We start from the raw sequence: 53592 nt of genomic DNA, 5'->3' as shown, positions 1-53592 counted from the left end.
CAGGAACGCCAGCCGACCAACTCTCGGAGCAGGTCACGCCGAGGAGAATCGCACGGCTCGGGCCGCGTCAGCCCTCGTCCTGCTCGTCCTCCTCCTCGTACTCGTCCTCTGGCCCCTCTTCGTCGTACTCCTCCTCTTCGTCGGGCGCCTCTTCGTCGGGCGCCTCTTCGTCGGGCGCCTCTTCGTCGTACTCCTCCTGCTCCTCGTCCTCCCCTGCCGCTTCCTCCTCCTCCAGTGCTTCCTCGTGGCTGCGGATCACCTCGCCGTCGCGGATCTCTCCGCGCCAGCCCTCGACTTCCTCGTCCGCGAACGTGACGTAGCGCTGGAAGTTCTTGAAGTCCAGCCGCAAACGGCGCCCTTGGGCACGCCACAGGTTGCCCGTCTTCTCGAAGAGACCTGACGGGTAGTACTCGACGACCAGCACGATCCGCGTCAGGTCGGGCGTGAGTTCGTGGAAACTGACACAGCCGTGAGTAGTGCCCTTCGCGCCTTCGGAGCTCCACACGATCCGCTCGTCCGGCACCTGTTCCTGAACCGTCGCCTTCCAACCACGAGTCGAGGGCCCGACCTTCACCTTCCAGTCACTGGCGGTCTCGTCGTTCCGGGACACACTCCGTACGCCTTTGGTGAAGTCGCTGAACTCCTCGTACTGGGTCCAGTAGTTGTACGCCACGCGGATCGGCACACCGACGTCCAGTACCTCAATGATGTTCATCACCTTGGTGCTGCCGGACTTGCCTCCGCGTCCTCCGCCGAAGACGTTCTTGACCTTGTCCATCACATTGTCTTTGAGGCCCTTGGCCTTCTCACCGACGAACGCCTTCAAGGGGGAGTCACCTTGGAGGATGCGTCCGCCGATGCCGACAAGAGATCCGCCGTTCTCGGCCGTATCAAGGAGTTGGTCGGTGACATCCCCCAACTTTTCTCCGGCCTTGTCGACGAGATGTTCGACCTGGGCATTGAGGAAGTCGGTAAGTTCGTCGCGCAACATGTCCAGACCGGAGCCCTCTCCCCGGCCGGAGTCACGCTCTTTGTCGGCCATGGCCTACCTCCGTCGCGCGGGAGTCTTCTTGGCAGTCGCCTTCTTCGCGGGGGCCGCCTTCTTGGACGGGGCCTTCTTCGCGGGCGCGCTCTTCGCCGGTGCCCGCTTCGCCGCCGCCTTCTTGGCAGGGGGCGGAGACTTCTTCGCGGTCCTCTTCGCCGGCGCCGACTTCTTGGCGGCAGCTTTCTTGGCCGCGGGCCTCTGCGCCGCCGCCTTCTTGGCCGGGGGCCTGTGCGCCGCGGTCTTCTTCGCGGGGGCCTTCTTCTCGGGAGTCCTCCTCGCAGGAGTCCTCTTCCTCGCCGGAGCGGCTTCCTTGGCGGCCGCCCTACGGGGAGAGGGCTTGGCCGCGTGCTTCCTTCCCGCTACGGGGCGGCGACGACGCCGTGGCGGCTCCTCCTCAGCCTCTTCCTCTGGCTCTTCCTCCTCCTCCGGTTCTTCTTCCTCTTCTTCCTCCTCCGGTTCTTCTTCCTCCTCTTCTTCTTCTTCGAACTCCCCCTCAGGCTCTTCCTCGTCCTCTTCCTCCTCCGGCTCCTCCTCGTCTTCGTAGCGCTCCTCGCCCTCCTCCGGCTCTTCCTCGCCCTCTTCCTCCTCACCCTTCTCCTCACCGATGCGCAGCGTGCGCTCGTGGAGAGAGTCGGCGAGGTCGGCGAGGCGCCGGTCGGCGGTGGCGGCCAGGGCTTTGCGTCCGGCGTCCAGCAGCTCGCCGCGCACCTGCTCGTTCAGCTCGGCGACTCCAGGAACGTCTCCGAGTTTCTGCAGGCCGGTCGTCAACAGTTGCTGCGGATCGAGCCCAAATCGGCGACCTGCTAGGTAGGTTGCCAGCCCGAAGGCGACACGGGCTTTCTTGGTACGTCCGAGCACATAGCCAGCTGCGACCGCGGCGGCGAGGCCGATCTTGGTCGTGTCGTTCATGAGCCGGTTCCCTTCGGAAAGGGGAGGTGAACACACTCGAATACGGGCCAACATCCCCTGCTCAACCAGTGGTTGAGACAGAAGCGGATCGCACGCGACGCGTCTCTCGGCCCGCTGAGAGCACCCCGGACACGCCATGCTGCCCCACCGGGGCAGGTCGTGACCCCACCGGGCAGGTTCGCTCAAAGCCATCCATGCCCGACCATATGTACCCCTATATGATGGAATTATAGTGTTCGTGCGTGGAGTATGGCGCGCGCTCCGACCATCGGAGAGACCATGGCCGCAGCAGAACCCCGGCGGCGATCCAGCAGCAGTGGCCGCAGCACGGACCGGGGGACCACAGGTGGCCCCCGGCGACGCTCCGGCAAGGGCAACGCAGCCTGGGCCATTCGTTCCGCAGTCGAACAACTTCAGGAGTTGCTCGGGCGGGCCCCCGAGTCCGTCTCGGCACTGAAATCCACCGAGGCCGGTTGGGAAGCCGACGTGGAGGTACTCGAACTGGAACGCGTCCCCGAAACCACGAGCGTGATGGCTACCTACCGCGTGACGCTGGACGAGGAAGGCGACCTGGTGGAGTACCGAAGGACGCGTCGCTACAGCCGCGGCCAGATCGACCGGCTGGGCTGAGGCCGCAAAGGCCATGAAAGGAGGCGCCATGACGGTGGTGCCGCAGAGTGGAGGCGCTGTCGCGCGCGGTGGTGGCGGTGGCACCAGCCTCTACGACGTCTTGGAACTCATTCTGGATCGCGGGCTTGTCATCGACGTCTTCGTCCGCGTGTCACTGGTGGGGATCGAAATCCTCAAGATCGACGCTCGTATCGTCGTGGCCAGCGTCGACACCTATTTGCGTTTCGCCGAGGCATGCAACCGTCTCGACCTCGAGACCGGGAGGAAGGCACCCGCCCAGTTGACCGACATCGTCGGAGACACGGTGGAGAGCGGGGCCAAGGGCAAATCCAAGGGGGCCCTCTCCGGCGCGGCGGAAGCGGTCACCGATTCCCTCAAGGGGATCACCGGCCGTGACGACGACGAAGAGGAGGAGGCCGAGGAAGAAGACGAGGGCAAGGAAAAGGAACCCGTGGAGAGGCGACGGCGGCCGGCGCGGCGCACCTCCCGACGTGAGCGCGAATAGGGCTCGCCCGGCGAGAAGGAATGAGCCATGGCCGTATACATCTACTCCATCACCGGCAAGCAGCACCCGCTCCGCCTCGACGGTCTCGGCGGAGTTGGTGAGTCACCGGCGGCCTTGCGGACAGTGACGGCGGGACCGCTGTGCGCTGTGGTCAGCGACGCGCCAGAGGACCTACGCCCCAAGCGCCGCGACATCATCGCCCACCAGGAAGTGCAGAAGCGCCTCATGGCTGACGGCACGGTGCTCCCCATGCGGTTCGGCCTCATCGCCGAGAACGACGAGGCCATCCTGCTGGCTCTGGAGCAGAATGCCGCGGACTATACGGACAGGCTTCAAGTACTGGAGGGGTGCACCGAGTACCACCTCAAAGCATCGCAGGACGAAGACGCGCTGCTGCGGCAGATTCTGCGGGAGTCGGACGTGGCGCGAGAACTCAATGAAGAAATCCGCAGCGGCACCGCCGACCCCGACGCATCGCTGCAACTCGGTGAGCTGGTAGCCCAAGAGGTACAGGCACGGCAAGAGGCGCTGGCGGCGGGTGTGGTCGAAGCACTGCGCCCCTTCGCCCGGACGCTCGAAACATCCCAGCCGACGGGTTCGGACTTTCTCAACGTGTCATTCCTGGTGACCGAGGCCCAGGATGAGGCATTCGTCACCTCGGAGTTGAGCGTCGCCCACCAGATGGGCGACGACTTCGACTTCCGGCTCAACGGCCCACTGCCCCCCTACAGCTTCGTCTGAGGAGTTCTCATGGGCCTGCTCACACAGCTCGTCACCCTTCCCCTGGCGCCCGTACGCGGCGTCGTATGGGTAGTGGAGCGCGTCCGGGAGGAAGCCGAGAACCAGTACTACGACCCCGCGCCGGTGCACCGCGAACTCGCCGAGCTCGAACGTCTCCTCGTCACAGGCGACATCGACGAGGAGACGTTCGACCAGCGCGAGGACGAACTGCTCGACCGGCTGGAGGAGATCCGTGCCTATCGGCAGGGCTGACACTCCTGATCCGGCACGAGGGAATACGAGGCCGCCACCGTGACTGAACCCCTGGCCAACAGGCTCGGTTCCTATCCGTCCCGAGCAGCGCCCCCCTACGGGCAGGGCTCCTCCGCGAATCTCGCCGACATCCTTGAACGGGTACTCGACAAGGGCATCGTCATCGCAGGCGACATACAGATCAACCTTCTCGACATCGAGCTGTTGACCATAAAGCTGCGCCTCCTGGTCGCCTCCGTCGACAAAGCGAAGGAAATGGGCATCGACTGGTGGGAGCACGACCCCTCGCTGTCCTCTCGGAGCAGGGGCGAACAGTCACTGGCCGAGGAGAACCGCCGGTTGCGGGCCGAGATCGATGCCATCCGCCAGGCCAACGCCCTCCCCGCAAAGGAGGAAGCGCCCCGGGACACGGGCAGCCGTCGCCGGGGAAGTGCTCGCGATGAGTGACCTGCTGACATACGCGTATGCGGTGGTACGCAACGCCGAGGGACTGCGGGAGGCAACCGCGCCGCTCCGAGGCGTCGCCGACTCTCCCGTCAGCCTCGTCACCGACTCCGGTGACGATGAGCTGGGGCTCGTGGTGAGCCATGTGCCCGGACAGGACTTCCAGGAGGACGCTCTCAAACAGCATCTCGAGGACCTGGAGTGGCTGGAGGAGGTGGCCCGCGCTCACCACGGCGTCATCGAAGTTTTGGGCGAGCGCACCACCGTCCTTCCGCTGCGCCTGGCAACCGTCTATCTCGACGACAACCGGGCGCGGGAGGTACTGGAAGCCGGGCGGACCATGTTCGCGGAGCGCCTGGCCCAGCTCGCCGAACATGTCGAATGGGGGGTCAAGATCTATGTCGAATCGTCTGCGGTCCCCGCGGCGCCGACGGTTCCCGCGGCAGACCTGAGCCCCGGGCGCGCCTATCTGCGTAACCGTCGGCAACAGCAGAGTGTTCGCGACACTGTGTACGAGGCGGCACAGAAGGTCGCCGCGCGGGTGGAGACCGCGGGCCGCAAGCACGCCTCCGACCGCGTCCGGCATCGCGTACAGCAGGGTCTTCTCGCCGACGCGGCCGGCGCCGTCGGTGAGAACGTCGTCAATGACGCGTACCTGGTGCCCCTGAAGCATTGCGACGACTTCCTGGCCGACGTGACGCATGCCGCTGACGGGCTGGACGGGGTGCGAGTCGAACCCACCGGCCCCTGGGCTCCATACTCCTTCGCCATGCCAATCGGTGAATCCGGCGGTGCTGCAGCTGCAGAGGGAGCACCTCCGTGATCACGCCTGGCCCTCCGCCAGAGGCGGAGCGCCTGCCTCAGCGGCAGGTCGCTCTCATCGATCTGTTGGACCGACTTCTGAGCGGTGGGGTCGTCCTCACCGGTGACGTTGTCCTGTCCATCGCGGACATCGATCTGGTACGCGTCTCACTGCGTGCCCTGATCGTTTCCATCAGCGAGCAGAATCCCTCGCCATGGGCGGGGACGCACCCGATGCTGGGCGGCGGCGACCATGACGACTGAGGGAGAGAGCCGGCCGCCGAACCGCGCCGACGAGGTCGCGGAGGCCGCCGCACGCGCCTTCCGGCTGCTGCCCGCCGCCCCACACGACCTGGACCTGCCGGCCGGCAAGGGCTCGCGTTCCCCGGCCCGGCGGATCAGCTCCGACCGCGACACCGTCGAACGGGACCTCATGAAGCTCGTCCTCACTCTCGTGGAACTGCTGCGCCAGCTCATGGAACGACAGGCCCTGCACCGCGTCGACCAAGGAGACCTCACCGACGAACAGGAAGAACGCCTGGGAGCGACCCTCATGCTCCTCCACGACCGCATGAGCGACCTGTGCGCCCAGTACGGACTGACCATGGAGGACCTCAACCTCGACCTCGGGCCGCTGGGCACACTGCTGCCGCCCTCAGACTGACCCTCGCAACGCGGCAAACGGCAATATCGCTGTCCGCGCAGACAGCTCCTTGCCCCAGGAACACCATGTGAGACGTTCTGAATCACGGGTACTCCGTACACATGAATTTCTGGTCGAAGGAACCGCCACTGCCGCCGAGCCGGGGCAGAATTTCGAAGGCGATCGCTGAGTACTTGAGAAGTACAGGGCCACCTCCCGACGATGGGACGATCGCAGACGCATCCCCTTTCGGTGACGATTGGCAGCTCGGCCTGTATCTCTGTTACGAGCTGCACTACCGGGGTTTCGCCGACGTGGACGCCGCCCGTGAATGGGACCCCGACCTGCTCAAGGCCCGGGCAGCCCTGGAGCGCCCCTTCCTCAAGGCCCTGCGCCGCCAGGCGACACGGCATGAACGCGCCGCCGAGGCGCTGGACGACCTACTCGTCGAGCCCGTGGACGGCATCGGAGTCACCCACTACCTCCAAGACGACGGCGAACTGTGGCAGCTGCGCGAATACGCCGCACAGCGGTCGCTGTACCACCTCAAGGAGGCCGACCCGCACGCCTGGGTGCTGCCCCGCCTGTGGGGCCGGGCGAAGGCCGGAATGGCAGCCGTGGAGTTCGACGAGTTCGGCGGCGGCCGGGCGGATCGGGTGCACGCGCGGCTGTTCGCCGACCTCATGGCCGACCTCGGCCTGGACACCACCTACGGGCGGTATCTCGACACTGCCGGCGCCGAGGCACTCGCCGTCGTGAACCTGATGTCCTTCTTCGGACTGCACCGCGCCCTGAGAGGTGCACTGGTAGGTCACTTCGCCGCCGTCGAGATCACCTCGTCGCCCGGTTCACGGCGGCTCGCCCAGGCCATGCGGCGCACCGGCGCGGGACCGGCCGCCGAGCACTTCTACGACGAGCACGTCGAGGCCGACGCCGTACATGAGCAGGTCGTACGCCGAGAAGTCGTCGCGGGCCTCCTCGAGGAGGAGCCCCACCTGGACAGCGACGTCGCGTTCGGGGTGGACGCCACCAACTACGTCGAAGACCGCCTTGCCGAGCGACTCCTCGGCGCGTGGCGGGCAGGCGAGTCATCGCTGCGTACGCCCGTCTGACCAGCGAGCCCGGCCCGAACAGGTTCTCCTGCACCCCGAGAACCGGAGATGAAACCCCCATGACTCCCCTTGCTCTTCCCGGTGTCTACGCCCCACAACACGACACCGATCTGCTCGTGCAATCCCTGCGTCAGGAACCCCTCCCCCCGCATGCTCATGTCCTCGACATCGGCACAGGTACAGGAGCTGTTGCTTTGGCCGCCGCACGGCTGGGCGCGAAGGTCACAGCCGTCGACATCTCCTGGCGGGCGGTTCTCAATGCCAAGGTCAACGCGGCATTGGCGCGGCTTCCGCTGCGCGTCATGCGCGGCAACCTGCTGGCTCCGGTGTCAGGCCGATATTTCGATCTCGTCCTGTCCAACCCGCCGTACGTACCCTCACCCGACGCCGACTGCCCACGGCGCGGCGCGGCCCGGTCCTGGGACGCGGGCTATGACGGCCGTCTTCTGCTGGACCGCATATGCCGGGACGCACCCGCGTTCCTCCGGCCCGGCGGAGTTCTGCTCCTCGTCCAGTCCGCCCTGAGCGGCGCGGAAGAGACTCTGAGGCTGTTGCGGGCGGCCGGCCTGAGCGCGGACGTCGTGGAACACCGCTACATCGCCGTCGGACCCGTACTTCGCTCCCGAAGCAGTTGGCTGCAAAGCCGCGGCCTACTAGAAGGCAATGATGGCAAGGAAGAGCTGGTGATCATCCGTGCCGAACGACATCCCTGAACGACGCCGCATCACCGCTCAGCGGACAGGACCTCTGCTCGTTGAAGGCCCGGTCGAAGTCACCCTGGACGACGGCACCATCGTGTCGTCCGACCGATTCTGCGTAGCCTTGTGCACCTGTCGCCGCAGCCGCACCTACCCGTGGTGCGACACCAGCCATCGAAAGCCCGCCAGACCGAGCCAAACGGACACTCCAGGGCCCGAGGCGACATCCGAACTGAATCCCTGATCCGGGCCGACGCTCCCCCGATGCTCAACCCTGCTTGAGAGTCGACTCGCAGCGTCCGGCACGCGCAGGAAACGCCCGGCGACCGTGCTCAGCAAGAAACGCACGCCGAACCGCGCGGCGAAAGGACCGGCGCCTTGCCGTGCGGCGGGGCACCGAGGGCGTGGCCGCCTGGTCCGAGCCGTTGCGCTCCCGTTTCGCTGCCGGCAACACCTTGAGGCCGACGACGCGTCAGGTATGGCGGGTCTCCTCGTGCTGCTGTTCCACGACTCTGGCCAGGCGGGCCAGCATGCCCCGGTGCCGCAGTTGCAGCAGCGCTTCGGTCGCGGGGTTGTGGAGAGCGCCGCCCGGACCTCGCAGGGGGTGCTCGTCGCAGACGACGAGGGTTTCCTCGCCCCACGGCCGGAGCTGGAGGAAGATCCTCGCGGTTCCCAGTGGCTTGAACGAAGCCTCCAGTTCCAGCTCCCTGCCCGTTTCGCTGTGGCGGACGGTCGTGACCCCGTCCACCGACCAGGGACCCAGCCGCACGGTGTAGTGGATCCGGGAACCGACTCCGGGCCAGGCCTGGTCGAGGGGCGCGGACTCGGAGGGTCCCACCACCCACTCCCCGTACCGGGTCGGATCGGCAAGCACGGCCCACACCGCGTGCGGGGAACGACGAATCAGTTGATGACGAACAGCCATACAGGAAAACCTCCTGTCGTATCGGAACGTGTGGAGCGCCCATCGGAGCGGGCGTACCTTCCTCGGCGGAATCGCCCGCCGGAGGCCGGCGGCGGGGAGGGCGGAGGGCTGACGAGTGGTTCCGTCGCGGCAGGCGCACCCGCTGTGGGCGGCCTGCTGGTCGGCGCTGAGCACCGCGAGGGGTTCACCGGGGACCTTCCTCTTGGCCGCTCCCATCTGTTCTCCGAGTTCGGTGAATCGGTTGCGGCCCATGGCTTTGTCGATCCAGGTTCGGGTGGTGAGCTCCTCGATCACCTGGTCGGCGATCTTCCGCTGCGCGGCGTGGGCGTCGTCGTCGGCATTCTCGAACTGATTGAACAGCTTCTCCACCGTCTTGTGGTCTTCCTTGAGCAGCACGATCCCTTCCACAGGTGTCTCTCCGCATCGGTTTCCCCGGACGGCTTGTGCCGCCCGTGATCCGTGTAATACCCACTGCGGCCCCGGGCCGGTCGCACACGGCGCCCGGTTGGCCCGGAATGATGAGCCGCGCCGAGGCATACGCGTGTGAGTGCCGGCGCACCACCGCCTTCCGCGACTCGTCAGACTTCACCCCCCTTTGCCTGCTGGGACACCGGGCGTGCCTGAGCGTTGCGCGCGAGCGGATTGACCGCCGGACTTCGGGACACACGCACGATGTGCTGAAGATATTTCTGGTCGCCCTGCTCGGCTCGCTGGCGTTGGCCGGCGCGGCCGCCGCCGTCCTGGTTTCACCCTGGTGGTGGGTCGCGGCCTGCCCCTTGCTCGTGCTCGCGCTCGTGGCCGTCCACGATCTAGTGCAGCGTCGGCATTCCGTCCTGCGTAACTACCCGCTGCTCGGGCATCTCCGATTCGCGCTGGAGGCGCTGCGGCCAGAGCTCCAGCAGTACTTCATCGAGCGCAACTTCGACGGCCGCCCCTTCGACCGTGACACCCGCAGCATCGTCTACGAGCGCGCCAAGGGCACCGATGCCGAGGAACCGTTCGGCACCGAACTCGACCTGTACCGGACGGGCAGCGAATCCCTCACCCCGTCCATGGCCCCCCGATCGGTGCGCACCGAGGCGCCGCGTGTCCGAATCGGCGGACCCGAGTGCACCCGGCCTTACGACATGGCCCTGCTCAACGTCTCGGCGATGAGCTTCGGCTCGCTGTCGGCCAATGCCGTACTGGCCCTCAACACCGGCGCGCAGCTGGGCGGTTTCGCCCACGACACCGGCGAGGGCGGTCTGTCGGAGTACCACCTGCGCCCCGGCGGGGATCTGGTCTGGGAGATCGGCACCGGATACTTCGGTTGCCGGACCGACCACGGGGGCTTCGACGAGCGGCAGTTCGCCGAGAAGGCGGCGCACGAGCAGGTCAAGTGCGTGTCGTTGAAGATCAGCCAGGGCGCCAAGCCCGGCATCGGAGGAGTCCTGCCGGGTGCCAAGGTGAACGCGGAGATCGCCGCGGTCCGCGGCGTTCCACAAGGGGAGACCGCCATCTCGCCGCCCTTCCACCGCGTCTACTCCACGCCGCGCGAGTTGGTGCTTTTCCTGGCCCGGCTGCGCGAACTGGCCGACGGCAAGCCAGTCGGGTTCAAGTTCTGCGTCGGCTCGCGCCGTGAGTTCCTCGCCGTGTGCAAGGCGATGCTGGAGGAGGGCAGCACACCGGACTTCATCATCGTCGACGGCGCGGAGGGCGGAACGGGCGCGGCCCCGCTCGAGTTCGCGGACAACGTCGGCCTGCCGCTGAGTGAGGGACTGATGGCCGTGCACAACGCCCTTGTGGGCGTCGGGTTGCGCGACCGGATCCGGATCGGTGCAAGCGGCAAGGTCGCCACCGGCGGCGACCTCGTCAAACGCCTGCTCCAGGGAGCCGACTACACCAACTCCGCCCGCGCCATGATGTTCGCGATCGGCTGCATCCAGGCCCAGCGCTGCCACACTAACGCCTGCCCCGTAGGGGTCGCCACCCAGGACCAACGGCGCGCCCGCGCCGTTGATGTTCCCGACAAGTCCCAGCGCGTACGGCGCTATCAGCAGGCAACGGTCAAGAGCGCTCTCCAGATCATGGCCTCGATGGGCGTCGACGACCCGCGCGGGCTGCGACCCCACATGCTGGTCCAGCGGGTGAACCCGCACACCGTCCGCTCCTACGCGGAACTCCACGAGTGGCTCACCCCCGGACAACTGCTCGCATCGCCGCCCTCCAGTTGGGCAGCCGACTGGAAGGCCGCAGACCCGGACCGCTTCACCCACTGAACCCAGCACTCATTCCGAGAGCCGCACCGGACCGAAGGGCACTCCCGTGGCACGAACCGTCGCCCGCGTGATCGTCGACGCACTCAAGGACCTGCGCGTCCAGCACGTCTTCGGAGTGGTCGGAGACGCCTTGAACCCACTGACCGACGCGATCCGCACCACTGACGACCTGAACTGGGTGGGCTGCCGGCACGAAGAAGCCGCGGCCTTCGCCGCCGGAGCGCAGTCCCAGCTCTCGGGAACCCTCGGGGTGTGCATGGGAACAGTGGGACCCGGCTCCGTACACCTTCTCAACGGGCTCTACGACGCGGCCAAGAGCCGTACCCCCGTCCTCGCGATCTGCGGTCAGGTGCCCCTCGCCGAAGTCGGCAGCGACTACTTCCAGGAAGTCGACAACGACCTGCTCTTCCGTGACGTGGCCGTCTACCGTGCCACCGTCTCCTCCCCCGACCAGATGCCGCGGATGCTGGAGTCCGCCGTACGTACGGCCGTCAGCCAAGGCGGAGTGGCAGTGCTCACCGTGCCCGGGGACCTGGGCGACCAGGAGCTGAGCGACGACCGGCCCGCCCGCTTCGCCCTCACCCACCCCGTCACCCGCCCGGACGACCCGGCGCTCGCGGAGGCCGCCGAACTCCTGAACGCCGCCGACCGCGTCACCCTGCTCGTCGGCGGCGGAGCGCGCGCCGCCCGCGCCGAGGTCCTGCGGACCGCCGACGTGCTCGCCGCGCCGATGGTGCTCACCCTCAAGGCGAAGGAGGGTTTTGAGGGGGACAACGACTTCCAGGTGGGGCAGACCGGTCTGATAGGCAACCCCGCCGCATCCCACGCGCTCGACAGCGGCGACGCGCTCCTGATGCTGGGTACCGACTTCCCGTACCGGGACTGGTACCCGAAGGGGTGCAAGGTCGTCCAAATAGACACCCGCGAGGAGCACTTGGGCCGCCGGGTTCCCGTGGACGTGGGTCTGACGGGCGATGTCGGCGCGACACTGCGAGCCCTGCTCCCGCTGCTGAAGGCGGTCCCGGACCACGGCCATCTGGACGCCGCGCGGGAACGGTTCGCCCACTGGCAGGAAGGACAGCGACGCTTGTCCGACCCGCGTCACGAGCGCCGCTGGACCGGGAAGCTGAGGGCCGCTCTGGACAACCGTGACCACCAGATCCGCCCCGAGGCACTGGCCGCCGCAGTGGACGCCCACGCCGCCGAGGACGCCGTCTTCACCTCTGACACCGGAATGGCCACGGTCTGGCTGTCGCGCTTCGTCACCATGCGCGGCAGGAGGCGCCTGATCGGCTCGTACAACCTCGGCTCGATGGCCAATGCCATGCCCCAGGCCCTCGGGGCCCAGCTCTGGGCGCCCGATCGCCAGACCGTCGCCTTCTGCGGCGACGGCGGGCTGAGCATGCTGCTCGGCGACCTCATGACGGTCAAGACGTACCAACTGCCGGTGAAGCTCGTGGTCTTCGACAACCGCCGGTTGGGGATGGTCAAACTCGAACAGGAGCAGGCCGGCCTGCCTGAATTCGGCACGGAACTCGACAACCCCGACTTCGCCGCAGTCGCCACCGCGCTCGGCCTCACCGGCATCCGTGTCACCGACCCGGCCGATCTCCACGACAGCGTGCGCCGGGCCCTCGACACCCCTGGGCCGGTCCTGCTGGATGTGCTGACCAACCCCGAGGAGGTGGCCGTGCCGGGCAAGCCGACGGTGGCACAGGGGTGGGGCTTCGCGATCGCCAAGGTCAAGGAGATTCTCCCGAGCCGCGAAGGCTGACCGGGAACACGGTCTCGTGTACTCGCCCGGTCAAAGGTGACGGTGTGACTCACCGCCTGTGCGGGTGAGTTGACGGGCGAGTGTAACTGCGCCGCACCAGGACGCGCTTTGTGGTCGACCAGTTGCTTTTCACCGAGAACCGGCGCGACGGCGTGCGCACCATCAGCGCCCTGATCCGGCGCCCCGTGACCACTGAAGCCACTCGGTCCCGGGGGGCCGTAGAGCCGTCTGCGAGGATGGGCGCATGACGGTGCGGAGCAGGAATCATGTGACGGTGACCGGCCAGTCCGGTCGCCCCGTGCTGATGCTGGCGCACGGGTTCGGGTGCGATCAGAACATGTGGCGGCTGGTGGTACCGCTCCTGGAGGGCGACTTCACCGTGGTGCTCTTCGACCACGTGGGAGCGGGACGTTCCGATCTTTCGGCGTGGAGCATGGAGCGCTATTCCTCGCTGGAGGGATATGCCGATGACGTGCTGGAGATCTGCCGTGAGCTGTCGCTCGGTCCGGTGACCTTTGTGGGGCATTCGGTGAGCGCGATGATGGGCGTTCTCGCTGTGGCGCGGGATCCGGAGGCCTTCGCTGGTCTGGTCCTGCTCGCCCCGTCGCCGTGTTTCATCGACGATCCGGCCGCCGGCTATCGGGGTGGGTTCAGTGCCGAGGACATCGATGAGCTCCTGGAATCGCTGGATGCCAACTATCTGGGCTGGTCAGGCGCCATGGCACCGGTGATCATGGGCAATCCCGAGCGCCCCGAACTGGGCGAGGAGCTCACCAACAGCTTCTGCCGGACCGATCCGGACATCGCCCGGGCCTTCGCCCGGGTGACCTTCCTGTCCGACAACCGCGACGACCTCGCCAAGGTCACCGTGCCCACCTTGGTCGCGCAGTGTTCCAGGGACGCGATCGCGCCCCCGGAGGTCGGAACCTTCGTGCAGTCACAGATCCCCGGCAGCCGCCTGGTCACGCTGAACGCGACCGGGCACTGCCCCCAGCTCGCCGCCCCGGAGGAGACGGCTGCCGCGATCATCGCCTTCGCGGGAGCGGGCCGATGATGCGTAAGGCCAGTGACGGCGGGGGCAGCGAGAACCGTGACGACCACGCGGCGTTCTCCGCGCTGTTGGAAGACAACGCGGAAGACCTGTACGAGCGTGCGCCGTGCGGCTACCTCTCCACCCTGCTGGACGGCACGATCGCGAAGATCAACACGACGCTGCTCAACTGGCTGGGCCACCAACGCGGCGACCTGGTGGGCCGCAAGACGTTCTCCGACCTGCTCACCGCCGGAGGCCGGCTCTACCACGAGACGCACTTCGCTCCGCTGCTGCGCATGCAGGGAGAGGTCAGCGGAATCGCTCTGGAACTCAAGACGGCCGACGGCAGCCGTCTGCCGGTACTGGTGACCTCCACGGTCAAGACCGGCAGCGACGGGCAGCCACTCCTGATCCGTACCACCGTCTTCGACGCCCGCGACCGCCGCGCCTACGAAACCGAGCTGCTGCGCGCCCGTCAGAAAGCAGAACGCGAACGCGAGGAACTCAAACGCCTCAACGCCACCCTGCAACGGACCCTCCTCCCTCCGACCTTGGTGAATGTGCCCGGCTTGGATGTGGCCGCGCATTATCACATCGCCTCAACCGACAAGGTCGGCGGCGATTTCTACGACCTGTTCCCTCTCGCCTCCGGAACGTGGGGACTGTTCCTGGGCGACGTGTGCGGCAAGGGCGCGGCCGCGGCGGCCGTCACCTCCCTGGCCCGCTACACCCTGCGCGCCGCCGCCGTCTACGACCCCGACCCGGTCGCCGTCCTGAGCAACCTCAACACGGTTCTCAACCACGAATACAACGGCCAGGACCCGCGGTTCTGCACGGTCGTCTTCGGACTGCTCGTCCCCGACACCGACCGAGGCGGCTTCCGTGTCACCCTGGCCAGCGGCGGCCACCCCCCTGCCCTGCTCATGCGGGCCGACGGCAGTGCCGACTACCTGCCCACCCCCGGCGGGCAGCTCATCGGCGCCCTGCCGGACGCCCACATCGCCACCACCACCGTCCGCCTGGACCTCGGCGACACCCCGCCGCTCCACACGGACGGCCTCACCGAAGCACACACCGCTCAGATCACTGACGACGACCGCTACGGTGACGACGCTCTCCTCGACTTCGCCCAGACCCTGGCACCGACGACCGCCTCCGACGCCGTCGCCGCGGTCCGTGACCTGCTCGACACACTCGGCACCGGAGTGGACGACGACACCGCCGTGCTCGCCATCAGCGTGCCCCGGCCCACCAGTGAAGAGCAGCCGTGACCCAGCTGACCGTCCACACCCGCGCCACCTCCGCCGGGCCCGTCATCGAACTGTCCGGAGAACTCGACAACGACAGCGCCCCCGACGTACGTACGCTCCTGCCCCGCCTGACACTCCAGGCAGGCCAGCAGCTAGTCATCGACCTGACCGGCATCACCTTCTGCGACTCCAGCGGCATGACCGTCCTGATCGCCGCCCGCAATCACGCCCTCGCCGCCCAGGCAGACATCGCTCTGGCAGCGGTCCCGGACCGCGTCAGCCGAATGCTCCACATCGTCGGGCTGGACCAGGTCTTCCCCACCCACGCCACCGCACAAGCGGCCGCAGCAGCCTGGACACCACCCACTCCCACCCCTGAATGAGCGCATGCCGCGGCGCAGAAACCACGGGGCACGTCAGCGCAGTGGTTCCGGTCCTGAGGTCAGTTGGACTTGTCCGCCGTGGGTGCGTCGAGGCCCGCCGGGCCGGCGCGGAGCATCGCCCGGTAGAGGTCGTCGTGGTCGGGCGAGGGAGGCAGGAGGCCGCGGGCGGGGGCCTCGACGGACTGGATGAACAGGGCGACGACGCGACGCCAAGCGTCGGGGGCGGAGTCGCCGCAGGCGTTGACGACGCCGGCGTTGGCCATGTGGATCAGTACCAGGTCCGAAGGGTCGAAGTCCTCGCGCAGACGGCCCGTCGCCTTGGCGCGGTTGATGAGCCGCGCCATGCCCTCGTACGCCTCGTTTCGGCGCTCTTCCATGGCCTTGGCGGTGGGGAAGGTCGTGGTCAGTACGTCGGCGAAGCCCTGGTCCGCGGCCTGCATCGCGCAGGCGGTCTCGATGTAGCCGATGAACCCGTGCCAGGGGTCGGGGTCGTCCAGGGCGACGGCGACCGCGTCGGCGTAGGCGTCCATGCGGTCGGCGAAGACGGCGGCGACCAGCTCCTCCTTGGTGGGGAAGCGGCGGAAGATGGTGGCGATGCCCACGCCTGCCTCGCGGGCCACGGAAGCCATGGAGGCGTTCAGCCCGTCACGCGCGAACACCCTGCGTGCGGTGGCGATGACGCGCTCCCGGTTTCGCTCGGCGTCCCTGCGCAGCGGCTGAGCGGCGGTGTCGTCGGGGTGCTGGGCGCCAGGAGTCATACCGGCCAGTCTAGCAATCGGATTGCCCTATCCACTTTCAGTGGTAGCGTGGACACCGCGAACCGGAAAGACCTATCCGGTTCTCGAACTGGATAGACCTATCCAGATCTATCGTTTCCGCCAACTCAGGTTTTGCGAAAGGATTGTTGTGACCAGCATCGCCATCGTCGGAGCCGGCCCCCAGCTGGGCCTGGCCATCGCCCGCACCTTCGGCACCCAGGACTTCGACGTCGCCCTGATCTCCCGCAACCGCGACAAGCTCGACGACCTCGTCGACACACTCAGTGCCGAAGGCATCACCGCCGCCGCCTTCCCCGCGGACGTACTCGACCGCGACACCCTCACCCAGGCACTCAAGGACGCCGCCGCACAGTTCGGCGGGATCGACATCCTGGAGTACTCCCCGCTGGGAACGTTCGGCTCGGTCGTTCTGACCACTCCGGCCGAGAGTGACCCGTCCGATGTGCAGCACGAGATCGAGTTCCAGCTGTACGGGGCGATCGCCGCCACCAAGGCGGTGCTGCCCGCGATGCGCGAGGCCGGCACCGGCACCCTGCTCTACACCACCGGCGCCGGCTCCCTCGACCCTGTGCCGGTGGTCGGCAATGTCAACGCCGCCGCCGCGGCGCTGCGCAACTGGGCGGTCAACCTGCACAAGGAACTGGACGGCACCGGCATCCAGGCCGCCCACGTCGGCATCGACGTGTCGATCGCCGTCGCCCTCATCCCCGGCCAGCCGGTGATCCAGCCCGAGGACATCTCCCCCGTCTACTGGGAGCTGCACACCACCAAGCGCGACCAGGCCGAGCTCGTCTTCAAGGGCTGATCGCACCGCCTACTTCGTCGAACCCCGATCGCGCCGCGGCGTGCGTGCGCCACGGCGCGCCTGATCCTCCCGGGCGCCCTGGACATCGCGACCGTGCTCACTCCGGTGGCCGCCACGGATATTGCGGTGGTCATGCTCCTGGCCATGGGCCTCCACGCCCGCCGCAAGGAGCCCTCGGCCATCACGTTCAACGCGGTCCTGCTCATCCTCGCGGCCATCGTCACGTGGGGCCGCTTCAGGCCCCACGCCTTCCGACCGGCCCATCTCCCCCTACGGCGGCCCTGCGCACCGCAACGTGTGCCGGGCCGCCCACGGGACGCGGCCGACACGCCTCCCGTCCGGGCTTCGACGCCGTCTCCAGCCCGTACGGGGCGCTGGTGGCCGACAGCCTCCAGGAGATCGCCGACAAGATCCTCACCAAGCGCGAGCTGTTCGGCCTCGGCCGGTCGACTGGACTGACCGCTGCGTGAAGACCGACGAAGCCTCCATACCCACCCTCGGCTTTCCCCCACTCACATCGACTTCCACCGCCGGCATCCCCTCTGGAGACAACAGCCTGGTCGCCGACCCAGCTCAGCACCGCCTTCTACCACTACCGATCCAGCACCCGAACAGACCTATCCAAAACGCATCAGCCAACACACCCCCGCCCCTTTTGGAAGGGATTGCTGTGACCAGCATCGCCATCGTCGGAGCCGGCCCCCAGCTGGGCCTGGCCATCGCCCGCACCTTCGGCTCCCAGGGCTTCGACGTCGCTCTGATCTCCCGCAACCGCGACAAGCTCGACGACCTCGTCGGCACACTCAGCGCCGAAGGCATCACCGCCGCCGCGTTCCCCGCGGACGTACTCGACCGCGACACCCTCACCCAGGCGCTCAAGGACGCCGCCGCACAGTTCGGCGGGATCGACGTACTGGAGTACTCCCCACTGGGAACGTTCGGCACCACCGCGATGACCACCCCTGCCGAGACCGAACCCGCGCACGTGCAGCACGAGTTCGAGTTCCACCTGTACGGAGCCATCGCCGCCACCAAGGCGGTGTTGCCCGCGATGCGCGAGGCCGGCACCGGCACCCTGCTGTTCACCACCGGTGCCCGCTCCATCAATCCCCAGCCGCCGACCGCCAACATCGACGCTGCCATGGCCGCACTGCGCAACTGGGCGATCAACCTGCACAAGGAACTGGCCGGCACCGGCATCCAAGTCGCCCACATCGGCCTCGACGCGACGATCGGCACCCCCACCTTCTACGGTCAGCCGCGGGCCATGGCTGACCAGATCTCCCCCATCTACTGGGACCTGCACACCACTCACCGCGACCAGGCAGAGCGAATCTTCAGAGGCTGACGCCTCACCGGCTGACCAGCACTCCCCCGTCGGCGACACCACTGCTGAGGGAACCCGCTCCCTGATCCTCACCACACCCCACGTTGTGGCGCCATGGCCTGCGCGTACGACCACGAGATCACGCCGCGGCTCTCGATGCTCCCGGGCGGGCCATGTTCCGACGTCCGAGCACTGCGTACGCCCGGACTTCTGCTCGCCCGCAACGGCGGGCTCATCACGGACAACATCGAGCCACTAGATGCCACGGCCACCCCCATCGCTGCGGAGGTCGGAGCGGTCGTTGTTCTCCGCCGAGTACCGGCTCGCGCGGGCACCCCCCGGACGTCTCCCTTGAAGCCATGGCCGAACTCCGGCCCTCGTTCCGAACCAGAAGGGCACAGCCATCCCTTCGCGGGTCGATGCGTCAATCGCTGACGCGTCGCCTCATACGGTCACGCAACCCGTGGCTCGTCTCGCCGGCTTCGGCAGCGATCGGCTGCCCGAATCGGACGCAGACCCTCGCTCGGCTTCGAACAGGAAGCCTTCTCCGTTGCACGGGGAACGCGTTGAACAACAGAGCCGTGCTCATTCCGGTCATGGTCGAGGTGAAGAAGTAATCGGCGGCGGCTCCGACCGCCCGTCGGGATGCGATGGGTCGAGGCAAGGCGCCAAGGATCAGTGGAGTGTCGAGCCGTCATCATCCTCAACCCGGCCGAACCACCGCTGCTGATGCGCAACACCGCGTACTGCCTGGTCGAGGGCGACTGCGACCACAGCGCCATCGAGAACAGCATCCTGGCCATGGCCGAGAAGGTGCACGCCCATGTACCCGGCTACCGGCTCAAGCAGCGGGTCCAGTTCGACACGTACGGCCCGGACGACCCCCTGCACATCCCGCAGACGGGGAAGTTCACCGGCACCAAGGTGACCGTGATGCGCGAAGTCACCGGCGCCGCCGACCATCTGCCCGCCTACGCCGGCAACCTCGACATCATGACCTCCGCGGCCGTCGCCACCGCGGAGCGCATCGCCCAGCACGCGGGGCGTTTCGGGTACTTCGCCACCCTGCCCATGCCCGATGCCACCGCCTCCGCCACGGAGGCCCGGCGGGCGCTGGACGAACTCGGCGCCGACGGGGTCACCCTGCTGGCCAACAACCAGGGCACCTACCTCGGCGCAGGCGGCCAGGACGCGCTGTGGCAGGTCCTTGACGAGCGGGGCACGGTCGTCTTCGTACACCCCGCCGAGTTGCCCGCACCGGCCGTCGAGGGCATCCCGCCGTTCGCCACCGACTTCCTCCTGGACACGACCCGGGCCGCGTACCTCCTCGTACGCAACCGCATCGCGCGCACATACCCGAACATCCGGTTCATCCTCAGCCACGCCGGCGGCTTCGTGCCTTACGCCTCCCACCGCATGGCCGTCACCATCGCGGGCGACACCGGACGCAGCCCCCTGGACGTGCTGGACGACTTCCGCGCCTTCTACTTCGACACCGCACTGTCCTCCAGCCCCGCCGCCCTGCCCACCCCTGCTCGCCTTCGCCCGCCCCGGGCACGTCCTCTTCGGCAGCGACTGGCCCCTCGCCCCCACCCCTGCCGGCCAGTACTTCGCGGGCGGCCTCGACACCGGAGTGGACCCCGACCTCCTCCAGGCCGTCAACCGCGGCAACGCCGAGGCCCTGTTCCCCCGCCTGGCCGCCACCCCCGCACCCACTCCGGTTCGTCCGGTCCCGACACGCCTGCGCCAGGCCGCCCAACGGGCCGCCGCCTGCCTCGTCTTCAAACTCGTCCAACCCGGCACCGATCGAGCAAGGTCCCCAAGACCTCCTCACTGATCCCGGATGGCCGGGGCCTCGATGGCCAGGCTGAGGTCATGCCCGGAAACCAGCGGGTGCGTCGTCGACGCGTGCGACAAGATGGGGCTTCCGAGCGGTGGAGGGGGCATTGGGATGAGTTATGAACTGCAGGCAGTCATCGCCAAAGACGAGGTGCTGCGTGGCGCCTCACGGGACTTGCCTGCCGCTCGGGTGGTCTCCCTCGGCCAGGGCCTCTCGCTGATGCCGATGACGGACCAACTCTTCGATGCTGCAACGGACGGCGCCGAGGGCTCTCTGGGATTCTGGCGGCTTCCGGGAGGGTTCGACAAGCGGCTTGCGGACTGGTCGGCCGCCGGAGTGGTGGCCTATCTGGAAGCCGAGTACTTCGGCGGTGTCGGCGAGCAACAGGCTGCCGTCTGGGCTGATGGGGCCGTCGTACTGGGACCACTCCAGGTAGCGGAGGGCCAGTCCTTCGGATCCGCCGGCAGCCCGATCTCGCAGGCCCTCCGGAGGCTGGGTGTGGTGGCTGACGCGGCCACGGACGAGTTCGCAACCGTGGGGCTGGATCGCCATCGGCACAGCGAGGACTGGATTGCTTAGGCGGCGACTTCCGGATTCCTGCAGTGGCCGGCTGCCGCGATGTCGACGGCCAGGACACCTGGCCGCGGAGCGGCCCGTGCAAGAGTGCTTGCTCAAGGTGTCGAACCGGGCGGAGGGCACCCATCGGTGAGCATCGGATCCACGGGAGGAACGTCGACGCGACCGGACGGGCCGCCGACGCGTGCAGGGAGATGGTTGCCGCCGTACGGTCGTGATCTCCCGGCCCGCACGAGTGCCCTGTCGCACACCCCGCCCACTGCGTGAGTCGTTCGGCGGTCGCGGTCAGTTCCCGCCAACTGGCGTGGTTCTTCTCATGTGTTGAGCCCGTTTGTCGTCGGCCGCGCGCTGGGCATCGTTGACGTGCCGGACCGTCCGGCGCGGCGGAAGCGACGAGGTGGCACAGATGGCTGACGTGAACCCGGAACCGATCGCGACCTTCTGCGGCGACTGCAACTGCGGTTGTCCCCAACTCTTCCTGGACCCGGATGCTCCCGAGGACAAGCGGGTACGCATCACCGACGACTTCGGACAGCAGGTGCGGATGAGCGAGGAGCAGTTCGCCGACCTCGTCGCCCAGGCCAAGGCCGGCGCCCTGGACCGGCTCACGGTGGCGTCGGCCTGACGTCGGCACGACTCCGTGAACGACGACACCCTGACCATCGGCGTCCTCCTCTTCGAGGGCGCCGAGGAACTCGACGTCGCCGGTCCTTGGGAGGTACTGGGGTTCTGGGCCGCCCACATCGCGTCGTCTCCGGTGCGGGTCCTGCCCCTTGGGCCCCGGGCGGGTGTGGTGCGGTGTGCCAAGGGGCTCGGCCTCGTCGCGGATCACGACCTCACCACGGCACCGCCGCTCGATCTGCTGGTCCATCCCGGAGGTGACGGCACCCGCTCCCTGGTGAAGGACGAGCCGCACCTGGCCTGGCTGAACGAACTGCACCGGCAGCGAACGGTCCTGGCGAGCGTGTGCACCGGCTCGCTCGTCCTCGCGGCCGCCGGTCTGCTGGCGGACCGGCCGGCCACCACCCACCGGGACTACCTCGACAAGCTCGCGAAGATCGACAGTTCGGTCGACCTACGCGCCGGGCAGCGGTTCGTCGACGACGGCGACATCGTCACCTCCGCCGGCGTGTCGGCCGGGATCGACATGGCGCTGCATCTCGTCGGCCGTCTCGGCGGGGCCGAGGAGAGTGAGCTGACCCGGAACGGAATCCAGTACGAGCCGCCCCGCGCGTGACGGGGCGTCACCGCTCCGCAGGCTCGGGCTCGGGCTCGGGCTCCTGGGCGAAGGCGAGTGGCTGGGCGGCATACGTGATACGGACGACGCCGTCGGGGTGTCGTTCCGTAGCGCCCCGTACGCCGAAGACGTCACACAGGAGGTCCGGTGTCAGGACCTCCAGCACGGGTCCCGCCGCCACCACCGCGCCTTCGTGGAGCACGACGAGGTGGTCGCAGAGCCGGGCGGCCAGGTCGAGGTCGTGCAGGACCGCCAGGGTGGTGATCCCGGTGCTGCGGATCAGGTCCAGGAGCTCGAACCGGGCGCGGATGTCGAGGTGGTTGGTGAGTTCGTCCAGGACCAGGAGCCGGGGTCGTTGGGCGAGGGCGCGAGCCAGCAGGACGCGCTGGCGTTCGCCGCCGGAGAGGGTGGCGTAGTCGCGGCCCGCGAAGGGGCCGACACCGCAGCGCTCGACCGCCTCGGTCACGGCCTCGCGGTCCTCGGCGCCGTCCCGGCCCATCAGGCCGTGGTGAGGCGTGCGCCCCAGGGCGACGATCTCGGTCACGGTCAGGCCGGTCGTGGTACCGGCATCCTGGAGGACGGCCGCCGTGCGGCGGGCGGCGGTGCGCGCGGACAGTTCCCATACGTCGTCGCCGCCCACCCTGACCACGCCGTCGGCCGGCCGCAGCGAGCGGTAGACCGTGCGGAGCAGGGTGGACTTGCCGCTGCCGTTGGGGCCCACGAGCCCGACGATGTCGCCCTTGGCGGCCTCCAGGCGCACATCGCGGAGGATCTGCTTGCGGTCCAGGGTGATGTGGAGCTGGTCCACGGTCAGTTTCATACGCCGTCCAGGCTCTTCATGCGGTGTCCAGGCCCTCCATGCGGTGTCCAGCCCGTCATACGGTGTCCAGGCCCTTGTTGCGGCGCAGCAGCCACAGGAAGAAGGGGGCGCCGAGCAGCGCGGTGAGGATGCCCAGCGGCAGTTCGTTGGGGCGGTTGACGGTGCGGGAGAGCAGGTCGACGAGGACGAGGTAGATGGCGCCCAGGAGTGCGGTCAGGGGCAGCAGTCTGCGGTGGTCCGCGCCGGTGGTGAGGCGGACCAGGTGGGGGATCATCAGACCGACGAAGCCGACGCCGCCGGCGACGGCGATGACGGTGCCGGTGAGCAGCGCGCTGATCACCAGCAGGACGGCGCGCAGCCGGTTGACGTCCACGCCGAGCGCGGTCGCGGACTCGTCGCCGGCCAGCAGGGCGTTGAGGCGACGGCCGAACAGGGTCAGCACGACGGTGCTCGTCAGGACCACCACCGAGACCGTGGGCAGTTGGCTCCACTGGGCGCCGGCGACGCTGCCGAGCATCCAGAACATCACGGTCCGCAGTTCGGTGGGCGTCGCCAGCAGCTGGACGAAGCTCGTGATCGACAGCAGGACATAGCCGACCGCGACCCCCGCCAGCACCAGGCGGGTCGGGGCCAGTCGGCCCTGACGTTGTCCCAGGGCGAAGACCAGGGCCCCGGCCGCGAGGGCGCCGACGAACGCCGCGCCCGACACACCGAGACCGCCCAGCCCGCCGAGCGCGACACCGCCCAGGGTGATGACCAGTACGGCGCCCAGGGAAGCACCGTAGGAGAAGCCCAGGACGACCGGGTCGGCGAGCGGGTTGGAGACCAGGGTCTGGAGCACCGCCCCGGCGACGGCGAGGCCCGCGCCGACCAGAGCGGCCAGGGCGACGCGGGGTGCCCGGAAGGTCCACACGATCTGGTCCAGCGCCGGGTCGCCGGTGGCTCCCCGGCCGGTGACATGGTGCAGGAGGATTCCCCACACATCCGCCACCGGGATGTTCACGGCACCGATGCTCACCGCCACCACCATCACGGCCACGAGGACGACCAGCAGGCCGGCGACCGCGAGCGGCAGCCGCAGACGGCTCGGAATCGGAATCGAACTCGGGCTCAGAACTTGTCGGGGTGCAGCATCTTGGCGACCTTCTCGACGGCCAGGTCGTTGCTGGGGCCGAGGTACATCGAGTCGGACAGAGCCACGTACTTGTTGTTCTTCGCGGCCGGCCACTGGGGGAACTCCTTCAGCAGTTTCTTGGCGTAGGCCGCCGGGTTCGGGTCGTTGTAGCCGATGACGACGAGCGCGTCGACGTCGGTGGCGGCCACCTTCTCCTTGCTCAGGTCGGCGAAGGAGGCCTTGGATGCCGAGGCGAAGGCGTTGCTGCCGCCGGCCTTGGCGAGGATGTCGTTGTAGATGCCCTTGGCGACGACCGAGCTGAAGTCGTTGCCGCCCATGGCCATGTTGGAGAACAGGATCATGACCTTGGGCTGCTTCTCGCCCTGCACCTTCGCCGAGACGTCGGCGATGTTCTTCTCCGACGCGGCGATCAGCTTCTCGGCGCGGTCGCCGACGTTGAAGACCTTGCCCATGTCGCGCAGCAGCGTGTAGCTGTCGGCGATGGTCATCTTGGAGGTGTCCTGGTCGCAGCCCTGTGGGGAGACGTAGGTGCCCGCGCCCACCTGCTTGAGCTGGTCCCGGGTGGCGAAGCCGTTCTTCTCGTCGAAGCCGTACGAAGTCGTGGACAGCACCAGGTCGGGCCGCAGCCCGATCATCGCCTCGCGCGGGACGTCGTACGCGTCGTTGAGCTTGACGTCGCCGGTCGGCAGGGCCTTGATGGCCTTGGCGCGACCCGCCACCTCGGACATCCCGTAGCTCTGCTGGTTGGCGACGATGCGGTCGCCGACGCCGAGGGAGAGCAGCGTGGAGACCTCGGCCACCGAGGCGCCGTTCATCACGACCACCCGGCTGGGCTCCTTGGTGAACTTCTCGGACACCCCACAGTTCTCGAGGGTCACCGGGTAGCCGGACTTCGCAGCCGCCGCGGATGCCTTGCCGCCGGTGGCGGCGCCCTTGTCGGTCGACGAGTCGGCGCATGCCGTCGTGACCAGGCAGAGGACGCCGGCCAGGGCGACGGCGACCGGCCGTTTCTTGGTCATGCTGACTCCTTGTTGCGGGGTGCTCGTGAGGCGTCGGGTTCTGTTGCAGTAGTCGGGGGGTGGAGCCCCCGAGTTCCCGGACATGCCCAACTACCTTGCGGGCGTGGCGGGATGGCAGTGCTTCCCGGCTGGGGCGGGCAGGGTTCCGGTGGTGACGCAGTGGTCGAGGTACCGGAAGACGAGGTTGCGGTCGACGGGCGGGCAGGTGATGCCGCTGCCGCGCAGACCGTTCACGACGTTGTCGGCGTGGACACGGCCCAGGCGCAGGTCGGGCCCGGTCGCCTCGCCGGTGTCCGCGTCCCAGGAGTCGAAGAAGGCGAGCGTGGTCGCCGCCACGTCGGACCCACCGGACCCACCGGACCCACCGGACCCACCGGACCCACCGGAGTCACCGGAGTCACCGGAGTCACCGGACGAGCGGGGCAGTTCGGCACGCCACCGGGCCAGCGGCATACGCCGCAGCGGGTAGCCGTACTCCCCCAGCCAGTCGTACACGTCACCCAGCCTCACCAGCTCGCCGACGGCGTGGTTGAAGACGGTCGCGCCCGGCGCGGGCTGTCCGAGGCTGAGGTGGACGAGGGCCTGGGCGGCGTGGTCGACCGGTGTCCAGATCTCCTCCTCGAACAGGTCGGGGACGATGCCGACGGGAACCCCCGCGCGCAGCACGCTCCAGAGGAAGTCCCGCTCGTTCACGTAACCGGTGGCGTACGGGCCGACGATCCGGCCGAGCCGGTGCACGGTGACCGGCAGGCCTCTCTCCGCGGCCTGTTCCAGCAGGCGCTCGGCCGCCCACTTCGACTGCTGGTAGCCGTAGCGCAGTCCGGGATGGGCCGGGAGGAACGCCTCCGGTACCTCCGGGGCGAGGGCGAGGGGCGGGGCGACGGAGAGGGTCGACACGAAGTGCAGGGTGGTCGAGCGCACGGCGGCCATGCGCAGCAGGTCCCGGGTGGACTCGGTGTTGGCGGCGCGGAGGGTGGCGTACTCGCGCATGATGCTGACGGTCGCCGCGTTGTGGAGGATCGCGCCGCAGGTCCGGGCGAGTTCGGCGAAGAGGCCCTCGTCCAGGCCGAGGCGGGGACGAGTTAGGTCCGCGGGGATCGCCGTGATGCGTCGGCGCGCCGCGTCCGGGAGGGGGATCAGGTGGGTTTTCAGGGCCTGGTGGATACGGGCGGTGGCCTCGGCGGGGCTCGTGGCGCGGACGGTGCAGACGACCTCCGCGCCGGTGCTCGTCAGGAGTTCGGCCAGCAGATGTACGCCGACGAAGCCGGTGGCGCCGGTGAGCAGGATTCTGTCCGGTGTGCCGCTCGCCCGAGGGCCGTCGCCGGGGTGGATGTCCGGATCGAGGACGGTGTCGGCGAGCAGGGCCGCCGGAAGGCCGGCAGCGGCCGGTCGAGGCCGCTCCCGTTGCTCCAGGAACCTCGCCAATTCGGCGGGGGTCGGGTGCTGGAAGAGCCAGGCGACCTTCACGTCACGGCGCAGTTCGACGCCGAGACGGTTGGCGACCTGGATGGCCTGGAGCGAGTGGGCGCCGAGGTCGAACACGTCGTCCCGTGCGGACACGGCGGCCACGCCGAGCGCCTGCTGCCAGACGGCGGCGATGGTGCGCTCGAGTGTGCTGTCGGAAGAGGCCGCCCGCACATCGAGGCCGGGTGCCGTCGTGGCGAGCGCGTTCCTGTCGATCTTCCCTGAGCTCGTCCGGGGCAAGTGGTCGCGGAACTCCACGGCCGACGGGATCATCGCCGCGGGCAGCGTCTCCCGGAGGTGGTCGCGGATCCCCGCCACGGCCGGGGCGGTCCCGTCCGGGACGACGTAGGCGACCAGGCGCCGCGTCCCGTCCCCCAGCACCTGCCCTACGACAGCCGCGCCACGAACTCCCGGGTGACCGAGGAGGGCGCCCTCGACCTCGGCCGGGTGCACACGATGTCCGCTGATCTTGAACTCGGTGTCCGACCGGCCCAGGTAGCGCAGTTGCCCGTCGTCGCCGATCCGTACGAGGTCGCCCGTGCGGTAGGCGCGGGGCGCTCCGGGGAGCTGGTCGAGAGGGGCGAAACGGGAGGTGTCCGGTGGTCGGTCTCCGCGGTAGCCGAGGGCCAGGTTGTCGCCCAGGAGGTGGAGTTCGCCGTCGACCACCGCGGCTCGGGTGCCGGGTAGCGGCAGCCCGATGGGGACGTCGCCCGGGGCGAGCGAGGGGTCGTGGAGGTCGGCGACGGTGGCGACCACGGTGGCCTCGGTCGGGCCGTAGGTGTTCAGCAGCCGGACCGTCGTACCGACGGCCTTGCGCCAGCGGTCGACCCGTTCGGGGTGGGCCGCCTCGCCGCCGATGACGACGGTGCGCACTTCGGCTGGCAGAGTGACGGCGCCTGTCGAGACGGCGTAGGCCAGTTCGTGCCAGTACGCCGTGGGCAGGTCGAGGAAGCTGATCCGCAGCCGTGCGCAGGCCTCCAGGAACCCGGGGACCGACTCGGTCATGTCGTCGCTGCGGACGACGAGCGTGGCGCCCGCGCACAGCGTGAGGAAGATTTCCTCGGCGCTGGTGTCGAAGTGCAGAGGGGCGAACTGCAGGACGCGGTCCCGGTGGTGAAGGCCGTAGCGGTGCGTGGCGCCCGCGACGAAGCGCGCGAGGGCGCGGTGGCCGATCTCGACCCCCTTGGGGCGCCCCGTGGAGCCCGAGGTGTGGAGGACGTAGGCGAGGTCCTCCGGCGTCGTCGTCGGTGTCGTCGGTGTCGTCGGCCGGGCCGCTCCGGACTCGGGTTCCGGCTGGTCGTATCGCAGGACTACCCGGTCCCCGAAGGCGTCGGCGTAGGCGCTGGTGGTGAGGACCAGGACCGGTCGGGCGTCGTCCAGCAGTTCCGCCCTGCGGGCCGGGGGCGCCGTCGGGTCGAGTGGACAGTAGGCGGCACCGGAGAGCAGGACGCCGAGGACGGCGGTGATCGCGTCGATGCCGCGCGGCAGGGCGACGGCCACCAGGTCGCCGTGGCCGACCCGGCGGGCAGCCAGTCGGCGGGCGAGCGAACGTGCCGACCCGAAGAGTTGGGCATACGTGATGCTGTCGCCGTCGTGCTCGACGGCGACAATGCCGCCTCGCCGGGCGGCGTGGTCGGCGATCGGGCCGAGGACCGGGCGGACGGGTCCGGGCAGCGGCCCACCGTCCAGGACCGGCACGGGTTCGCGCGCACGCAGGTCGCCGAGCGCCCGGTCGGGGGCGGCGACGGCCTCCCTGAGCAGGGAGAGCAGTCCCTCCTGGAGTGCGGCGACGTCCGCCTCGTCGTAGAGGTCGGGGTGGGCGTCCACGGCGATGCGCAGTCCCCCGCCCTCGGAACGGTCGTAGACGTTGACCGACAGGTCGTCGACGGGGCCCGCGGAGACGTTGTGCACCGTGCTGCGGTGTCCGGCGAACCGCAGGTCGTACTCGAAGGGCATGATGTTGACGCCGGGACCGGACAGCCGGCGCTGTCCGCCGACGAGCTTGAGATCGCGCCGCAGTTGTTCGTAGCGGTAGCGCTGGTGCGGCAGTCCGGCGCGGAGCTCGCGGGAGATCCGGGCCGCGAGGTCGCGCAGGCTGTCCGATGCGGTGACCGCGACGCGCAGGGGCAGGATGTTGCGCACCAGGCAGGGAACGCGTAGCGATACGGAGCCCAGGCGTCCCATCGTCGGCAGGCTGAGGACGATCTCCGGTGCGCCGGTCGCCTGGTGCAGCTGGGCCGCGGTCACGGCCAACAGCACCTCGGACCAGGTGAGCTTCAGGTCGCGGGCGACGGCACGCAGTGCCTCGGTATCCGTCGCGTCGAGGTCCGCCACCCGCCGGTGGAACGTGCGCGCGGGCAGGGCCGTACGGCCGGCGGGGGTCGCCACGGGCGGCCGGTCCGCGAACCGGTCCGCCCAGTAGGCGCGGGCCTTGGTGAAGCGGGGCGACTCCCGGTAGGCCCGTTCCTCGTCCCGCACCGCGGCCAGGGTGCCGAAACCGCTGTCCTCCACCGGCTCGCCCGCCGTCAGGGCCGTGTAGACCTGGGCGACCCGGCGGGCGACCAGCGACAGGCCGAAGCCGTCGAGGGCGATGTGGTGCACGCGGTGGTACCAGAGGTACTGCTCCGGTGCGGTGCGCAGCAGGGCGTGGCCGAAGACGGGGCCGCGCGCGAGGTCGACGGGGCGGGCCATGTCCTCGCCCATCCAGGCCAGGGCCGCCGCGTGCGGGTCCAGCTCGGTGGTGAGGTCGGCCGTGTGCAGGTGCCAGTCGCCGACCGGCGCGGCGGTCTGCCAGGGGCGGCCCTGGTCGTCGACGACGAAGGCGACGTTCAGGGCCTCCGTCTCCGCGACGACGTGGTGCAGGGCCTCGTCGAAGACGGCCGTGTCCACCGGTCCGTCGATGAGCACGTACTCGGCCGTGTTGTACGCGGGACTGTCCGGGTCGAGCTGCTGGCCGGTCCAGATCCCTTCCTGGGCGGCCAGCAACGGATGACGCCGTGCTGTGTCATCCATGTCGCTGTCATGCGTCGGCATGGTCCGCTCCCCTCGGCTGTGCGGAGAGCAGTTGCCACCACTGGGCGAACGAGGTGCACTCGGCGAGTTCGACGAAGGTCACCTGCGCGCCGGTCTCCCGCCACCGTTCGAGAAGGGTGACGATCCGCAGGGAGTCAAGTCCGGCGTCTATGGGGTTCTCTTCGAGGTCGACTTCGTCGGGCTGCTGGTACAGAAACTCCGCCAGGTCCGCGCGGAAGCCCTCCAGCGTGAGGGGAGCAGGCATGTCGTTCTCTCTCAATCCGGCCTGGTGGAAGGTCAGTTGACCTTGCGGGCGGAGTAGCCCCAGAAGCGGTCGCGCAGCTCGCGGCGCAGGATCTTTCCGCTGGGGTTGCGCGGGACGCTGTCGATGAACTCGTAGCGGGCCGGCAGCTTGAAGCTCGCGAGCCGCGGGACGAGGAAGGTGTGCAGGTCGCGGGGGCTGGGCTGTTGCCCGGGCGCGGGGACGACGAAGGCGTGCACGTACTCGCCCCAGCGTTCGTCGGGGGCGCCGACGACGACGGCCTCCGCCACGCCGGGGTGGTGCTCCAGTACGTTCTCGATCTCGGCGGGGTAGACGTTCTCGCCGGCGACGAGGATGGCGTCCTTGATGCGGTCGCGGATGAAGATGTAGCCGTCCTCGTCGATGTATCCGGCGTCCCCGGTGTGGATCCAGCCGTCGACGAGGGTTTCGGCGGTCTTGTCGGGCAGTCCCCAGTACTCGACCATGTGGGCCGGCGTGGCCAGGCAGACCTCCCCGACCGCGCCCGGCGGCAGTTCGCGCCCCTCGCCGTCGATCACCTTGCTGCCCACTCCCGGATACGGCCGCCCGGCCGCCTGCATGAGGGGACCGCCGGGGACATGGGCGGCCGGTGGCAGGCAGACGGCGGTGTTTCCCGTCTCGGTGAGGCCGTAGATCTGGGCGAACTCGCAGTCGAGGACGGCGAGGCTCTCCTCCAGCAGTGCCTCGGAGATGGGGGAACCGCCGTAGACGGTCTTGCGCAGGGTGGTGAAGTCCTTGGCCCCGACATCGGGTTCGGTCAGCATCATGCGGAGCATGGCCGGGACGACACAGGCGGTGGTGATGCCGAGGTCGCGGATGAGGTCGACGGCCTGGCGGGCGGCGAAGGCTCGCATCGCGACGATCGTGGTTCCGGCATTGAAGTTCTGTGTGGCCCACCACAGGCCGCCGACGTGGAATCCGGGGATGCCGATCAGCGCGATGTCACCGGGACGCCAGTCGATCCAGTCGAGCCCCTCGCTCGCCAGCGCGTCGCGGATCGCGAAGAAGCTGCGGTGGGCGAGCACGACGCCCTTGGGCAGTCCGGTGGTGCCGCTGGTGTAGAGCTGGGCGACGGGAGTGTCGGGGGTGATGTGCGGTGTCGGGCCGGTGTCGGGGTGGGATGCCTTCCAGACGGCGAAGGGCTCTCCGAGCTCGACGACCGTGTCGGGGGGCGCGGTCGGCATCCTCTCGACGATCGGCCCGAACTCCTCCTCCAGGAAGAGCAGTCGGGTCCCGGAGTCCCGCAGGATGTGGCTGACCTCGGGCGCGGTCAGCCGCCAGTTGACGGGGACGAGAACGGTGCCGCTCTTGGCGCAGCCGAAGAGGATCTCGTAGTAGTGCTCGGACTCCTTGCCGAGGTACGCGACCCGGTCGCCCGGCGTGAGTCCGGCGGCCTGGATGGCGTGGGCGATGCGGTTGCTCTCGCGGTGCAGTTGGTCGTACGTCACCGTGCGGCCCTCGAAGAGAATCGCGGGCGTCGTGGGCTGTTGCTGTGCGTGGAAGCTCGCGGTCTGGACGAGCGTCTGGAGCTCCGGGTGGTGGAGCCTGTCCATGGCCATGGAGGGTCTCCGTCCTCTCTTGCCGCTGGGTGGGGTTGCGGAGGGCGCGTCAGGGGACGTTGACGAACGCCAGGATCGCCTCGCCGTCGCACCGGCCCGAGTCGGCGTCCCAGTAGCGGAAGGCGGTCTCGGCGTGGAGGAACGGGCTGCCGCCTGCCGGGGCGCGCCGGGTGACGGACTGGAATTCCATCTCCCCGGAGAACGCACGGGGGTTGACGGGTCGCCGGAAATTGGAGGCGAAGCGGGCGATCAGGATGTCCGGGAGCTGGTGCTTCCAGAAGTCGTCCAGTGTCCAGGATTCGAACCCTGTGCCCAGCCCTTCCTTCACGGACTTGGCGACGAGGTAATACATCATCTGGTTGTAGCAGATGTTCACCTCGACGGAATTCAGGTGGCCGGTGTCGTCGATGTAGCACGACTCCGGAATCGCGAATTCGCAGCGGGCGAGGGCTCGTCCGGCGTCGCTCTGGGTCACGACGGCCGAGCGCAGGTATTTGCAGTGGTCCTTGTAGGGCACCAGAACCTGCGCCAACAGGTCCTCGTCCGTGGGGTGCCGGGCCATGAAGAGGGCCGTCATGCCGCCTTGATCCCGTCGTGGAGCTTGCGCTCGTCGTGCACGGTGACGCGGTAGGAGACGGTCGGCTCGGGGGTGGTCGTGTGCCGGGCGCGGTGGATCAGGCTGCGGTTGTCCCAGACCAGCAGGTCGCCCTGTTCGAAGGCCTGCAGGTGGATGTTGTCGTGCTCGAAGGTCTCGTCGAGCTGGCCGGTGGCCTCGAACAGGCGCCCCAGCAGCTCGTCGTCGAGCGGCTTGCCGTCCTGGTCCTCGATGCCGACGGTGAAGCCCTCGCTGATGTAGAGGACCGTCTCCCCGGTCATGGGGTGGGTGAACGTGGTCGGTTGGAGGACGGCCGGGGTCTTCCGTTCGACCTCTTCGATGATCTCGGAGATCGGCCGGTAGACGTCGTGGGGCCGGATCTTGAAGTACTTGCGCACCGAGTGCCGGCAGTACGTTCCGCCGATCTCTTTCTTGAGTTCCTCGGGCAGCCTGCCGTACGCCCGCCCCATGTCGATGAAATACGTGCCGCGGTTCTTCTCGGGAATGACCTGAGGGTAGATCAGGGTGATTCCGAAGGGGTCCGGCATGAACTGGTAGTCGGCGTGCCAGAACTTGCCGGTCTTCGGTACGCCTATCTGCTTTCCGTTCTCCGGCACGTTGGACGAGACGAATATCTCCGTGACCTCCGGGTGGTGGTACATCGGCTCGTAGTAGGTCTCCGGGCGGCCCAGCCGCTTGCCGAGTTCGAGGAACTCCTGTGGAGAGAGGTCCTGGCCCTTCAGGACGGCGATCTTCTTGGTGTAGACGGTGCTTTTGAGCGCGTCGATGTCGGCGGCCGAGGCGGTGGTGTGGTCGAAGCCCTCGACCGTCGCGCCGATCGCGGTGCCGGGCTGCTCATTGATGCGCATGGGTGCTGCCTTTCGTGGGGTGGGCAGAGCGGAGGAGGTCAGAGCGCCGCTTGACGGGCGTCGACGAGTCCGGCGAGGTCGCCGAGGGTGAGGTCGGACCGGAGTTCGTCGTCGCCGACGGCCACACCGAGGTCGCGCTCGATGCGGATGCTGATCTCGACCATCGTCAGCGAGTCGACGTCCAGTTCGGCGAAGGTCGCCTCGGGGCTGATCCGGTCGGCCGGGGCGTCGTGCAGCCTCGCGAGGATGTCGACCAGCTGGTCGTAGGTGGTGCTCATGACGTCGTCCGTTCTCCTTGGTCGTACGGGCGGGGCGGTTCGTCGTACGGATGGGACTGTCGGTCGTACAGATGGGGCCGTTGGTCGTGCAGATGGGCCGGCGCGGGGAGCGTGGGCCAGGTCAGGAGGCAGGAGCCCCAGGTGAGGCCGCCTCCGAAGGCGGTGAGCAGAAGCCGGTCGCCGGGCCGGAGCGCCTGGCGGGCAGCCGCGTCGGCGAGGGCGAGCGGGATGGACGCGGCGCCCGTGTTGCCGACGGACTCGACATGGGTCACGCACCGCTCGCGAGGGAGACCAAGATCGTCGGCCACCGAGTGCAGGATCCTCAGATTGGCCTGGTGGGGTACGAAGTGGTCTACGTCGTCGATCTTCCAGCCGGCCCGGGACAGCGTGACGCGCGCCGACTCGGCCATGCGCGTCACGGCGTGCCGGTAGACCTCCTTGCCCCGCATGGCGAAGTGCCGGTCCTGGCGGCTGGGTTCGCCAGGCCGGGAGCGCTGTCGGGAACCACCGGCCGCGACCGTGATCAGGTCCTCGTGGGCGCCGTCGCTGCCGAGGTCGAAGTGGCCGACCGCACCCGGCTCGTCGGGGTGTCCGGCGCGCAGGACGACGGCTCCCGCGCCGTCGCCGAAGATGATCGCGTTGGCCCGGTCGAGGGGATCCACGATCGTGGAGTAGGTGTCCGCCCCGATGAGCAGGACCCGTTCGGCCACGCCGGCCGCGATGAGCCCGGCGGCCGAGGCGAGGCCGTAGACGAACCCGGTGCACACGGCGCTGATGTCGAAGGCGGCCGCCCCCGGCAGACCGAGCCGTGCGGCGACCGCGGGCGCGGTGGCCGGGCAGCTGCGGTCCGGGGTCGTCGTGGCGACGACGACGGCGTCGACCCTGTCCGTCGCGGCGGCGGCGAGTGCCCGGCGGCCTGCTTCGACGGCCAGGTCCGACGTCGACTCTCCGAGGTCGACGACGTGGCGTCGGCGGATCCCGGTCCGGGTGCGGATCCATGCGTCGTCGGTGTCGAGCCGGCGCGCGAGGTGCTCGTTGGTCACCACACGGGACGGCACCCATCCGGCCAGCCCGCACAGGACGGCGGCTGGAGGGGCGTAAGAGCCCGCGGCGGTAGGGGACATGGGGATTCTCCTGGCATGACGGAGGACGGGCCGGACGGCCCGGACACGGAATAGAGAGACGAAGGGGGTGTGCAAGGAGTGTCTAAGGACTGGTACTGGTGGCCCTGCGAAGTGCGAGGAGTGCGAGCGCGCCGCAGCCGATGCCGCCCGCTATCGCGAACACGGCGGTACGGATGCCGTCGAGGAGCCCTGGCCCGGAGGCGTTCTGCCCGACGCCACCGGCGAGCGCGACCAGTACGGCGAGGCCCACCGCGCCGCCCACCTGCAGGGTGGTCGACGCCAGTCCCGAGGCGACGCCCTGGTCACCGGGGGCCACCCCGGCGGACGCGGCGATCCACATCCCCGTCCACGCGGCTCCCTGGCCGAGGCCCAGCAGCACGATTCCCGGCAGGAGGCTGGGATACGAGCCGTCCGAGGTGAGGGCCAGGCCGAGTGCCGCGGCTCCGGTGGCGCCCAGCGTCATACCGCCCACGAGCATGCGGCGCATACCGAAGGCGGACACGGCCCGTTCGCCGACCTGCGTACCGACGGCCACCACCACGGCGGGCACGAGGAACGCGAGCCCGGTCGCGACCGCGCGGTACCCGTGGACCGTCTGGAAGTAGAGCGTCAGGAAGTACGGCACCGAACTGAACGTCGCGCTGAACAGAGCGGTCACCCCCATGGCCGCGAGCAGGCCGCGGTGGGCGAACAGCCTTGCAGGTACAAGCGGATCACGGGACCGCCTCTCCACCACGGCGAAGAGCGTCAGCAGGCAGACCGACAGCACCGCGCTCACGAGGGCCGCAGGCGTGTCCCAGCCCTCCGCGGGGGCCTGCACCAGCAGGAACACCAGGAGCGTGATCCCGCCCGTCGCGGTCAGCGCACCCGCCACGTCGAAGTGCCGTGAGCGGTCCCACGGACCGTCCGCGGGGAAGAGCGACCACCCTGCCACCGCGAGGGCTCCGGCCACGGGCACGTTGACGAAGAACACCGCCGGCCAGCCGTACGCCTCCACCAGGACCCCGCCGAGAAGGGACCCGAAGCAGAGCCCGCCGGCTCCCGCGGCACCCCAGACCGCCAGGGCCCGGTTCCGGTCGGGCCCTTCCTCGTACAGGGTGGTGATCAGGGACAGTGTCGCCGGGAACAGCAGGGAGCCGCCGATGCCCTGGACCGCCCTGACGGCGACGAGGACGCCGGGCGTCTGAGCCAGGCCGCCCACGAGGGACGACCCCGCGTACAGCAGCGCCGCGACGACGAACATCCGACGCCGGCCGAGCAGGTCGGCGGCCCGGCCACCCAGCAGCAGAAAGCCTCCGGTGGCCACGACGTAGGCACTCACCACCCACTGCAGGTCGTGGTCGGAGAATCCCAGCCCGGCGCCGATGTCGGGCAGGGCGACGTACACGATGTTGTAGTCGAGCGAGATGACGAGCTGCCCCAACGCCAGAACAAGCAGAGGAAGTCCGACTGACCTTCGGAGCGGATCCTTGGCCGACTCTGTCGTGAACATCATCGATCACCCCCCTCGGGATCACAGTATTCAGAATTCCTACGGAATGAATTTCCGGCAGACCGACGGTTTTTCGTCACCGTAGCAGCCCGATTCAGACTTGGGAATGGGCAACTTCTCGACACTCATTGCGTATTCAATGAATATCGGGGCAGCACGGGAAGCCGACAGTCGGAAACTGCCGGATCGGCGAGAACAGGGAATTCTCCAAGCGAATTCTTTACCCCCGCATCAGTCTTTACACCCGCGTCACTCCCCGTCCATGAGCCGACGGATCTCGGTGATGAGGGCGATCAGCGCCCGGCGCTCCGGAACGGTGGTTTCCGGATGCCAGAGGTCGATGAGCAGGCAGGTCCGTGGGCGGGTGCCCGCGTTGCGTGCCTCGTGCTCGAAGGAGTAGTCGAAGAGCAGGCACTTGCCCTCTTCCCAGGAACGTGTCTCCCCGGCGACCGTGAGGCTGCACCCGTCGGGGATGTCCACCGCGAGATGCAGGTTGATGCTGAAGTTCCACAGGTCGCAATGGGGTTCGATGACTGCGCCCGGCAACAGGGTGGAGAAATGGCATTCCAGGAGAGGGCATATCTTGCCCGTGTCGACGGCGACGTCTTTCAGCACCTGATAAGCAGTGGGAGCCGCGGCGGCCGATTCCTCGGCGAGACGTCCGTTTCGGAAGAGGTAAAGAGCCTGCCAGTCCTCCTGGCGTTTCAGATAGTGCTCGTAGTCCGAGAACACCTCCCGCCGCGCCGCCCATGCGGCATTCAGCTCCTTCTTGATCGCATGATGACTGGCCTCCAGTTCATGGACGACCGGGGCCAGTTCGGGGTAGGCGTACGGGTCGTGCCAGGGAGTGGGAGAGAGCCCCGGCATGATCCACTTGGCTGCCTTCTGCAGCGGATGCCGTTCGCCCCCGCCCGGCTGCACCATCTGCTCCACCCGAGCGATCGATTCCGTACCGAACTCGGCTCTGATCGCGGCGAAGGCGTTCTCTATCTCGGGTGTCATGCGGTTCTCCGGAGTTCGGGGGCCCGGTCACACGGAAGGGGTCGACGTCCGGACCACTGTTCCCCAACGCTCGAAATCCACGATCGCTGCAGCAGACGTCTGCGTTCCACGTGTGCCGAACCACCTTCGCCCGAAGTTCCGCGCTTCGACCCGCCGACCTCGCACGGTGGTCAGCGGGTGTTGAGCTGCGCTGTCGAACTAGTAGTCGGTCGCGAGTGGGCTCGAGTTCCCGCGTTCTCCAGGCCAATTTCCCTTGCTGTGGCGGCACTTGAGGATGCCGACGACACTGGATGACACTTGAGGAGACGCCACCGCGGTCTCAGTCGGCCGCTGGGGTGGTCGCGTTCCGCCGTGTTCGATCCCCGGGCGGCCCGACGGACAAGTAGTCGCGCCGACGGACCGCGGAGTTCCCGCGTTCGCGCGGTGTTGTGATCACCCGCGGCCGCGAAGGCGCCCACGGACCTCCGCCGTGCCGCGGCCTCTGCGGTGCGCCGCCCGTGGCCCCGAGACCGCCGAATCCACCAACAGGTGGAGCAACCCGCTCAGCACCAGCCCCGCGGCACAGCCCACCAGGGCTCCGGGCACACCCTCCACAACGAAACCCAGCCAGGCGTAACCGGCCCCCAACAAGGTCAGGGTGGCGACACCCAGGGGCCAGGCCCCGCCGATCCTCGGCCGGCGGTGTTCGGGGCGGGCGGCCTCCTGCTCCCACGGCCAACCCCGCGGCGCCCCTTTCCTCGGCTCTCGCGCGAGACCCCGCACGTGATCACCTCTCCCCCGCCGCGGTCCCGCGCAGTTCCGCAACCACGTTCGATCCGGGCTCCGGAGGGGTCCTTCCCCGCCGCCACGGGGCGGAACCGGTCAGCTCGGCAGGAGCCGGGAACCAGCAGGGAGCGCGCCCCGACCTCTGACGTATGGAGCCCAGAAGCCTGATGCGTGTGATGCGCCCGACGCGCAGCACGCCGTTCGCCAACTTCTTACGGGCCGTCGCGCCGCCGTTGGGCGCCTCCTGCGGTGCGCTGGCCCTTCTGGTGACATACACCGCGACCGGCGCGGCAGGCGAACCGCCGCCCAGAATCACGGTCGTCGACGCGCGCATCATGGCGGCACCCAGGGGCTCGGGCTCCACCGCCGCGTACTTCGAGATCCGCAACACCGGCCGGTCGAAGGACACCCTGCTGTTCGCGGACTCACCCGAACTGGGCGTCAGCATCCTGCGCCGTACGGTGCGCCGCACCGGGACCGGGCGTACGGATCCCGTGTGGGCCGTCGACGTCCCGGCGGGCGGCACGGTACGTATGGCGCCGGGAGGACTCGGGGTCGTGATCCTGGATCCTCCCGTACTGAGAGCCGGTCAGAAGGTGACCTACCTCTTGTGGTTCCGTCAGAGCGGGAAGGTCGCCGTCCGGGCGAGCGTGACCGAAGGCGTGAGGTGAGCCTCGGCGGTCAGGGCCGGCCTGTTGCCGGGAAGGGTGCCGGTGTCCCCCGCTCGCGCTGGACACCGGCACCCCTTTCGTCATGCGGCGACGACGACAGGAACGCGCGGCTCCTCGGCCTCGACAAGAAGTTCGACGAGGGTCGCCCGAGCTCGTGCCACCCGCGAGCGGATCGTCCCGATGGGACAACCACTGGCCTCGGCAGCCTCCTCGTAAGGAAGCCCCGTCAGCTGGGTGAGGACGAACGCCTCACGGCGCTCGGGGGGCAGCGCGTCCAGCAGGTCGAGCAGCGCCACACCGTCGTCGAAGCCGGGCAGACCGCTCGGCTGGGCCCGCTCGGCCCACATCGTCCAGTCGTCCGTGTCGGCCACCCGGGGCCGCGTGGCGGCGTATCGCCAACTGTCCACCACCGTGCGACGCGCGATGGCCAGCAGCCACGTACGCGCCGACGAACGCCCCTCGAACCGGTGCAGGCTGCCGAGCGCCCGCAGGAACGTGTCCTGGGTCAGATCGTCGGCGAGCTGGCGGTCGGAGGAGAGGTACGTGATGTAGCGGACGACGTCGGGGTGCAGGGCCCGCACGAATCGGTCGACGGCGTCGGGGTCACCGGAGCGGGCGGCGAGGGCCCAGGCGGTGGCCGGATCGTCGGGCGATGCCGTCGCGCCGGGCTGATCCGCCATCTTGTGCCCCGCGTCGCGCTTCGGGCGCGACGCGGCGCAGACAGGAGTGATCACCTGATGTCCTTCTCGGTTGTCCGGGATCCGGCACGGCGGCACGGCAGCGCGGCGGCACGTAGACGCGCGCGCTCGTACGCCGGGCGTGAGTTCGCCGCTGCGGAAACATCCCGGGACGGGAGGTGGGATGGGGCCGTTGGACGTGAACGGCCCGTGCCCGAAGCCCTGGCACCGACCACGCGGCGCTCACGGAGAGGGCTTCGGGAAACCAGCTGTCTCAGACGACAGCGATCCCGGCCGGAGGCCCCCGAGAAATGATCGTGTGCGCGAGCGGCAGCCGCGGCACCCGCTCCGAACGTTCGCGCGTCGGCCGCAGGCTCGGTCGGCGAGGCGGGGCGGGCAGGGCGAGCGACAGCCGCAGCGGAGCCGCCAGCCATCCCGCGACGGCCCGCAACACGCGGAACGCGGCCCTCTCGCCGTAGGCCAGCCACAGCCCACTCAGCACAGCCGCCAGGGCGTGGGCGGCGAGCATGCCGAACGACGACGTGCCGCCCATGCCATGAGCCAGCTGCCCAAGGTGCCCGGCGTGCTCCGAACGTCCCGTGGACATGGACCCCATGGAGCCCATGTCCATCGCGTCGACGGACATGGAGCCCATGGACATGGAGCCCTTGGACACGCCGCTCGTCGCGTGCGCCACGGAGCCCGTGCCGACGCCCGATGCCGCCGACTGGGCCAGCGAGAAGGCCGAGTGGAGGGCCCCCTGCGCGACGACCGCGGCGGGCACCACCAGCGCGAGCCCGCGCTCACGGCCCGCCAGGCACCAGCCGACGCCGGTCGTGGCGGCGAACCCGGCGGTCATCGTCCACCAGGGCACGGTGGAGCCCGACATCAGCACGTGACCGAGGGCGGCGAGCAGCACGCAGACGGCCGCGAACACCGCGGCCCGCATCGTGCGCACACCCCACCCAGCAGTCATGACGGCCTCATCCTCGCATCCGGGCTTCGCTCGTCACGGGTGGGTACGCACAGCACCCGGACCCGCCACTCACCCTGAAGAGAGTGATACAGGACACAGCGCCCCGCCGGAACTCGACGGGCGGTCGAGCCGACCTCTAAGGGTGAGGAATCATGTGTCGTCCTCGCCCGGACGGACCACCACAGCCAGGGTCTTCACGGCCCCGCCGCGTTCGAAATGCAAGGTGAACGAGACGAGATCACCGGCTTGCCAGCCCGCTTTGGCCGGGACCGTCACATCAAGGCCGTACGGGGACATGGCGAGGCTGCCACCGGCCGGGACGGCGACCGACGCCACCGTCTGCGCGGAGGCCGACCGAGTGCCGGTCATGCGATGCCGGCTGAGGGTACCGACACCGTCGACCGCGCGGGACGTCACCTTCAGCAGCCGGTCCGCCGAACCACCGTTATTGGTGATCCGGAAGAAGGCCGCCGTGTCCGGGGCGTCGCCGTAGGGCAGATACACCCGGCCTTCGGTGACCGCGATGCGGGCCGGGCTGCCCGCGTTGCCGTACGCGGTCCACGTGCTCAGACCGCCGAGCGTCAGGCCGCACACGGCGACGGGCGCGAGCGCGGCGAGCAGGGCGTCGGTGAGCCGACGGCGTGTCGGACGCCAAACCTGTTGTCCGGTCATCGGGTACGCCTCCGAGCGGGAGAGGGCTGCCAGCCGCGCAACCGCAGGCTGTTGCCGACCACCAGTACCGAACTGGCGGACATGGCCGCCGCGGCGAGCATGGGGTTGAGCAGGCCGACCAGGGCGAGCGGCACGGTCACGACGTTGTAGCCGAAGGCCCAGACGAGGTTGACGCGGATGGTGCCCAGGGTGCGCCAGGCCAGCAGGACAGCGTCCGCGAGGGCTTCGATGTCGCCGCGTACGAGGGTCACGTCGGCGGCCCCGATGGCCACGTCGGTGCCGGTGCCCATGGCGATCCCGAGGTCGGCGCCGGCCAGCGCGGCGGCGTCGTTCACGCCGTCGCCGATCACCGCGACCCGGTGGCCCTGCTCCTGCAACTCCCGTACGAGTTCGGCCTTGTCCTCGGGCGTGCAACGGGCGTGCACCTCGTCGATGCCCAGGGCCACGGCTACGGCCTGGGCGGGCGCCTCGCGGTCGCCGGTGGCGAGCACGGGCCGCACACCGAGCCGCCGCAGCCGGTCGACGGCCCGGTAGCTTCCGGGGCGTACGACGTCCCCGACCTCGATCAGCGCCTCGGCCACCCCGTCCACGCGGACCAGTACGGGCGTGTGCGCGGCGGCCTCCGCCACCGGCAGGGCAGCGGCGAGCGCGGCGGACAACTCGTCGTCCGGGGCGAGGACTTCGACCAGCCGCCCCTCGACCCGGCCGCGCACTCCCCGCCCCGGCAGGGCACTGAACTCGCTCACGTCCGGCAGCCGCTGCTCGCGCAGCTCCCGCCGGGCGTAGGCGGAGACGGCCCGGCCGAGTGGGTGTTCCGAGCCTTGCTCGACGCCTCCCGCCAGCCGCAGTACCGCGTCGCGGCCGAGCCCGTCCGGTACGGCGGTGATTCGGGCGACGCTCATGTGGCCCGTGGTGAGCGTGCCGGTCTTGTCGAGGACGACGGCGTCGAGGTGTTGAAGCCCCTCCAGCGCCTGCGGGCCGGTGACGAGGACGCCGAGCTGGGCACCGCGGCCGGTGGCGGCCATCAGCGCGGTCGGGGTCGCGAGACCCAACGCGCAGGGGCAGGCCACGACCAGGACGGCCACGCACGCGGTGATCGCCGCCTGTGGATCGGCCCCGGCGCCCAGCCAGAACCCGAGCGCGGTGACGGCCAGCGCCAGCACGACCGGCACGAAGACACCGGCCACCGAGTCGGCCAGCCGCTGGGCGCGCGCCTTGCCGGCCTGCGCATCGGTGACCAGACGGGTGATGCGGGCGAGCTGGGTGTCGGCACCGACGGCCGTGGCCCGTACGAGCAGCAGCCCACCGGCGTTGACGGCCCCGCCGACCACGGCCGAGCCCGGCCCGACCTCGACCGGCTCGCTCTCCCCTGTGACCAGAGAGAGGTCCACGGCCGAACTGCCCTCCACCACCTGTCCGTCGGTGGCGACCCGCTCGCCCGGCCGTACGACGAAGACCTGGCCGCGTTCCAACTCTTCAATGGGAACAAGCCGTTCGGAATCGCCGTCTCGTACCGACACCTCCTTGGCGGCGAGTTCGGCCAGTGATCGCAGCGCCGCCCCGGTGCCGCGTCGGGCCCGCGCCTCCAGGAACCGCCCGGCCAGTACGAACAGCGGTACGCCGACGGCCGCTTCGAGATAGATGTGCGCGACGCCGTCCGAGGCGGCGGGAACGAGACTGAACGGCATCCGCATGCCGGGATCACCGGCGCCCCCGAGGAAGAGCGCGTACGCCGACCACGAGAAGGACGCCACCACCCCCAGGGACACCAGCGTGTCCATGGTGGCCGCCGAGTGCCGCAGTCCTCGTACCGCCCGTACGTGGAACGACCAGGCGCCCCATACCGCGACCGGCGCCGCCAGCATGAAGCACAGCCACTGCCAGTTGCGGAACTGCAGCGCGGGCACCATCGACAGCACGAGCACCGGCATCGCGAGCAACGCGGTGACCAGCAGTCGGTCGCGCTCCTGCCGCGCTTCCTCGGTCTCCCGCCCTTCCTCACGCGGCTGCTTCTTGGGCGGCTCGGGGAGCGCGGCCGTGTAGCCGGCCTTCTCGATCGTCGCCACGAGTTGTCCGATGTCGACCTCCGTCGGATGGCTCACGCGAGCCCGTCCGGTGGCCAGGTTCACGGTCGCCGTCACTCCGTCGAGCTTGCCGAGCTTCTTCTCGACACGGGTCACGCAGGCGGCGCAGGTCATGCCACCGACGGTCAGATCGGTCGTCACCGCAGTGGTCACCGATTCGGCGCCCATCAGCCGTGTCCCCCTTGCATGTTGCCCATGTCGTCCACGCCTGCGCCTCCGCCTCCGCCGCCATTGCCGCCGTCGCGGCTCGTGCCGCTGCCGTGCATGCCGGGTGCGACAGGACCGGCGCCGGCACCCACCGCGTAGGACACCGTGAAGATCAGGGCCAGCAGCAGGAGGAAGCCGCAGAGCGCGGGCGGGGGCGCCGCCTTCCGCAGGGCCGCACCTGCGCCGGTCAAGGAGGATTGCCGGGACTCGTCCATCAACCGCGTCTCCAGGTCACGTCGGACGGCGTCGGTCGGATCGCGCCGTACCGGTTCAGTAGTCGGATCGGCCACCGACCGGGTTCCGGAGGAGATATGTGGCGCGCATCACGCGCGGACCGACGGCGACCGCGGTGCGGTTGTCACCGGCATCGATGCCGGCGCCGGGATGCCGACGTCGGCAAGTCGGCGGCTCGGTGACGACGTAACCCTGCACGTGGTCGACCTGAGCGACCGCCTGCCGTTCGCCGACGATGCGTTCGACGACGTGGTCGCGTCGCTGGTGCCGCGCCACCATCCTTCGTGGCCTATAGGTTCCAGGCGCCTCGGCCCGACTACTTTGCGACCACCAGCTGTACCTTCGACTGGACGTTCAACGGGCGGTCCGTCCCGATGAGGTTCTGGTGCGAGCCATTGCACGCGATGACCGATGCCTTCACCACCGCCGGTTTGCGCCTTGCCGTCATCAGCGAGCTGCAGCCCGACCCGGCCGCCCGTGAGCTGTTCCCCGACGACTTCCATGGCCTCTCGACCAAAACCTGCTTCCTTTTCTTCGTCGTCGAGGCACCGCCGTCGGCCACCCCCTCGGACTAGGTTATGCACATCGGATCATTGTCGGAGACAGAGTCCGGACGATGTCTGGGTGCACTACGGCTTCACGGGCACCGGCGCGTGGCTCTTCCCGCGAAAGGACCGCCGGGCAGTCCTGCTGAGCAACAAGCTTTACTACACCCGTGATCGCGAACAAATTCCTGGCGAACGAGGCGCTCACGAGGCTGGGGCCGGCGGTCGGAATTCATTCCCGGAAAGAATTCGTTCAGGTCGCGAAACCGCGAGAGGACATGGGTTCCCTGTCTCTTGACGGCTGGCACGTTTCCGAGTTGGGCGGCGACTTGTCTGAAATGGCGACGTCGCAGTACGGGATCGCTGAAGACACTGCACCGGCATCCCGACGGCCATTACCTGTCCGCGCTTTATCCTAGTTGCGGGACCCCCCTTTCCAGCAGGGCAATGGTGACAGCGGCAGTTGGGATGTCATCGAGGAAGTCGGTCAGCCACTCCCTCCCGTTGCGGAGCCGCTGGGCAACCCGTGACGCCCTCGATGTCCGCCGGGCGTCGAGACCTTCATGGTCGTTCCGAGACCCCGGACCGTCGAGCGCAGGTTCGACTGACCCTCGCGCCTTCCGTTAACCAGGGGAACCCACCCGCATCACTCCGATAGCATGATCGATCTACTTAGCCAACATCTAACAAATCGGCCAAAACAGTTGATATCGAGATCATCGCGGGTGTTTTCGCGAATAAACTGCAGAATTGCGTTCGTTGCGTGGCGTCAACCGCGGGCGATGCTGTGGGCCATGGCGGGTGTGACGACCCTCGTGTTCCTCATCACGCTGGAGATCGCCGCGCGTCATTACGGCCTGCCGGGGCCGATCACCAACCAGGCGCGAGAGGTGATATTCGCCCCCAAGTCGGGTTTCCTGCTGTACGCCGGTATGGCGTTGATGATGGTGGTGCTCACCTGGCGGCAACGGTTCATCGCGGCTGGTGCCGCGGTCGGTATCGACGTCGCCATCTTGCTGGTGCGGTGGGCGGTCGACGCCAAGGTGACCGACGGCCACCCCTTCGGCAATGGCGCGTTGTGGGTGATCTTGGGCTATGCGGTGGTCGCCATCACGCGCCGCACCGGCCAGGAACGTGTCCTGCTGCTGAAGGGCGTCGGCCTTGGCCTGTTGCTGGTGACCGGCCGCAAGACCGGCGATATCTGGCTCCTCATCACGTCGAAGACCCGCCCGACGACGCTCGACCAGTACGTGGCAACCGCCGATCACGCGCTGGGCAACCCGTCGTGGCTGGTGGGCCGGATGGTCACAGCCACCGGCCCGATCGGCGCCCATGTTCTCGGCGCCGTCTACGTTCAGCTCGCGGTGGCCGCGGTCATCGTGGCGCTGTACCAGCTGCGCAACGTGGCGGTCGAGCGCCGCTTCCCGCGCCATCATCTGGTGCGCACCTTTCTGGTCATCGGCCTCCTCGGGCCGGCCATCTACATGATCTTCCCGGTGGTCGGACCGGTCTTCGCCTACGGCGCGGACGGCGGGCACTGGGCAGTGGCCAACCTGTGGCCGAACACGCCGCCGCCGATCAATACCCCGCACCAGATGCGATTCGACGAGATCACCCCACGCAACTGCATGCCCAGTCTGCACACGGCGTGGGCTACCACGATTTTCATTCATTCCCGTAAGGGCCCCCGGATTCTGCGATTCGCCGGCACGTTCTGGCTGATTGCCACGCTCGCCGCAACGCTGGGATTCGGCTACCACTACGGCGTGGATCTCGTTGCCGGTGTGGTGTTTGCACTCACGATCGAGGCGGCGCTGCGCTCGCTCGACCGTGGCTGGGACCGGCCAGGAATCCAGTTGGTCACCTACAGTGCCACGGTCTTCGCCGCGCTCTTGGTGTCATATCGCTATCTGCCGCTGGAGATGGCCGAACATCCGTGGGTGTTCGGGCCGCTTCTCATTCTGGCGATGGCCTCAGTTGTCCGCGGCTACGTGCAGACCGCCAAGCTGTGGGATCCGAAGGCCGTACCAGCGCGGCAACCGGAACCGCAACCCGAACTAGTGTGAGTTGCAGACCATTTCATTTGGAGCGTGTGCGGTAGCGGATGAGTTGGCCGCGAGAGTTGGTTCCATGTGCAGCCGGACGTGGCAACGAACACCATCGCGGCCAAGACCTCCCTGCCACCGTGAGCGCACGACCGGGGCGATGCAGCCGTCCACCCGCGTGCCTCGCTGCTGAGCGGGTCGCAGTCCGTCCCGCCCTTGGCGCCGCCCATGGGGAGGTAGCGGTGCGAGGGGTCGTAGTGCGGTGCCTCCTTCGCGCTCATCGCCACCGCCGGCTCCCCCACCTCCTCATGACGGCAGCCTTCGCGCATCCGCATTCCGCCGCCGGCACGGACCGCAGGCATGGTGAGAAGGCCGCTGTTCACAGCAGTGGGCTCCCAGAAGCGCGCATGAGAACTGACCACAGGGCGCGTCGGCGGCGCTCGACGACGATCCCGGAGCGGCCACTTCCGCGCGCTCTGAAGGCAGTCGCGGCTACGGCTCACGGGGCAGTCCCCCTCTTTGGCGCATCCCCGCACCCCCTCTTGGGGCCCGGCGGCATCCCCGCACCCCTCTTGGTAGACCGCAGCGAGACACGTCCCGTGCGCGCAGCCGGTCGCAGGGGCCTGCTCGAAGCGGGCGGGGCGTATGGCAGGTGCACACCCTCGCCGGTTGCGGTGCCCGGATCCGAGTTATTTACTAGTAGGTACAAAACCGGATAAGCGGAGCAGTTCCTCGGGGTCGAAGTGCTGTGACTCCCGTTGCCGAGGGTGTCGGCATCGGCCGGTGGCTGTCCGAGGCCTCCGCCGAGAGGCGGGCATCCGACGTCGCCACCGCACAGCTGATCGCGCTCTCGCTCAAGGACCAGTTCGACGTGGCCGCAACGTACGGCCTTGACGAGCTGGGCAACGCCCTGGAGCATGCGGCACGGCCCGGCAAGATCGGCACCGTCCTCGTCCGCCCCTGGTAGCCGCCGCCCGTGCAGGAGTCCTGGTGACGGTCGGCAAGCCGTCGGCAGGAGCCGGGCGTTGATGCCCCGACGCCAGCCACCTTGTGGGACCGCGACGATCAGGCACCGGTCGAGGACCTGACGCCCGACGCATGTTCGTCCGTCAAAACGCGGGGAAGGAGCGCCAAGGCCTGCTCTGCGGCCCCGTTGACAACCTCGGGAGTGGCTCCCGCCTTGCCCAGGGCCTCAAGCCCCCGGAGCACGGCAAGCAGGAGGGCGGCCAGGCTGCCCGCATCCGCGTCAGCATCCAGAGAGCCTTCCGCTTGGGCCCGCGCGATACAGCCCCGCAGCGCGCCATGCAGTCCGCGGACAACCTCGGCGATTCGCTCGGCAACGCCCTCATCAACGGCCGACAGTTCCGCTGCGATCTTGGCCATCATGCAGCCGCGCCGTTCCACGTCCCCGATGATGCCTTCCGCGACATCACGTACATGCCGCTCCAGCATGGGCAGGGCCGGCCCGGGGCCGCCCAGAGCCGAGCGCCAGGCCTCCAGCGCGTCGCTGTTGTAGCTGTCGAGAGCCCGCAGGAACAACGCGTGCTTGTCCCCGAACGCTCCATACAGACTTCCCCGGCCCAAGCCTGTCACAGCGCTCAGGTCGTCGATGGAGGTGCCGTCGTAGCCCACGGACCAGAACTGCTCGCGGGCAGCCCGCACAACCTCTTCTTCGTCAAACTGTCGAGGCCGAGCCATGGGGCAACTGTACGCCGCGCCCAACAGCCGAGATCGCTGTCGGCGGCCTGCTCGAGTTCGACGCAGCCGACAGGTCACGACGTCGTTGACGTGGTGTCGGTCAGCGGCTTCGGGGGTAGGCGCGGAGCACGAGTGACGTGGTGGCGGGTCCGTAGCGGGCGAGTGCGTCGACGACTTCTTCGAGTCGTCCTGCTTGCGGGCAATGGACGTCGAAGATGAGGCAGTCCTCCCCGGTGACTCTCAAGGTGGAGACGACCTCGGGAATCCGGGAAGCCAAGTCCAGGGCGCGTGGGAGCTGGGCATGTGTGGTGCGCAAGCGAATGATCGCGTGAATGTTCAGACCGAGTGCCGCTGGGTCGACATCGGCCCGGTAGCCGGTGATGACGCCGTTCTTCTCCAGCCGCTGGATGCGCGCACTGGCCGCGGGCTGCGACAGTCCGACGCGGCGTCCTACCTCCGCTCCGGTCAACCGGCCTTCGGTCTGGAGCAAGGCGAGGATGTCCCGGTCGATCCGGTCAAGTGATTCCATCGTTGTCCGCCCCATCTTCTTTGAGATCGCTTGCGTGGCTGTCGCTGCTCTGTTGCTTCCAACAGAATCAGCGCCAGACGTCCCCAGGATCGCAAGCGACGACGAGTGAAACGGTGGCAAGCAGTGGTTGCGTACGTCATCATCCCCGGCATCGACGGCTCCGACGGGCAGCACTGGCAGACCTTGTGGGAGCAACAGTGGGGAAACTCAGCGGTGAGGATCTCCCCTGCCTCATGGTCAGCCCCCGACCTGGATGACTGGGTCGACGCTGTCCAGACGGCGTACGACGACGCTTGCCGCCGGGACAGCCGCGTTGTGCTGGTAGCCCACAGCCTGGGCTGTTGGGCGGCGTCCACCTGGCTGGACAAGAACCCGTCGAGCCCGGTAGGCGGCGCGTTCCTGGTCGCGCCACCCGACCCACAGGGGCCGGCGTTCCCACGGCAGACGGCCCCGACGTTCATCGAACTGTCCGCACGACCGCTACCGTGCCCAGCCCTGGTGGTGGGCAGCACCAACGACCCGTACTGCACCCCCGAGGCAGCCGTGAACTTCGCGGACCGATGGGCGGCGCGATGGCATCCGGCGGGCGCGTGCGGACACATCAACTCCGCCGGTGGCCTGGGCCCGTGGCCGCAAGGCCGTGAACTCCTGGACTCACTGACCCGGCGTTGATCAACCACCGCAGGGAACGTTGCCCACCACCAGGTTGCAACTGATCCGGCGTCACATCCGATTCAGGAGACTTCTGTTGCCTCCCTCCACGAGATCACCGAGCTTGTACCGCAAACAGAATGGCTGATCTGTTAACGTGCACCACAAGCAGAACCAGGATTCTTTTTGTGGGGGGTGTGATGCCGCGACTCACCGACGCGCGCAAGGAGCTCCGGCGCGCCCAGATCACCGAGGCCGCCGTACGCTGCTTCGACCGCAACGGCCTGGAGCGGACCTCGATCGCCGACATCACCGCCGAGTCCGGCCTCTCGACCGGCTCGATCTACGCCCACTACAACAACAAAGCCGACCTGGTCCAAGCCGCCGCCCGCGAGGTGCTCACCCAGCGCGCCGCGGTCCTCGGCGAGTACGCCGCCAGCGACACCCCGCCCGACCCCGAGGAACTACTGGCCCGCCTGATCGCCGCCATCGACGCCGTCGATGCCCGGGTCGGTGTGCAGACCTGGGGTGAGGCGACCACCGACCCGGCCATCCGCGACATCGTCGTCGACATGACGGACCGGATGCGCGCACTGCTGCACGACTGCGTCACGGCCTGGCTGGTCAAGGTCGAGCGCCACGAGCCGGCCGAGGCCCGCGAGCGTGCCACCCCGATCGCTCACCGGATCTCGGCGCTCTACCTGGCGGAACTGCTGTACGCCGCCTTGCGATCGCCAACCGAGGCGACAGCTTCATGACCACCCTGACCGCTTCGTTCGCCGGCCGCACCGTATTACGGGTCGGCTACGGCGCACTACAGCTCGAACGCCTGCATGCTCGCCGCGACGAGGCGGTCGAACTGCTGCGCCGCGCCGTCGAGTTGGGCGTCGACCATGTGGACACCGCCGAGTTCTACGGCTTCGGTTTCGCCAACGACGTGATCCGCGAGACGCTGCGCCCCGAGGACGATGTCCTGGTGGTCACGAAGGTCGGCGCCGACCCCAACCCGGGCGGGCGGTTGCCCCTGCGTCTGGCGCAGCGGCCCGAGCAGCTGCGCGCCAGCGTCGAGGACAACCTGCGCAGCCTCGGCGTCGACCGGCTCCCGGTGGTCAACCTCCGTCGCCTGGACACCGGCCCCGGGCTGCGTCCCGAGGGCGACCAAGTGGTCGAACTCGACGACCAGCTCGCGGTGATGACCGCTCTGCGCGACGAGGGCAAGATCGGTGCGATCGGCCTGAGCAGCATCACCCTCGACGGCCTGCGCCGCGCCCTGCCGGCGGGCATCGTCTGCGTACAGAACGCGTACAGTCTCGTCTCCCGCGAGGACGAGGACATGCTGCAGCTGTGTGCGGCCGAGGGCATCGCCTGGGTGCCGTTCTTCCCCCTCGGCGGGGCCTTCCCGGGTCTGCCCAAGGTCTCCGAGGAGCCGGTGGTGCACGCCGTGGCCGAGTCCCTGGGCGTCGCACCCTCCCAGGTCGGCCTCGCCTGGCTACTGCACCACGCCCCGAACGTGCTGCTCATCCCCGGCACCGCCGACGCCGCCCACCTCGAGGCCAACCTGGCGGCCGGCAAGGTCACCTTCGACGCCGCGACCCTCGCCACCCTCGATGCCATCGAGTCTCGTTCCAACGAGGTCCCCATCGGCTGACCGGACCCAGCGGGGCCCGGGTCGCGACCGCACGCCGGACACCCTGACGCAACTCCGTGACGCAACCCCGCCCGCACCGGGAAAACCTTCCTTGCCAGGCTCTGAGGACGGATCATGAAGGCCATCATCTACCGCCACAACGGCGGCCCCGACGTTCTTCAACTCGTGGACCGTGACCTGCCCACGCCCGGACCCGGCGAGGTTCGCGTCCGGGTTGCCGTGTCCGGGGTCAACCCGACCGACTGGCAGGCGCGCTCCGGCGCCGCCCACCCCAAGCACTTCTTGGAGGTCACCCCGCACCTCGACGGCGCCGGCACGATCGACGCCGTCGGTGAGGGGATCGACCAGAGCCGGGTCGGTCAGCGGGTCTGGGTGTTCATGGCCGCCGCCGGGCGGCCCACCGGTACCGCCGCCGAGTTCACCGTCGTGCCCGCCGAGCGGGCCGTGCCGCTGCCCGACGCGGCCGGTTTCGACGTCGGCGCCTCACTCGGCGTCCCCGCGCTCACCGCGCACCGCGCGCTCACGGTCGCCGAGGACGGGCCGCGCCGTCTGCGGCCCGGGGCGCTCGACGGCAGGGTGGTGCTCGCCGCGGGCGGGGCCGGGGCGGTCGGGCACGCGGTGATCCAGCTCGCCCGATGGGCCGGCGCCACCGTGATCAGCACGATCAGCGGCCCGGAGAAGGCCCGGCTGGCCATCGCCGCCGGGGCCCACCACGTAATCAACTATCGCGAGGGCGACCCGGCCGCCGAGATCCGCAAGCTCGCCCCGGACGGCGTCGACATCGTCGCCGAGGTGGCGCTGGGCGCGAACCTCGCACTGGACCTGGCCGTGCTGCGGGCGCGCGGCACGATCTCGACCTACGCCAACGACGGTGGCAAGCCGGTCGAGCTGGACGTGCTGCAGAACATGGTGCTGAACACACACCTCCAGTTCCTGGTGCTCTACACGGCCGGTCCGGAGGCGCGCGCCGCGGCCGCCGAGGACGTCGCCGCCGCAGTCCGGGACGGTGCCCTGCCCGTCGGCGAGGAGCACGGACTGCCGCTGGTCCGCTTTCCGCTCGAGCACACCGCCGACGCACACCGTGCGGTGGAGCGCGGCGCGGTCGGCAAGGTCCTGGTGGACGTCACATCGTGACGTCCGGGGCCATAGGCGGAGTCTGCCCAGACGATGGTGATCCCGGGGTGTGTGAACACGAGGGCGGGCGCAGCCTGGCGGTCAGCCGTATCTGAGAGGGCCGCACGGACGGAGGGCCGCACGAACAACATGCCGCTCGGACACAGTGCACGCAGGGCCAGCCCGATCCTCATCTCCTCGCTGTCCAGGACCGCCTGCAGCCGACGCAAGACGATGTCGCCGATGATGCGCTGGTCGCGCAGGCGGATCAGGGCACTCCGCTTGCCGCCGATCAGGGCGCGGCGCAGTTCAAGCCCGGTGCGCACGCCGGGCCCGGTGTCGGGCGGTCCTGCGTCCTCGGCGGCATACCCGGCTCAGTTCGCTGCGGATGGAGTCGGTGGTCTCCACGGCGGCGAGCCAGCCATGTCATGGCCAGCACGGTCGCGAGAATTGCCGTGATGCCTTCCGGACCCGCATTCGGCACCGTCTTCCCGATGGGTCAGGCACCCCCTTCCCTGGTTGTTCAGCCCTGGGCGAGTTCCGCCAGGGCGTCGAGACGGGTGGGCGTCCAGCCGAGCTCGCGACGCGCCCGGGCGCCGCTGAACTGCTGGTCGAGGGCGAACGCCTCGGCGATCGGGCCCATCCGCCGTACGGCCTCCTCGACGGTCAGCGACTCGATCCGGTCCGGGCATCCGGCAGCGTGGCTGAGGGCCCGGGTGACATCCGCCAGCGGAAGGTTCTGGCCGCCGACCCCGGCGTAGACGGAACCGGCCGGGGCGTTCAGGGCCAGGACGTACAGCTCGGCGATGTCGTCGACGTGGACCAGCGCCCAGTGGTTGGAGCCGTCCCCGATGCAGGGCACCGCACCTGCGGTGCGCCCCGGCTCGACGAAGAACGACTGCGCCAGTCCGCCGGAGCGGCCGTAGACCAGCCCTGGCATCACCACCACCGGGTGCGCTCCGGTGGCGGCCCGGGCGAGCACGCGCTTCTCGTTCTCCAGCCGCCAGGCGGTGATGCGCGGCGGGCTCAGCGGGGCGTCCTCGTCGACGACCCCGTCGGTGTCGCCGTACACCCACACCCCGCCCGTGTGCACATAGGGTCCGCTTCCCACGCCGTCCTGCAGTGCCTCGGCCGCCGCGCGGTCGACGTCCGCGGTGCCCTCGACATAGTCCACCCCGAGGTGGATGACCCCGTCGGCCCTGCGGGCCGCCTCATGGAGGACATCGGTGTCGCTCAGCGCCCCGGCGACCGGGGTGGCACCGAGGTCCGACACGGCGCGCGCCGCGCGCTCGCTGCGCGCCAGCGCCGTCACGCCGATGCCGTGCCTGGTCAGTGCCTGAATGGTGGAGCGGCCGATGTAGCCGGAGCCGCCTGTGATGAAGATCTGCATCGCTCTCACGGTCCTTGTGGTCGGCGGCGGGGGATTCCGCCGCTCCTCCACCCTGTCTCCGTGCCTCGGCCGGCGTCCAAGACCTCTTCCGTCAGCGGCGATACCCCCAGGGCATCAGCGCTGGACAGTGGAAGGACGAGGAAGCCCCCGGACGTCGCGACGTGTTCCAGCTTCTCCCCCGACTCCGGCGACCGAGGGCCACGGCCCGGCCCCTCGCTGCCGGTCCGCCCAGGGAGGTCACGCCACTCGGGGACGGCGTCGTGGTCCTGGCGGAGGGAACCGGCGAAGCCCCGCATCGGCTTCGGGGCATCCGGTTCCGCCTGGCGGATCCACTCCAGCAGCCAGGGAGCCGCGCCGGTGACGGACGAGAGTGGAGCGACATCCAGTGCGCCGGGGGCGAACTGCTCCTGCCGCTGCTCACCATGAGCCCGGCATGCGCTCGATCGCCACCATGGCGGCGTCGTCGTCCAGATGTCCGCCGGCATGGTGCAACAGGTCGGCGCACAGGTGGGCCAGGAGATCGTCGGGACCCTTGCCTGACTTGTCGGCCACCCGTTCCGCAAGCGGGTAGAACGTGCCGTTCCGGTCGCGGGCCTCGATGACGCCGTCCGTGTAGAGAAGGGCGATGTCGCCGGGCTCGAAGGCGAACGTTTCCGGGAAGAGTTCGGATTCCACGAATTCGGTGAGACCCAGAGGAGGTGTCGGGTGGCGCACCTCGAGCAGGCCGACCTGGCCGCCGCGCAGCAGCAGGGGCGGGGGATGCCCACAGTTGATCATGTGAAGGGCCGGCTCGTTGTCCGGGACGTCCAGCACGGCGGCGGTGATGAATGACTCGCCACGATCCTCGGCCTCGCCTTCGGGGGCCGCGGGGTCGTCCAGGTCCGAGGAGACGGTTCCCTCCAGGAAGGCGACCAGCACGGACAGGTCGGCCTGCCTGTGGGCCGCGGCCCGGAATGCGCCGAGAAGGAGGGCGGCATCCCCGACCGCCTCGAGGCCCTTGCCCCTGACATCGCCGATGACGATCCGGGTCCCTTTGGCCGTGCGGGCGGC

General features: G+C 69.1%; 57 protein-coding genes and 4 pseudogenes. 35 read left to right on the top strand and 26 right to left on the bottom strand.

Annotated elements, in window-relative coordinates; translation table 11 throughout:
• Window positions 1-67 precede the first annotated feature (67 nt).
• Together ACZ7M3_RS50380 and ACZ7M3_RS50375 are read right to left on the bottom strand one after the other, a co-directional pair.
• Window positions 68-1042, bottom strand: coding sequence for an SRPBCC family protein (locus tag ACZ7M3_RS50380; RefSeq protein WP_472073230.1), 975 nt, complete (start codon window positions 1040-1042; stop codon window positions 68-70).
• Between the two features lie 3 nt (window positions 1043-1045).
• Window positions 1046-1954, bottom strand: coding sequence for a histone protein (locus tag ACZ7M3_RS50375; RefSeq protein WP_472073228.1), 909 nt, complete (start codon window positions 1952-1954; stop codon window positions 1046-1048).
• Window positions 1955-2233: 279 nt separating this feature from the next.
• Here ACZ7M3_RS50375 and ACZ7M3_RS50370 point away from each other — a divergent pair, with 279 nt between their 5' ends.
• The 11 genes from ACZ7M3_RS50370 to ACZ7M3_RS50320 all read left to right on the top strand — a co-directional run bounded on the left by ACZ7M3_RS50370 (window position 2234) and on the right by ACZ7M3_RS50320 (window position 8024).
• Window positions 2234-2584: a gas vesicle protein GvpO gene (locus ACZ7M3_RS50370; protein WP_075030190.1), complete on the top strand. Its 351-nt coding sequence runs from the start codon at window positions 2234-2236 to the stop codon at window positions 2582-2584.
• A gap of 28 nt (window positions 2585-2612) precedes the next feature.
• Window positions 2613-3089 carry a gas vesicle structural protein GvpA gene (locus ACZ7M3_RS50365; RefSeq protein ID WP_472073226.1) on the top strand — a complete coding sequence of 159 codons (477 nt, stop codon included), beginning with the start codon at window positions 2613-2615 and terminating at the stop codon, window positions 3087-3089.
• 27 nt (window positions 3090-3116) lie between these two features.
• Complete coding sequence (locus ACZ7M3_RS50360) at window positions 3117-3830, top strand: GvpL/GvpF family gas vesicle protein (protein ID WP_472073224.1); 714 nt, start codon at window positions 3117-3119, stop codon at window positions 3828-3830.
• Window positions 3831-3839: 9 nt separating this feature from the next.
• Window positions 3840-4082, top strand: a complete 243-nt coding sequence (locus ACZ7M3_RS50355; RefSeq protein WP_472073222.1) for a gas vesicle protein GvpG — start codon at window positions 3840-3842, stop codon at window positions 4080-4082.
• A 39-nt stretch (window positions 4083-4121) separates the two neighbouring features.
• On the top strand, window positions 4122-4529 hold the full coding sequence (locus tag ACZ7M3_RS50350) for a gas vesicle protein (protein ID WP_382260192.1): 408 nt from the start codon (window positions 4122-4124) through the stop codon (window positions 4527-4529).
• Complete coding sequence (locus tag ACZ7M3_RS50345; protein ID WP_472073220.1) at window positions 4522-5349, top strand: GvpL/GvpF family gas vesicle protein; 828 nt, start codon at window positions 4522-4524, stop codon at window positions 5347-5349. The genes ACZ7M3_RS50350 and ACZ7M3_RS50345 overlap by 8 nt, the downstream gene beginning before the upstream one ends.
• Window positions 5346-5591, top strand: a complete 246-nt coding sequence (locus tag ACZ7M3_RS50340; RefSeq protein ID WP_472073218.1) for a gas vesicle protein — start codon at window positions 5346-5348, stop codon at window positions 5589-5591. The genes ACZ7M3_RS50345 and ACZ7M3_RS50340 overlap by 4 nt, the downstream gene beginning before the upstream one ends.
• Window positions 5581-5991, top strand: coding sequence for a gas vesicle protein K (locus ACZ7M3_RS50335; RefSeq protein ID WP_472073216.1), 411 nt, complete (start codon window positions 5581-5583; stop codon window positions 5989-5991). The genes ACZ7M3_RS50340 and ACZ7M3_RS50335 overlap by 11 nt, the downstream gene beginning before the upstream one ends.
• 101 nt (window positions 5992-6092) lie before the next feature.
• Window positions 6093-7082: an iron-containing redox enzyme family protein gene (locus tag ACZ7M3_RS50330; RefSeq protein ID WP_472073214.1), complete on the top strand. Its 990-nt coding sequence runs from the start codon at window positions 6093-6095 to the stop codon at window positions 7080-7082.
• Window positions 7083-7141: 59 nt separating this feature from the next.
• Window positions 7142-7795 (top strand): HemK2/MTQ2 family protein methyltransferase, encoded by a 654-nt coding sequence (locus ACZ7M3_RS50325; protein WP_472073212.1) that lies wholly within the window; start codon window positions 7142-7144, stop codon window positions 7793-7795.
• Window positions 7776-8024 carry a CDGSH iron-sulfur domain-containing protein gene (locus ACZ7M3_RS50320; protein WP_472073210.1) on the top strand — a complete coding sequence of 83 codons (249 nt, stop codon included), beginning with the start codon at window positions 7776-7778 and terminating at the stop codon, window positions 8022-8024. Before ACZ7M3_RS50325 ends, ACZ7M3_RS50320 begins: the two co-directional genes overlap by 20 nt.
• Before the next feature lie 228 nt (window positions 8025-8252).
• Here ACZ7M3_RS50320 and ACZ7M3_RS50315 read toward each other — a convergent pair whose 3' ends face one another.
• Window positions 8253-8705, bottom strand: a complete 453-nt coding sequence (locus ACZ7M3_RS50315) for an SRPBCC family protein (protein ID WP_472073208.1) — start codon at window positions 8703-8705, stop codon at window positions 8253-8255.
• A gap of 144 nt (window positions 8706-8849) precedes the next feature.
• On the opposite strand from ACZ7M3_RS50315, the gene ACZ7M3_RS50310 reads away from it, so the two are divergent.
• The 6 genes from ACZ7M3_RS50310 to ACZ7M3_RS50285 all read left to right on the top strand — a co-directional run bounded on the left by ACZ7M3_RS50310 (window position 8850) and on the right by ACZ7M3_RS50285 (window position 15403).
• Complete coding sequence (locus tag ACZ7M3_RS50310; RefSeq protein ID WP_472073206.1) at window positions 8850-9161, top strand: hypothetical protein; 312 nt, start codon at window positions 8850-8852, stop codon at window positions 9159-9161.
• A gap of 218 nt (window positions 9162-9379) precedes the next feature.
• Window positions 9380-10963 carry an FMN-binding glutamate synthase family protein gene (locus tag ACZ7M3_RS50305; RefSeq protein ID WP_472073204.1) on the top strand — a complete coding sequence of 528 codons (1584 nt, stop codon included), beginning with the start codon at window positions 9380-9382 and terminating at the stop codon, window positions 10961-10963.
• 46 nt (window positions 10964-11009) lie between these two features.
• Window positions 11010-12737 (top strand): thiamine pyrophosphate-dependent enzyme, encoded by a 1728-nt coding sequence (locus ACZ7M3_RS50300; RefSeq protein ID WP_472073202.1) that lies wholly within the window; start codon window positions 11010-11012, stop codon window positions 12735-12737.
• 244 nt (window positions 12738-12981) lie between these two features.
• The gene (locus ACZ7M3_RS50295; protein ID WP_472073200.1) at window positions 12982-13791 is read left to right on the top strand and encodes an alpha/beta fold hydrolase; all 810 of its coding nucleotides are present in this window, start codon (window positions 12982-12984) and stop codon (window positions 13789-13791) included.
• Window positions 13788-15041: a PP2C family protein-serine/threonine phosphatase gene (locus ACZ7M3_RS50290; RefSeq protein WP_472073198.1), complete on the top strand. Its 1254-nt coding sequence runs from the start codon at window positions 13788-13790 to the stop codon at window positions 15039-15041. Before ACZ7M3_RS50295 ends, ACZ7M3_RS50290 begins: the two co-directional genes overlap by 4 nt.
• A complete protein-coding gene (locus ACZ7M3_RS50285; protein WP_472073196.1) occupies window positions 15038-15403 on the top strand; it encodes an STAS domain-containing protein in 366 nt (121 codons plus the stop codon). Before ACZ7M3_RS50290 ends, ACZ7M3_RS50285 begins: the two co-directional genes overlap by 4 nt.
• Window positions 15404-15462: 59 nt before the next feature.
• Here the strand turns inward: ACZ7M3_RS50285 and ACZ7M3_RS50280 are convergent, their stop codons facing one another.
• Entirely contained in the window at window positions 15463-16161 is a 699-nt protein-coding gene (locus tag ACZ7M3_RS50280; protein ID WP_472073194.1) for a TetR/AcrR family transcriptional regulator, read from the bottom strand.
• A 148-nt stretch (window positions 16162-16309) separates the two neighbouring features.
• On the opposite strand from ACZ7M3_RS50280, the gene ACZ7M3_RS50275 reads away from it, so the two are divergent.
• The 8 genes and pseudogenes from ACZ7M3_RS50275 to ACZ7M3_RS50240 all read left to right on the top strand — a co-directional run bounded on the left by ACZ7M3_RS50275 (window position 16310) and on the right by ACZ7M3_RS50240 (window position 21967).
• Window positions 16310-16987, top strand: coding sequence for an SDR family NAD(P)-dependent oxidoreductase (locus ACZ7M3_RS50275; protein WP_472073192.1), 678 nt, complete (start codon window positions 16310-16312; stop codon window positions 16985-16987).
• A 27-nt stretch (window positions 16988-17014) separates the two neighbouring features.
• A pseudogene (locus ACZ7M3_RS50270) lies at window positions 17015-17194 on the top strand (DoxX family protein); the annotation flags it as partial.
• Window positions 17195-17657: 463 nt separating this feature from the next.
• On the top strand, window positions 17658-18335 hold the full coding sequence (locus tag ACZ7M3_RS50265) for an SDR family NAD(P)-dependent oxidoreductase (RefSeq protein ID WP_472073190.1): 678 nt from the start codon (window positions 17658-17660) through the stop codon (window positions 18333-18335).
• A gap of 624 nt (window positions 18336-18959) precedes the next feature.
• Window positions 18960-19682 (top strand): annotated as a pseudogene (locus ACZ7M3_RS50260) (amidohydrolase family protein); the annotation flags it as partial.
• Between the two features lie 163 nt (window positions 19683-19845).
• Window positions 19846-20151: an amidohydrolase family protein gene (locus tag ACZ7M3_RS50255; protein ID WP_472073257.1), complete on the top strand. Its 306-nt coding sequence runs from the start codon at window positions 19846-19848 to the stop codon at window positions 20149-20151.
• A 114-nt stretch (window positions 20152-20265) separates the two neighbouring features.
• The gene (locus tag ACZ7M3_RS50250) at window positions 20266-20733 is read left to right on the top strand and encodes a hypothetical protein (RefSeq protein WP_472073188.1); all 468 of its coding nucleotides are present in this window, start codon (window positions 20266-20268) and stop codon (window positions 20731-20733) included.
• 403 nt (window positions 20734-21136) lie between these two features.
• Window positions 21137-21355 carry a hypothetical protein gene (locus tag ACZ7M3_RS50245; RefSeq protein ID WP_351297659.1) on the top strand — a complete coding sequence of 73 codons (219 nt, stop codon included), beginning with the start codon at window positions 21137-21139 and terminating at the stop codon, window positions 21353-21355.
• Window positions 21356-21370: 15 nt separating this feature from the next.
• The gene (locus ACZ7M3_RS50240; RefSeq protein WP_472073186.1) at window positions 21371-21967 is read left to right on the top strand and encodes a DJ-1/PfpI family protein; all 597 of its coding nucleotides are present in this window, start codon (window positions 21371-21373) and stop codon (window positions 21965-21967) included.
• Window positions 21968-21974: 7 nt separating this feature from the next.
• Here the strand turns inward: ACZ7M3_RS50240 and ACZ7M3_RS50235 are convergent, their stop codons facing one another.
• The 12 genes from ACZ7M3_RS50235 to ACZ7M3_RS50180 all read right to left on the bottom strand — a co-directional run bounded on the left by ACZ7M3_RS50235 (window position 21975) and on the right by ACZ7M3_RS50180 (window position 36637).
• Window positions 21975-22787, bottom strand: coding sequence for an ABC transporter ATP-binding protein (locus ACZ7M3_RS50235; protein WP_472073184.1), 813 nt, complete (start codon window positions 22785-22787; stop codon window positions 21975-21977).
• A gap of 55 nt (window positions 22788-22842) precedes the next feature.
• Complete coding sequence (locus ACZ7M3_RS50230) at window positions 22843-23817, bottom strand: FecCD family ABC transporter permease (RefSeq protein WP_351297649.1); 975 nt, start codon at window positions 23815-23817, stop codon at window positions 22843-22845.
• 80 nt (window positions 23818-23897) lie between these two features.
• Window positions 23898-24941 carry an ABC transporter substrate-binding protein gene (locus ACZ7M3_RS50225; RefSeq protein WP_472073182.1) on the bottom strand — a complete coding sequence of 348 codons (1044 nt, stop codon included), beginning with the start codon at window positions 24939-24941 and terminating at the stop codon, window positions 23898-23900.
• Between the two features lie 90 nt (window positions 24942-25031).
• Window positions 25032-29438, bottom strand: coding sequence for an amino acid adenylation domain-containing protein (locus ACZ7M3_RS50220; RefSeq protein ID WP_472073180.1), 4407 nt, complete (start codon window positions 29436-29438; stop codon window positions 25032-25034).
• Window positions 29425-29682 carry a phosphopantetheine-binding protein gene (locus ACZ7M3_RS50215; RefSeq protein ID WP_351297640.1) on the bottom strand — a complete coding sequence of 86 codons (258 nt, stop codon included), beginning with the start codon at window positions 29680-29682 and terminating at the stop codon, window positions 29425-29427. Before ACZ7M3_RS50215 ends, ACZ7M3_RS50220 begins: the two co-directional genes overlap by 14 nt.
• A 32-nt stretch (window positions 29683-29714) precedes the next feature.
• Entirely contained in the window at window positions 29715-31277 is a 1563-nt protein-coding gene (locus tag ACZ7M3_RS50210; RefSeq protein WP_472073178.1) for a fatty acid--CoA ligase, read from the bottom strand.
• A 49-nt stretch (window positions 31278-31326) separates the two neighbouring features.
• Window positions 31327-31854 carry a (2E)-enoyl-ACP glycyltransferase gene (gene scoD, locus ACZ7M3_RS50205; protein WP_472073176.1) on the bottom strand — a complete coding sequence of 176 codons (528 nt, stop codon included), beginning with the start codon at window positions 31852-31854 and terminating at the stop codon, window positions 31327-31329.
• On the bottom strand, window positions 31851-32741 hold the full coding sequence (gene scoE / locus ACZ7M3_RS50200) for a (3R)-3-[(carboxymethyl)amino]fatty acid oxygenase/decarboxylase (RefSeq protein WP_472073174.1): 891 nt from the start codon (window positions 32739-32741) through the stop codon (window positions 31851-31853). Before scoE ends, scoD begins: the two co-directional genes overlap by 4 nt.
• Window positions 32742-32779: 38 nt before the next feature.
• On the bottom strand, window positions 32780-33019 hold the full coding sequence (locus tag ACZ7M3_RS50195) for an acyl carrier protein (RefSeq protein ID WP_261688053.1): 240 nt from the start codon (window positions 33017-33019) through the stop codon (window positions 32780-32782).
• On the bottom strand, window positions 33016-34143 hold the full coding sequence (locus ACZ7M3_RS50190) for a beta-ketoacyl-ACP synthase III (protein WP_472073172.1): 1128 nt from the start codon (window positions 34141-34143) through the stop codon (window positions 33016-33018). The genes ACZ7M3_RS50195 and ACZ7M3_RS50190 overlap by 4 nt, the downstream gene beginning before the upstream one ends.
• Window positions 34144-34225: 82 nt before the next feature.
• Window positions 34226-35635, bottom strand: coding sequence for an MFS transporter (locus ACZ7M3_RS50185; RefSeq protein WP_472073255.1), 1410 nt, complete (start codon window positions 35633-35635; stop codon window positions 34226-34228).
• A gap of 249 nt (window positions 35636-35884) precedes the next feature.
• A complete protein-coding gene (locus ACZ7M3_RS50180) occupies window positions 35885-36637 on the bottom strand; it encodes an aspartyl/asparaginyl beta-hydroxylase domain-containing protein (protein ID WP_472073170.1) in 753 nt (250 codons plus the stop codon).
• A gap of 932 nt (window positions 36638-37569) precedes the next feature.
• Here ACZ7M3_RS50180 and ACZ7M3_RS50175 point away from each other — a divergent pair.
• Window positions 37570-38073 carry a copper chaperone PCu(A)C gene (locus ACZ7M3_RS50175; RefSeq protein WP_472073168.1) on the top strand — a complete coding sequence of 168 codons (504 nt, stop codon included), beginning with the start codon at window positions 37570-37572 and terminating at the stop codon, window positions 38071-38073.
• 80 nt (window positions 38074-38153) lie between these two features.
• Here the strand turns inward: ACZ7M3_RS50175 and ACZ7M3_RS50170 are convergent, their stop codons facing one another.
• The 5 genes from ACZ7M3_RS50170 to ACZ7M3_RS50150 form a co-directional block, all read right to left on the bottom strand.
• The gene (locus tag ACZ7M3_RS50170; RefSeq protein WP_472073253.1) at window positions 38154-38753 is read right to left on the bottom strand and encodes a sigma-70 family RNA polymerase sigma factor; all 600 of its coding nucleotides are present in this window, start codon (window positions 38751-38753) and stop codon (window positions 38154-38156) included.
• A 271-nt stretch (window positions 38754-39024) separates the two neighbouring features.
• A complete protein-coding gene (locus ACZ7M3_RS50165) occupies window positions 39025-39726 on the bottom strand; it encodes a hypothetical protein (protein WP_472073166.1) in 702 nt (233 codons plus the stop codon).
• A 150-nt stretch (window positions 39727-39876) separates the two neighbouring features.
• The gene (locus ACZ7M3_RS50160) at window positions 39877-40398 is read right to left on the bottom strand and encodes a copper chaperone PCu(A)C (protein ID WP_472073164.1); all 522 of its coding nucleotides are present in this window, start codon (window positions 40396-40398) and stop codon (window positions 39877-39879) included.
• Window positions 40395-42650, bottom strand: a complete 2256-nt coding sequence (locus ACZ7M3_RS50155) for a heavy metal translocating P-type ATPase (RefSeq protein WP_472073162.1) — start codon at window positions 42648-42650, stop codon at window positions 40395-40397. Before ACZ7M3_RS50155 ends, ACZ7M3_RS50160 begins: the two co-directional genes overlap by 4 nt.
• The gene (locus ACZ7M3_RS50150; protein WP_472073160.1) at window positions 42650-42904 is read right to left on the bottom strand and encodes a hypothetical protein; all 255 of its coding nucleotides are present in this window, start codon (window positions 42902-42904) and stop codon (window positions 42650-42652) included. The genes ACZ7M3_RS50155 and ACZ7M3_RS50150 overlap by 1 nt, the downstream gene beginning before the upstream one ends.
• Window positions 42905-43073: 169 nt before the next feature.
• On the opposite strand from ACZ7M3_RS50150, the gene ACZ7M3_RS50145 reads away from it, so the two are divergent.
• The 4 genes and pseudogenes from ACZ7M3_RS50145 to ACZ7M3_RS50130 all read left to right on the top strand — a co-directional run bounded on the left by ACZ7M3_RS50145 (window position 43074) and on the right by ACZ7M3_RS50130 (window position 45534).
• Window positions 43074-43301 carry a hypothetical protein gene (locus ACZ7M3_RS50145; protein ID WP_472073158.1) on the top strand — a complete coding sequence of 76 codons (228 nt, stop codon included), beginning with the start codon at window positions 43074-43076 and terminating at the stop codon, window positions 43299-43301.
• Between the two features lie 26 nt (window positions 43302-43327).
• Window positions 43328-43498, top strand: coding sequence for a hypothetical protein (locus tag ACZ7M3_RS50140; RefSeq protein WP_472073156.1), 171 nt, complete (start codon window positions 43328-43330; stop codon window positions 43496-43498).
• Window positions 43499-43538: 40 nt separating this feature from the next.
• Window positions 43539-43766 (top strand): annotated as a pseudogene (locus tag ACZ7M3_RS50135) (hypothetical protein); the annotation flags it as partial.
• A 484-nt stretch (window positions 43767-44250) separates the two neighbouring features.
• Window positions 44251-45534: a phosphatase PAP2 family protein gene (locus ACZ7M3_RS50130; RefSeq protein WP_472073154.1), complete on the top strand. Its 1284-nt coding sequence runs from the start codon at window positions 44251-44253 to the stop codon at window positions 45532-45534.
• Window positions 45535-45686: 152 nt separating this feature from the next.
• Here the strand turns inward: ACZ7M3_RS50130 and ACZ7M3_RS50125 are convergent.
• A pseudogene (locus tag ACZ7M3_RS50125) lies at window positions 45687-45860 on the bottom strand (Glu/Leu/Phe/Val dehydrogenase dimerization domain-containing protein); the annotation flags it as partial.
• Window positions 45861-46261: 401 nt separating this feature from the next.
• Between ACZ7M3_RS50125 and ACZ7M3_RS50120 the strand changes: the two are divergent.
• Window positions 46262-46480 carry a hypothetical protein gene (locus ACZ7M3_RS50120; RefSeq protein WP_472073152.1) on the top strand — a complete coding sequence of 73 codons (219 nt, stop codon included), beginning with the start codon at window positions 46262-46264 and terminating at the stop codon, window positions 46478-46480.
• 98 nt (window positions 46481-46578) lie between these two features.
• Here ACZ7M3_RS50120 and ACZ7M3_RS50115 read toward each other — a convergent pair whose 3' ends face one another.
• Together ACZ7M3_RS50115 and ACZ7M3_RS50110 are read right to left on the bottom strand one after the other, a co-directional pair.
• Complete coding sequence (locus ACZ7M3_RS50115) at window positions 46579-47211, bottom strand: TetR/AcrR family transcriptional regulator (RefSeq protein WP_472073150.1); 633 nt, start codon at window positions 47209-47211, stop codon at window positions 46579-46581.
• A 100-nt stretch (window positions 47212-47311) separates the two neighbouring features.
• Window positions 47312-47740 (bottom strand): Lrp/AsnC family transcriptional regulator, encoded by a 429-nt coding sequence (locus ACZ7M3_RS50110; RefSeq protein WP_472073148.1) that lies wholly within the window; start codon window positions 47738-47740, stop codon window positions 47312-47314.
• A gap of 105 nt (window positions 47741-47845) precedes the next feature.
• Here ACZ7M3_RS50110 and ACZ7M3_RS50105 point away from each other — a divergent pair, with 105 nt between their 5' ends.
• The 4 genes from ACZ7M3_RS50105 to ACZ7M3_RS50090 all read left to right on the top strand — a co-directional run bounded on the left by ACZ7M3_RS50105 (window position 47846) and on the right by ACZ7M3_RS50090 (window position 51173).
• A complete protein-coding gene (locus tag ACZ7M3_RS50105; protein WP_472073146.1) occupies window positions 47846-48412 on the top strand; it encodes an RBBP9/YdeN family alpha/beta hydrolase in 567 nt (188 codons plus the stop codon).
• Between the two features lie 179 nt (window positions 48413-48591).
• Window positions 48592-49149, top strand: coding sequence for a TetR/AcrR family transcriptional regulator (locus ACZ7M3_RS50100; protein WP_472073144.1), 558 nt, complete (start codon window positions 48592-48594; stop codon window positions 49147-49149).
• Window positions 49146-50039 carry an aldo/keto reductase gene (locus ACZ7M3_RS50095; protein WP_472073142.1) on the top strand — a complete coding sequence of 298 codons (894 nt, stop codon included), beginning with the start codon at window positions 49146-49148 and terminating at the stop codon, window positions 50037-50039. The genes ACZ7M3_RS50100 and ACZ7M3_RS50095 overlap by 4 nt, the downstream gene beginning before the upstream one ends.
• A gap of 114 nt (window positions 50040-50153) precedes the next feature.
• Window positions 50154-51173, top strand: coding sequence for an NADPH:quinone reductase (locus tag ACZ7M3_RS50090; protein WP_472073140.1), 1020 nt, complete (start codon window positions 50154-50156; stop codon window positions 51171-51173).
• 502 nt (window positions 51174-51675) lie between these two features.
• On the opposite strand, the gene ACZ7M3_RS50085 is transcribed toward ACZ7M3_RS50090, so the two are convergent.
• Together ACZ7M3_RS50085 and ACZ7M3_RS50080 are read right to left on the bottom strand one after the other, a co-directional pair.
• Window positions 51676-52542: an NAD-dependent epimerase/dehydratase family protein gene (locus ACZ7M3_RS50085; RefSeq protein ID WP_472073138.1), complete on the bottom strand. Its 867-nt coding sequence runs from the start codon at window positions 52540-52542 to the stop codon at window positions 51676-51678.
• A gap of 417 nt (window positions 52543-52959) precedes the next feature.
• Window positions 52960-53592 (bottom strand): PP2C family protein-serine/threonine phosphatase (locus tag ACZ7M3_RS50080; protein WP_472073136.1); only part of this gene is annotated, 633 nt, incomplete at its 5' end.

This window comes from Streptomyces sp. NPDC111656 (assembly GCF_055656965.1).
The sequence above is the reverse complement of the archived record's forward strand: the minus strand, read 5'-3'. Positions and strand labels throughout refer to the sequence as shown.

What these genes read in the sequence shown, in the direction of transcription:
- ACZ7M3_RS50140 (WP_472073156.1), top strand. Translation starts at nt 43,328, where the DNA reads ATGACCGATGCCTTCACCACCGCCGGTTTGCGCCTTGCCGTCATCAGC.
- scoD (WP_472073176.1), bottom strand. Translation starts at nt 31,854, where the DNA reads ATGACGGCCCTCTTCATGGCCCGGCACCCCACGGACGAGGACCTGTTG.
- ACZ7M3_RS50150 (WP_472073160.1), bottom strand. Translation starts at nt 42,904, where the DNA reads ATGGACGAGTCCCGGCAATCCTCCTTGACCGGCGCAGGTGCGGCCCTG.
- ACZ7M3_RS50145 (WP_472073158.1), top strand. Translation starts at nt 43,074, where the DNA reads ATGCCGACGTCGGCAAGTCGGCGGCTCGGTGACGACGTAACCCTGCAC.
- ACZ7M3_RS50155 (WP_472073162.1), bottom strand. Translation starts at nt 42,650, where the DNA reads ATGGGCGCCGAATCGGTGACCACTGCGGTGACGACCGATCTGACCGTC.
- ACZ7M3_RS50165 (WP_472073166.1), bottom strand. Translation starts at nt 39,726, where the DNA reads ATGACTGCTGGGTGGGGTGTGCGCACGATGCGGGCCGCGGTGTTCGCG.
- ACZ7M3_RS50090 (WP_472073140.1), top strand. Translation starts at nt 50,154, where the DNA reads ATGAAGGCCATCATCTACCGCCACAACGGCGGCCCCGACGTTCTTCAA.
- ACZ7M3_RS50215 (WP_351297640.1), bottom strand. Translation starts at nt 29,682, where the DNA reads ATGCCTGCTCCCCTCACGCTGGAGGGCTTCCGCGCGGACCTGGCGGAG.
- ACZ7M3_RS50095 (WP_472073142.1), top strand. Translation starts at nt 49,146, where the DNA reads ATGACCACCCTGACCGCTTCGTTCGCCGGCCGCACCGTATTACGGGTC.
- ACZ7M3_RS50195 (WP_261688053.1), bottom strand. Translation starts at nt 33,019, where the DNA reads ATGAGCACCACCTACGACCAGCTGGTCGACATCCTCGCGAGGCTGCAC.
- ACZ7M3_RS50210 (WP_472073178.1), bottom strand. Translation starts at nt 31,277, where the DNA reads ATGGCCATGGACAGGCTCCACCACCCGGAGCTCCAGACGCTCGTCCAG.
- ACZ7M3_RS50365 (WP_472073226.1), top strand. Translation starts at nt 2,613, where the DNA reads ATGACGGTGGTGCCGCAGAGTGGAGGCGCTGTCGCGCGCGGTGGTGGC.
- ACZ7M3_RS50085 (WP_472073138.1), bottom strand. Translation starts at nt 52,542, where the DNA reads ATGCAGATCTTCATCACAGGCGGCTCCGGCTACATCGGCCGCTCCACC.
- ACZ7M3_RS50315 (WP_472073208.1), bottom strand. Translation starts at nt 8,705, where the DNA reads ATGGCTGTTCGTCATCAACTGATTCGTCGTTCCCCGCACGCGGTGTGG.
- ACZ7M3_RS50360 (WP_472073224.1), top strand. Translation starts at nt 3,117, where the DNA reads ATGGCCGTATACATCTACTCCATCACCGGCAAGCAGCACCCGCTCCGC.
- ACZ7M3_RS50290 (WP_472073198.1), top strand. Translation starts at nt 13,788, where the DNA reads ATGATGCGTAAGGCCAGTGACGGCGGGGGCAGCGAGAACCGTGACGAC.
- ACZ7M3_RS50180 (WP_472073170.1), bottom strand. Translation starts at nt 36,637, where the DNA reads ATGACACCCGAGATAGAGAACGCCTTCGCCGCGATCAGAGCCGAGTTC.
- ACZ7M3_RS50170 (WP_472073253.1), bottom strand. Translation starts at nt 38,753, where the DNA reads ATGGCGGATCAGCCCGGCGCGACGGCATCGCCCGACGATCCGGCCACC.
- ACZ7M3_RS50250 (WP_472073188.1), top strand. Translation starts at nt 20,266, where the DNA reads ATGAGTTATGAACTGCAGGCAGTCATCGCCAAAGACGAGGTGCTGCGT.
- ACZ7M3_RS50245 (WP_351297659.1), top strand. Translation starts at nt 21,137, where the DNA reads ATGGCTGACGTGAACCCGGAACCGATCGCGACCTTCTGCGGCGACTGC.
- ACZ7M3_RS50220 (WP_472073180.1), bottom strand. Translation starts at nt 29,438, where the DNA reads ATGCCGACGCATGACAGCGACATGGATGACACAGCACGGCGTCATCCG.
- ACZ7M3_RS50175 (WP_472073168.1), top strand. Translation starts at nt 37,570, where the DNA reads ATGCGTGTGATGCGCCCGACGCGCAGCACGCCGTTCGCCAACTTCTTA.
- ACZ7M3_RS50235 (WP_472073184.1), bottom strand. Translation starts at nt 22,787, where the DNA reads ATGAAACTGACCGTGGACCAGCTCCACATCACCCTGGACCGCAAGCAG.
- ACZ7M3_RS50115 (WP_472073150.1), bottom strand. Translation starts at nt 47,211, where the DNA reads ATGGCTCGGCCTCGACAGTTTGACGAAGAAGAGGTTGTGCGGGCTGCC.
- ACZ7M3_RS50330 (WP_472073214.1), top strand. Translation starts at nt 6,093, where the DNA reads ATGAATTTCTGGTCGAAGGAACCGCCACTGCCGCCGAGCCGGGGCAGA.
- ACZ7M3_RS50370 (WP_075030190.1), top strand. Translation starts at nt 2,234, where the DNA reads ATGGCCGCAGCAGAACCCCGGCGGCGATCCAGCAGCAGTGGCCGCAGC.
- ACZ7M3_RS50375 (WP_472073228.1), bottom strand. Translation starts at nt 1,954, where the DNA reads ATGAACGACACGACCAAGATCGGCCTCGCCGCCGCGGTCGCAGCTGGC.
- ACZ7M3_RS50185 (WP_472073255.1), bottom strand. Translation starts at nt 35,635, where the DNA reads ATGTTCACGACAGAGTCGGCCAAGGATCCGCTCCGAAGGTCAGTCGGA.
- ACZ7M3_RS50225 (WP_472073182.1), bottom strand. Translation starts at nt 24,941, where the DNA reads ATGACCAAGAAACGGCCGGTCGCCGTCGCCCTGGCCGGCGTCCTCTGC.
- ACZ7M3_RS50380 (WP_472073230.1), bottom strand. Translation starts at nt 1,042, where the DNA reads ATGGCCGACAAAGAGCGTGACTCCGGCCGGGGAGAGGGCTCCGGTCTG.
- ACZ7M3_RS50295 (WP_472073200.1), top strand. Translation starts at nt 12,982, where the DNA reads ATGACGGTGCGGAGCAGGAATCATGTGACGGTGACCGGCCAGTCCGGT.
- ACZ7M3_RS50325 (WP_472073212.1), top strand. Translation starts at nt 7,142, where the DNA reads ATGACTCCCCTTGCTCTTCCCGGTGTCTACGCCCCACAACACGACACC.
- ACZ7M3_RS50335 (WP_472073216.1), top strand. Translation starts at nt 5,581, where the DNA reads ATGACGACTGAGGGAGAGAGCCGGCCGCCGAACCGCGCCGACGAGGTC.
- ACZ7M3_RS50345 (WP_472073220.1), top strand. Translation starts at nt 4,522, where the DNA reads ATGAGTGACCTGCTGACATACGCGTATGCGGTGGTACGCAACGCCGAG.
- ACZ7M3_RS50110 (WP_472073148.1), bottom strand. Translation starts at nt 47,740, where the DNA reads ATGGAATCACTTGACCGGATCGACCGGGACATCCTCGCCTTGCTCCAG.
- ACZ7M3_RS50190 (WP_472073172.1), bottom strand. Translation starts at nt 34,143, where the DNA reads ATGTCCCCTACCGCCGCGGGCTCTTACGCCCCTCCAGCCGCCGTCCTG.
- ACZ7M3_RS50130 (WP_472073154.1), top strand. Translation starts at nt 44,251, where the DNA reads ATGCTGTGGGCCATGGCGGGTGTGACGACCCTCGTGTTCCTCATCACG.
- ACZ7M3_RS50160 (WP_472073164.1), bottom strand. Translation starts at nt 40,398, where the DNA reads ATGACCGGACAACAGGTTTGGCGTCCGACACGCCGTCGGCTCACCGAC.
- scoE (WP_472073174.1), bottom strand. Translation starts at nt 32,741, where the DNA reads ATGCGCATCAATGAGCAGCCCGGCACCGCGATCGGCGCGACGGTCGAG.
- ACZ7M3_RS50230 (WP_351297649.1), bottom strand. Translation starts at nt 23,817, where the DNA reads ATGGTGGTGGCGGTGAGCATCGGTGCCGTGAACATCCCGGTGGCGGAT.
- ACZ7M3_RS50280 (WP_472073194.1), bottom strand. Translation starts at nt 16,161, where the DNA reads ATGACTCCTGGCGCCCAGCACCCCGACGACACCGCCGCTCAGCCGCTG.
- ACZ7M3_RS50355 (WP_472073222.1), top strand. Translation starts at nt 3,840, where the DNA reads ATGGGCCTGCTCACACAGCTCGTCACCCTTCCCCTGGCGCCCGTACGC.
- ACZ7M3_RS50100 (WP_472073144.1), top strand. Translation starts at nt 48,592, where the DNA reads ATGCCGCGACTCACCGACGCGCGCAAGGAGCTCCGGCGCGCCCAGATC.